Source organism: Neisseria sp. P0009.S008, assembly GCF_051958615.1.
Taxonomy (GTDB): Bacteria; Pseudomonadota; Gammaproteobacteria; order Burkholderiales; family Neisseriaceae; genus Neisseria; species Neisseria subflava.
The window spans coordinates 1-53,282 of record NZ_JBQCVG010000010.1 but is presented as its reverse complement, the minus strand read 5'-3'; the positions used below and the strand labels follow the sequence as shown (position 1 = coordinate 53,282).

The following is a 53,282-nucleotide window of genomic DNA, read 5'->3' as shown; positions in this document are numbered from 1 at the left end:
GACCGCCATCACCTCGTTACGCACAAGTTGCGGCATCGGACTCATACTCACATAGCCGTTGTAAACGACCACCGATTTATTTTTCAGAATAATACGCATCGGCGTCAGCTTAGCGCTGTCGCTTGCCGTCTGCGCCGCCTTATAGCCGGGCAGATTCGGGTCGTCGGCAATTTTGAACGTCATCGAATACGCAGATTGGGTCGTCGGCAGCTTACGCTCGAAGTCATCTTCCAAGAAGCCGAACTCAACGAACTGCTGCTCGCCGCCCGAACTAGACACTTCCATAATCTGCGGAATCTGCTGCCACGCTTCCACCTTCTGAAAACTGCCCGCGCCCGAACCCGCAGGAAACTTATTCAAATCGCGCGTATCGATGCCGTCCAGTTTAAAACTGTTCGCATCAACGCTCGTCACACGAAAGACACGTTCATTCAAAACGCCCCAACCGGACAGCAAAGCCACATAATCACCATTCTGCAAACCATGCGCCGTAGCAGTACACACCGCCTCAGCCTCATTAGAGACTGCCGTGACCTTCTTCTCAGCCACCAGCTTCGTAGCAATCTGCACGATCGAACCATTAGCCAAAGTTACAGCCATATCAAAATCCTTAAAAAACAAAACAAAAAAGGCCGTCCAAACAGACAACCGCCAATAAAAAACCGCCTAATCGGCAGTCACAAAAACAAAATCCTGCACCATCCCGCGCCGGCCATCGTCCAAAACGACCGCATCCGCCGCCGACAGCGCATAACCTTCCAACGAATCCAACACCGACCGCTCCACCGCACGGCTCTTCTCCACCGCCCCCAAACGGTCAACATCCCACACCGAGATAGAAAATCGCACCTCATACCCATCATCGTTATGGTCTAAAAACAAACAGCCCGCGCCGCCGACCCGCTGCACAATCACCAACGGAAACTCAGCTTCTTCCGGCGCGAAGTCATGATAAACATCCACATCCGGCAAAACACGGCTTATCGCACTAATCAGAGATTCTTCCACGCACCACCTCCAACACAGCATCCAACATCACAGCCTCCATCTTCGCCCCCTGAATCTTCAAAGCACGGGACAAAAAAGGACGCGGTGCAATCGACTTACCATTTTTCCGGCGTACCCCGTTATGCACCATATACCCATAAGGCACAGCCCGAAGCGTGCCGCCCTCATAACGCCCCCGATTCCCCTCACGGTCACGCCAGCCCACCTGATAAACCGCCCGCCGACCCTCGACCGAATCCGACTTATCATAAAAAGCAAAAACCGAGCGTCTCAAATCGCCCGGCTCAAAATCATACCGCCGTTTACTCCCATCAGCATTGCGGCTGCCCTTACTATAAAAATAATGCCGCTTATGATGGCGCGGCGCCTGAATCTTAATCTCCTCGCGCAACAAGCTCACACCCTGAAACGCCGCCCAGCGCAGCTTCTCGCTTACCGCCTCCGGCAAACTGTCAAACCGCGCAATCGCATCGGAAAAATCAGCATCAATTTCCACTTTCATCAGGCAGGCTCTCACAAGTCAAATCCAAAAACTCACGCCGGCGCAAATCAGGGATGACCACGCGAATCACATAAATCCCATTCTCAGTCTTGACGCGCATATCCGCAGAAATCCCAGTTCGCCAGCGAATCCGCACAGAAGCGCGTACCGAAGCCGTCAAAACATCATTCCGCATCGTCTCCGAACCGGACACATGGCGCACATCAGCCCACAATTTAGCCAAAGGCCGCCAAACCGACACCGTCGCCCCCGACTTGTCCTTTTCCTTCACCCGTTGGAGAATTTCCACACGGTGCCGCAACTGCCCAGCCTTCATACCCGCCCCAAACAAAAAGGCCGTCTGAAACTCAGACGACCTCAAACCACAAAAAACTACTTCCGATGAACCACCGCCAAATCGTGCCACCTATCCAAAGGCTGCAACCCCGACACATCAAACACAAACTGCGTCCGACCACGACCCAAAATATCGACCTCCACAATCATCTTCCGACCGTCGCGAAGACCATAAAACAACGCCAAATTCTCAACCATACAGCCATCAATGCCCAACTTCTCGACCATCCGAGCCGAACATCCCATAATACTGCCCGAATCGGCAAGATATCCCGAAATATCCAACACCGCGCCATCATCAATCCGATACCCGACCTCGCAGCCTTCAGACCCACAATCAGCAAACTCCCCGTCAGACAAACTAAACAACGCAATCGGGAAATCATATTCCTCATGACCGCCCAGAATCAAATCAAGCCCGACATCACCATGACCGCCGCCAATATCAACCCGATTTACCGAACTCAGACGAGCCATATAAGAAGTCTTACCCCGCATTTCATCAACGACCCCAAAATAAACCCATCCCGAACCATCAGGCAGGGCAGAGAACGAAGCCGCACCGACCGAAGAAGCAGAAGAAGCCGAACGCACAGCGTCCACACGCTCACCGCCGCCACATCCCGCCAACGCAAGCAAAACAGCAGATAACAACAAAATCTTCATACATATTCCCTTTAAAAAATAGTATCCGATATTATCCGCCGCCTAATAAGCCGTCAAATTCCTACTTCGTCACATTCAATACACTTAATAAAATCATCTAATATTGCAATCCCATCTGATAAAGTTTTGCTCTCTTCACAAAAAGAATAGTACAAGATGCCGACCAGCAAAAGATATTGCCCAACTACGAACTTTCCGGAACGCATGCACTCATCCAATTTTCGCCTCAAGTCGTTATAAAGTTCTAAACCCAACAGCGAATACAATGGCGAGAATTCCAACTGTCTTTGCAGGTACCACCGAGCTTTTTTCAAATCTTCAGTACCGTTCTTATCCTGATATCGCCAAATATACTTGAACGCATTACCCATATTGAAATTCATATTTTCCGTAAATTCGATGCACTCATACGGCTGCTGGCGGTAATGTGCCGGATTGATATTGTCTTTTTCCATCATCACGCCGCCTCTTTAACTTCCACAGGATAAAACACCGAAATACCACGATAAAAACGCTCATCGACCAAACCCTCGTCGCAAAGCGCATTAATATCGTTTCGCGCAAAAATCCAACCGCTCCAACGCCATTTGCCAAATACCTCATTGGCAACAGCCGTGGCCGTACATCCCGGATTCTTCCGGATATACGCTAAAACCTCTTTCTTATTTGACGTTTCCATAATATGTAATGTGTAAAATCAAAAAACCGCCCGAAATCTGCCGTTCGGACGGTTTTTTATCTTGGCTCGCACTAAAAAACGCAGCCGCAAGCCTTAGCTGCACCCCAAGAAGTCGGGCAACGCCGTATCAAGCCCTAATCAGAATAAAATAAAGCAGAAGAGCGTTTTGGGGCGTACGGTTTACGCTTAACCGACCTAGAAACCCGACTATACGCCGGGTAAATTGCGAAACGGCTCCAACAGCCGCCGAGCGGCACGCGGTAATCCGACCGCGCCATCTTCACGGGTAGAATACAAATACCCGACCATCAGCAAAATAGCATTGCGGATAGAAGAATTCAGCACTACACCATCCGCCTTACCTGCTTTAGCAGCTTCACTTGCCGCCGCCTCGTCTTGATACAAAGGGCGGTTCAAATAAGCCGCACAGTCAGACACAGCCGCTTCGTAATAAAGACGAATCAAATCGTCCTCATCATCCCCGTCAACACGAAGATGAAGCTTGACCAATTCGAGGGTTATCATTGCTGTTCAGTCTGTTGACTGCCCTTATCGCCGTCTTGACCCTCGCCTTGACCTTCGCCCTGACCTTCGCCTTCGCCGGTCTGCTGAGTATCGGTTTTATTGCCCGCACCACCATCCTGCTTATTGTCGGGCGGCGGGTCTTCAGGCAGCTTCGAATCGCCTTTCTTACCGCTGACACAACCTGCTTCTTTCGCAGCCTCCAGCAACTCAGCCGGCACTTCATCGCCTTTTTCATACTGAACAGGATAAATCTCCCCATCAGGGACACCCAAAAATGGTTTGGTAAATTTAGCCATCACATTTCCTTTTCAAATAAAAATACCGCCTGAAAACTAAAACGCCGCCGCCCATACAGGCGGAAGCTCGTTTCAGACGGCCTGTTCAAATTAAGCCGCCACTTTCAGCAACACGCAGGCTTCAGGGTTATCCACACCGCCGCCAACGCGTTTAGTGGTATAGAACTGAACAAACGGTTTGTTCGTATATGGGTCACGCAGAATGCTCACACCCTTGCGGTCAAGAATCATATACGCGCGGTTGAAATCGCCAAAAGCGATACACAGCGCATTCGCGGCAACATCAGGCATATCGGCGACTTCATAAACCGGATAGCCGCACAACGTGGACGGCTGGTCTTGCTGATAGCTCGGCTGCCACAGGTAATTGCCCTGACCGTCTTTCAGCTTGCGGACGGCGGCAAGCGTTTTGCGGTTCATCATAAAGCCCGCACCTTGCGAGTATTCGGCAGGCAGCGAATAAACCAAATCAATCACCGAATCGGCAGTAACCGCTGTCGCATTGCCGGATTTGACAACCTTGATTGCGCCCAGAGGGTGCTTGGTCGCATTGGTGCCGCCTTCGGCATAGGTCAGCAAGCCGGTCGGTTTGCCTTTTTGGCCGTCGCCGCTGATAAAGGCTTTGTTTTCGGCCACTGCAAACTCGGTTTTCACTTCGTCTGCAAGGAATGCTTCGAGATTGACTTCGGCGTCGTCCAGCACCTGCTGCGTTGCGGCAGGATTGGCGTAGATTTCGCCCGTATCGAAGTCCAAAGACTTGAACGTCGGCGTATCAGTCTTGGTGCGGGCATCTTCTTCGCCCACCCAGCCGCTGCCCGCGCCGTGCATATTGTACAGTTTGCTGAATTTCGGCTTCGAGGTCGTCTGAACCTTAAACAGCTTACGCAATGGCGATACGGTACGCAGCTTATCAGTAATGGTGCGATCCCATTCCTTCGGCACCAAATAGCCACCGTTGGAATCGTCCGATTTTTTCAAATCCGCGCGTACTTCGCCGGACTTCATAAACGACACAGTCGCATCAACCGCCGCCTGCGCTTCCTTATCGAGTTTGCCAGCACCGCCATTCATTTGCGCGGCGGCCATTTGCACAGATAAGTCGTCGATAGAGGCTTGGAGTTTGGAAATTTCGGCTTCGGCTTTGGCTGAAGAAGCTTTGGCTTCTTCACTACCTTGCTGCAAAGCGGCAATTTCTTTTTCCTTGCTGGCTTTGAATGCAGCAAAGGAGCTGTTCAATTCCGCGAGCAACGCGCCCACATCAGGCGCAGTATTGCCGGCATCGGCAAATGCGGCAAGTAAGCCGCGGGCGATCATTGATTTTTTCATAACTAACCTTTCATGGTTTGAATTAAATTTTGCAAGGCTTGCGCCGTCTTCAAATCGCCGCCAGCGCACGGCTTGACGGCAGGTTCGGCAGCGCGGGGCGTGCCGTGGAATAAATTGTTGAATACATCGCGGCGTTGGGCGCGACTGTATCCCTGTTGGGCAAGGCTGGATTCAATCAAAGCCATCGCTTTTTTCTGTTCGCCATCGCCGGACTGCTCGATTTCCTTCACATCGATTTCACCGTCGGCAAAACCATCCTCAAGGGCTTTCGATTTCCCAATCCAGCTTTCACGATCCATCATGCCCACGATTTCCGCTTTCGAGAGCTTGGCGCGGGCAGCATACAAATCAGCCATCGCGTCATCAATTTGCGCCAGCGTTTCAATACTGCCCGCCAAATCGTGCCGGTTGCCAATCGCAAGGCTCCATGCGTTGTGTATCATCAGGAACGAACCTTCGCCCATCAGAATCTCGTCGCCCGCCATCGCAATCACGGAGGCAGCAGAGGCGGCAAGACCGACAATCTGAACCGTTACCTTTGCCGGATGTTGCACCAACAGGTTGTAGATGGAGATACCCTCGAAGTAGTCCCCGCCCGGGCTGTTGATGTTGACGACGACCTCTTTGTCGCCGATAGCACGCAGAGCGGCGGCAACGCGTTTAGCCGTCACCCCTTCGCTCCAAAAGCTCTCGCCGATTTGGTCGTACATCGTGATGACATTGTCGGTTTCGGTTTTCGCCTTAACCCCGCTGTCCCAACGGTTCGCCGCATCAGGGCGCATATCGAAAGACAGCGATTTCGGCATAGTAGACAACGCACTAATTTGAGGCAGATTTTTCAGGCTCATTATTCTTTCCTTGTTGCGCCTGCCGCAAAGTATCGGCAGACTTATCTGTTGATTTCGGCAGGTCGGAAATTTCGCGCACTTCGTTTTGCGTCATCCATGCGCCGTGTCCGCCGCTGCCCAAAGCTTTGGCAAAAAATTCCGCCTGATTCTCCAAGCTGCCGCGCAACAGCGCACCGGCATTAAACTTGAATATCAAGCGGTCTTGCTCAGCAGGCGTAAGCAGAGATCGCGTCAACGCCTGCTCCCACATCGTGAACCAAGGTAGAAGCCCGTATTTCAGGAAAAACACCCCCAATTCACTGATACCGCTGCCCCATGACGTATCATCCATCATCAGCAACGGACGCGGAACACCAAACATCCGCGCAATTTCCTCGATTTGATGGTTTCGGTTTTCAATATGCTGGGCATCAGAAGCAGTATTGCCCCATTTTTCCGCCTTCAGTCCCTCTTCCAAAATCATAAAACGGCCGGCATTCGCTTTGCCGCTATACCGCTTCTGCAAGGATTCCTGAAGCTGGTTGTACGCCTTATCACTCAACGCCTTGTCCGTTGCCAGATAACCGCCGGCCATCACCCCTTCCGAGAAAATACGGCTCGCCGCATCCTCCGCATCGAAAGCAATCCCCAACGCCCGCTTCGCCAACTTCACACGGCTCATTCCCTCCAAGCCGTCGTCGGTCAAATCGCGCAGATGCAATATCTCGTCCGCCTCAAAATCCAGCAAACCGCCGTCTTTGCGCGTAACCACATAATGCACGCTCCAGTCATCACGCTGCTTAACCTGCACCGCAGTCGGATGAATCGGTACAAGCTGGATGACCTGACCGCGCGAACGGATAATCCGCGCATACGCATTGCCATATTGCAAGACATGGCTTTGCATCAAACTCTTGAACTCATAGGCCGTCTGAAACTTATTCGGCTGCCGTTTCAGCAGTTTCCAAACAGGATGTTCCGTAGCAGTCTCACGCCCGTCATCGTTATGCAGCACATTCAACGGCAACATCCCGATACTTTGGCTGATTAACGTAATACACCGATAAAGCGCGGCATTGCACAAAGCCTTTCGCCCATCAATGCCTACGCCACCGCCGATTTGGCCGCTGCGGATAAATTCCAACAATGCAGGGTCATTCAACCCCTCAAAAACCAAGCCGCCCGAGTCAGCACGCGGGCGGCTTTTGTTTTTGGATTTCTTTTCTTTCGCCATATCCTATCTCACAACATTCTGATTCCGCGTGTTTCATAAACCGACGCGCCACGGGCTGTCGGATTCAGCGACAAAAGCGACACCGCGTTAAACATCGCCATCAACGGGTCGATTTTCGCCGAGCCGCTCGCCTGCTTGGTAATCAAAATACCATTGGCACGCGGCTCGACACGGGCATTACCGACCACCCAATTCATCATCGCGCTGCCGTTATGGATAAAACAGCCTTCAGCAAGCTTGCGCTCAGCCGTCTTAATCGCCGCACCCAGCTTCCAGCCCTGCGACACCCCGACAACCGCATCTTCCGGAACGCCATATTCCAACATAGCGTCTAAAATCGCACCGACCCCGTGCGGGTCAAGACCGCATTTATCCAGCAAGCCGCTCTGATAAACCCGAGCCGCCAACCCCGCCACCTCATCGCTGTCGTCGCCGATACGGTTGACGATGGTCAAATCCCCATGCTTGGCAAAATCCAACAACGCCGGCGCGATTTCCTTGCGCCGCTCCAACACCGACGGATGCGCCCAAGCATGAAACCACGCCGCCCACATCCGTGGATTGTCTTTCAGACGGCCAACGGCAGAAATTCCCAGCAAGTCGTCCAAACCGCCGCCGTCCACACCAATGTCGATGACTTCACAGTGTTCCAGCATCCAATCCAAGTCGATTTCGGGATTTTTTCCACTATCCTCCCAAAATTCCGCACCCGCCCATCGGTCATTTCTCAAATTCATACCGACTTCGACATTCAGATGCTTGGCGTAGAACTCCATCAACGCTTCGCCGCCCTTGCTTTTAGCTTTGGCAAGCATACCCGTTAATGTCTGCGTATCGACCGACGCGCCCAAATTAGGATTGGTAATGTAGAAATTCTCAGGGTTTTCGTAAGCCTTACTTTCCAACATCGCCTTCGGGAACTCATACAGCACAGGCATATATTGCGGGTTGATGATTTTTCCGTCCCGAACATCACGCGCCAAATCCAATTCAGCCTTAAACACACCCGCCGGCGGCTCGGTTGACTGCGTAGAGAGCTTAATCACAAACCCGTCGATACGCGACAGCAGACCGCCTGTCGCCTCCGCAATCATTGATTCCGCGCCCGCAACCTTCCCGAACAAGTGAAGCTCGTCGATCAGGACGCCGGTTGCCTTCTTACCGCCGACAGTCTTATCGTCAGCCGCCACCACCTTCAACGTCGCTCCCGTTACCGCGTTCGTGATGGTTCGGGTATGCTGTTGGACGTGGTACGTTACCGACAGATACGGGTCAAGCGTAATCATGTCCCGACACGGAATAAAGCTGTTGTCTGCCACCTCCTTAGTCGGCGCGAGAATCAAATATTCCGAACTTTCGCGCTCGTCCAGTTCGATGGCCGTCATCATCATGGCGGCGGCTATTGTTGACTTCGTGTTCTTTTTCGCAATCAACAAGAAAAAATCATTGATATCCCGCCGATACGTCGTCGGATTTTGCGCGCCAAACATCGCACCGGCAAAGTCATACACCCAATCACGGGTCACTTCCCCGATGGTCGGCTGACCCAACACATCACGAAGCCGCAACCGCTCCATAAACGCAACGGCGCGATTCGCCATCACAGGATAAAGCGGCTTGACCGGAACAATACTTTCCCCGGCAATGATACGGCGCTCCCAATCGGGCAGGGCGGTCGTCCATTTCGGAGGGGATGTGTTCAATTCCATCGTTTACCCCCACCAACCGGCACATGACCATGCCCTTGAATTTCATCCATCGGGAAAAAATCCCCCACCGCATTCCCTTGACGGCGACGCTCCCTTAAAGATAACGCCTGTTCGCGAGCGGCATCCTTTTTATTAACCGACGCAGGCTTGGCTTTCGTGTATTTCGCCTTTTCCGACGCCGCAGCGTGTTTTTCCTTTGGCGTTGTCCACGGGTCCATCATGACACCTTCCCAATACTCCACAGGGTCAAGCGATACCCGCAACTTGTCGCAAACTGCCTTAACAATGGCGCAGAATTCAGAATCTTCCGTATCCATCGAAGCAATCCACGCAGAAACGCCGTCGGCAGTGAAAACAGCCGTATTCCCACGCCCCATCTTCGCAATCGAAGCCGCAATTTCAGATACAGAATCACAGTCCGCATCACTTTCTAGCCACTCAGCCACCGCCCGCGAACAAAAAAGCGGCAGTTCGTTTTGCTGTCGAACTACCGCCTGATTCCCTTCTTGCTTCGCCTCCGGCTGGGAATCATCGCCGAAATAATCAGGCCAAAAAGACCGGATATAATCCTTTACCCTAGGGTCTGCCATACACCGCGACCCAGTAGCCGATGCGCTGCCCTCGCTACACCCAATAACCAAAGCCGCATCCCTATTACTGATTTTGACAGGTTTCGCCGAAACAATAGCTTCAGCAAACCTTAGCTTTTGCCCCTTCAACCTAGCCATAATAAATCCTAAAAACAGCCTGAAACCCAAGCCGTTAAACAATTCTTAAACAAATTACCTTTAACAAAAACACCAAAAAACCAATAAAATATACGCATGGGAGGGCGGGGGGTTTCCGAGGGTAAGCCCTGTGAACTTTTGACACCCCCTACCCTACCAGCGACGATTTCGCCGGCGATTTTCCGAAACAGATTTTTCCAAGTGGCAATCTTTGCAAAGCGTTTGCAAGTTTTCCACATCATCCGCACCGCCATCAGCGAGCGGAACAATATGGTCACACTCAGCATCACTTGGCAACACCACCCGACCGCACTGCCGGCACTGATACTGGTCACGCAGTAGCACGGACTCACGCAAAGCTTGCCATCCACGACCGCGCATACGCTTTTCCGCCGTCTTTGGCGGATGCTTCACGGCGATTCTGTTTTGCTCAACAGGTCGGAGCCGTGAAGCAACTTGTTTTAAGCGACCCATAAAATTCTTTCCAAACGCAAAAGGTCGTCTGAAATTCAGACGACCTTTAATAACAGATAGGGATTCTACAAATGATGAATAAAAAAAGCGGCATCGCACCTGAACGCACGAAACCGCAGTTTTCCATAATTTAAACAAATTATTCCAAGAAGTGCAAGCTCTTTAACAAGTATTTAACAGCTTTAAGCACTTCTTTCCGCTTAACGCATTCATTAAAAAGCGTTTTGCATCTTCCAGATATTTATAAAATGTGCTAACGCGGCAACCACATCTAGCAGCTTTTGCCTTGGATGTTGTATCCGCCACCGCTTCAACACCGCGTATAGAATATTGAGCCAGCAACACCTCCCGATGAAAAGCAGGTAATCCCATGACTGCACGGTCAATATCAGAAAATACCGAATCAGAATCTACACCATAAGGCAAAGGCATCACGCCACCGCTACCAGTATTCACCTCACCCGCCATCAAACGATTCAAGCCATTTGAACTATAACCCAAACCATGATCATTACAAATGGAACGCCAACGCGCCCATTTAAACAACAAATCATCTAAAGTCATTCAATCCTGTATCAATCTCGCCATACAGTTACCCTGTAGCCCCATCAATTAACGCAGAGCTTTGTTTTATATGAATGAAATTATATCAAACCAAGCAACAACAACCAACAAAAATTAGATTGTCCACATTTTTCAAAATTTTTATCTGGTTTGTCCATACTTGTCCAGGGTGTTGTCCATAGCAAAAGCCTTATATTTATTGGTTTGTCCAGTTTGTCCATACTTTTTAAGTAAGTCCGTATGCGGAAGTAAAAAATAAAAATAAAAAACCATGTATACACAAAAAAGCGCGTAATGAAAAAATCATTACGCGCGTATAAGGTTTTGACCTATGGACAAACTGGACAAACTGGACAAACCACGTTTTATAAGGCTTTCAGAAGACCTCATAATATGGACAAACCATCAAAAATATGGACAAACCAAAATTACAACGACAACTTTTCTAAAATGCGGCTAAATTCCGCCACCTGATTGCCGTAATAATCCATCTTACTGACAGCATCCTCCGAATCACGGGCAGTATTATCTGTGTTGGGCTGCGGGAAGAGCTGCTGCATTTCCGGGCGCAACCAATTATGTGGCACCACAAAGATACGCAACCTCTTCTTGTCATATCCATTCATTCTAACCCAAGTTCTCACATCTTGTAAGCGCTTAGCTATATTTGAATAAAAATTCTTCTGGGTCATACTAAAAGTCTTAGTATCGTAGCACCATTTCTTGTAAACCTTCCACAAATCCGCCGCCGCACAAGTAATAAAAGGCACATCAATATCACCATTATACCAATCATCCAAAAACGCCTCCCAACCCGGCTTATTCAGATTAATCATTCGGCGTTTAATAGGCGTCATCAACGGCTTAGAATGCGGATTAAACGGTACACGCTCCCCCTGATCATTGGTGTACATCAACGGCAAAGCACATAAAAACGCAGCAAATTCCTCAATACCGCCATTTTTCAATTCCGCATCCAAATTAGTATACATATCATCCGTGAATTTCCGACTACAACCCGACACCATAAAACGACGGTCATTTGATTCAATCGGTATCGAACGTTCGTCATTCGAAAAAATGATATACGAATTATAATCCGAATGTTTTTCAGCATCGCGCCCTTTGCGCTCCACCATAATCACATCACTCGTAATCATATTTTTAAGCTTACCGATGATATTCATTCGCTCATCAGACGGACTGATCTCTTCAAAAATTGTAACCAACGCAAACAGCAAAACCGCATTAAAGCGAGATTCCAGCGCATTTTGGTCAAGTTGGCGCAAATAATCACCAAATAAACCCTTAACAACACGCTCGCCGAACGTCGATTTACCCACCCCCTGAGTTTCAGAGATGAAAACCAAAGCCGTTGCAGGCTTACGTTCAGGCCAGCGGAAACGGCAAGCCAACCAATTCAAAACCCACTCAACAGATGCATCAGCCTTATTACCATTGCCGGCACATAAATTTTCAATCAAGCCAATAATATGCTTACACCCGGGGAAACGCACCTTCAAATCATCAATCGACACATCCTTGGCCGTCTCAACCTCCGGGAAAACCGCAGACACAGGAAACCCACGAAACATATTGATATAATTGACTAAATTATCATCATTAAACGATACTCCACACGGCAAATCAGGCTCAAAAACATAATTTGAGATCGGGCATACCATTCGCGCCGGAGATTTCGACCAATCATCAAACTGCTCCGGCCAAGCCGCCTTTACCGCCGCCAACGACACAACCGAATCCAGCTTAATATCAAAAGCATCAGTTGTCCCATCCAAATAAATATAGCGGTTGATCATATCAGCGAACATATCATCAATCTTGGCCAACGCCTCCAACTTCAACCGCTTACCGATGATTTCAGCCTCAAATTCCTCAACCTTTTGCCGTTTAGCCTTATAAGACCAACCAAGCACCGCCTCTTTGCCGAAAATCTTGCCCAACTGACGAAAACTAAAAATTTCCCCTGTTTTCAAAGAGATAACACGCTCCTTCAAACCGACTTGAGCAAAATTATCCATCAACTCCTGCATAACCAAACCTTCACGGCTACCAACAGACGAATGATCAACATCCACCCCCGCGCCGCCCCCTTGGTCTTGTGGGTGCGGTGCATCGCACCCACTCATATTATCAGAAGGGCGCGGGAAGATTGCCGGGTCGGAATCATCCACAAAAGGATACGTCCGCAAAGCGGACATCACCGCCCGAACACTGGTCAGCGGCTCAGTATCTACAAGTACATCCGCAATATCGTAGCCACTTGGCCAAATGCCCGGACGCGGAATATCCGCGATTTCGACCGAACAGCCCAAATCAACCAATACCGCCGCAATACCCAACATCGCCGCCATACCCGGCTGTTCCAAATAATCTAAATACGGCATATCCCATTCGCTCAAACCCTCTTCGGCATCTTTTTTGGAACGTTTCCGCCGCTGACTATCACAATCCGGCCAACACACCACCCTACGGCCGGCAAGCGGCTGCCAGTTGGATTTTTTCCAACCATTTGCACCACCGTGCCAAGACACCGCAACATAATCAGCCAAATCATGGCAATTTGCCGCCGCATCCCGACATTTCTCCCCCTCGACCAACAAAACAGGCGCATTCGGGCGGCGTGCCAAATCATCCAAACCATACAACGGCAAAGGCTCAAGCACACGACGATTCCGCCATTCCTGCTCGCCCTTGCCATTCTGGCACCATGCAAACGGCAGGTCTTCCTTATGCCCGTCAGTACCTATAAACCGCTGAATAACCATCAACGGACGGCCCTGCTCATCACGATAAACCGCCTGCCGATCAACCCTCTTATCCCTAGCTCGGAATTTGAACGACGATGAACCACGCAAAAAGCCCAATTTCGCCTCATCCACCGGCACAATCGGCGTCCACGTTTCCCGCGCCCGACCAGATTTACCATAGTTCGGCGTACCATCCCAAAGAACACGCTCCACCGGCTCAAAGCCACCGATATTCAACCGTTCGGCCACAGCACGAAGCGCATCTCCCTGATTACCGTGCGTAAACAAATAAGCATAGAGACTGATCAGATCCCCGCCGGCATCATCAGTCGCATAATCAGCCCATGCGCCCGAATGCGTATTCACCGCAAATGAACCCAAATGACGGTCCGCGCGTGTCGGATTCAGCGCAAAAAACTCATGCCCCTTATACTTGCCACCGGGCAACCATTCCGCAAGCAAATTATCCACCGCATTCAAAGCAGCATCAGCAACAGATTTAAAGTCTAATTTATTCATTTCAGACGGCCTTATACAAAATTTAGGCGTAAAAAAAGCCTGCCCCCCCCTCTAATGGAAAAGGCAGGTGGAAAAACATCCCGACATGGCGTATCGGAATCAGGGGTATTTCAAGACACAGTCACCAAAGCGACAGAATTAACGCAAAGCCAAGCCGGCACCGCCGCCCTCAGCTTCCAAATCAGCCCAAAACCTTAACCAAGGCTGGGCACGCGCAATTTTGAAATCCAGCGAACGGCGCTCCAAAGCCAACTGAGCCGCCAGCTTACGCGCCTCATCGGCAGTACGCGGCACCGACAACTCAAACGGAATCACCGAAGACGGCAGCTGCTTCGGGCAAACCGCCGATATAGCCGTCCGACCCGATACCAACGCATCAAAGGCACGGACAACCTGTAGATGAAATTTCGGACTAATCCACATCGCATAGCTGTAAACCAACTCACGGCAGGCGAAAGTCCCTTGATTTTTTCCAAAACCTTTAATGGTTTTAATAAGTGGTTGATTTTTCATTGAACCCCATATCTGGGGTTCACTAAGTGATTGATTTTTCATTGAACCGCAAATCTGCGGTTCACATTGTTCAAACTCCAACTCTCGAATTAGCTCAGATGTTTGCAATAATCTAAGCCACCGATTCGGCTCATATCGTTTTTCACCGCCTGAAACCTTATGCAAATCATTCAGGCAATACAAACCATCTGAAAGGCGAATGGTCTTATCGGCAATTACAATTTCATTCATTTCACACCTCAACTAATTCAGGCCAAATCTCTTGCCAGTCATCCGGGCGGAGGTCTTTGCGGGTAACCTCTCCATCGGTGGCGGCCTCAATCGCAGCACAACGGACTGGCGGAACGGGGCGGCGGCCTGAAGCCCAACTACTCACATCTGGCGCATGAGCATCGATTTTTTCGGCCAGCGCTACCAGCGAACCACGCCCGCCGCGCTTTAGGTATTCATTTAAATTCATTTTTATCTCCAACGTTTTTTATAGTTTAGCGAAACGCTAAATAAAAAGCAAGCGTTTCGCGTATAGTATAAATTTAGCAAATTGCTAAAATACAACATCAGAAAGGGAAAATTTATGAAAACTATCGAAGAAACCTACCGCCAACGCCTGCAAATGCTAATTGACGAATACGGCGGACAAGGCAAATTGAGCGAAGCCATCAACAAATCAGCCTCTCAAATTAGCCAATGGCTGAATGCCTCCCCTGATTCTCGAACCGGCAAGCCGCGCTCGCTCAAGTCTGAAACAGCGCGCGAGATAGAAATTGCCACCGGCAAACCGCGCGCATGGTTTGATCAGCCGTTGGATAGCGTAATGATGTTAGGTGATGGCTATATTGTGCCGGAAGGATATATTAAATTCAGTGTGTTAAATGTTAAGGCCACAATGGGTGTAGGAACATTAGACGATACACCGGTTGAGATTGTCGATTTTGTGGCCGTAGCTGAATCATGGGCAAAAACACATTTTGGCGGCGCAATATCACGCATCCACATCATTACTGGCACAGGCGATTCGATGAGTGGCACAATAGAGTCCGATGAAATCCTATTTGTAGATACCGGGATTGATTATTTTGATGGAGATGGGCTTTATGTTATCCATACTCCAGCGGGCAGAAGAGCCAAACGCCTGCAAATGACCTCAACCGGGGTTTTGCTGATAATAAGCGATAACCCCAAATACCGCGATGAAGAAGTTCGCCCGGAAGATGCGGATAATATTCATATTATTGGGAAAATAAAGGGGAGCTGGGGTTTTAAACAATTTCGATAACGCCATTTCTCTCAATAAAGGCTACCTGAAATTTCAGGTAGCCTCTTTTTTATATTTTTTTGCAAAACGCTAAAAAATATTATCTTGCAAATCAAAACGCTATAAAATAATACGCGTTACGCTATTGCTTATATATTAGCGTTACGCTAATATTGATTCCATCAAAACGAAACACCAAGGAATCAAAAAATGAAAACGAAAAGCACCCTGCAAATACTGAATGCCGAATTAAACACCTGCAAAGCAAACGCCCCGCGTGAAAAAGTAATGGTGGCCGGCGGCTGGTTTATCAAAGAAACAGCCGAACAGACCAAAAAAGACCTGAAAGAGTTTAAGGCGTTTGTGAAAGAAAAATTTAGGCAGCAGGCTTCCGACTTGGTCGTCTATTTCGGCCACTCAAGGCAAAAGGCCGAAGCCGCCGCCCTGGAAACGGCAAGAAGCCGCATCAAATGCTGGAAAGAAGCGAAGGCATAAGACACCCCACCCCCGAAAGGGGCGGCAGCCGGAACGAAACGGCTACCCGCAAAAACAGGCGGCCAGTTTTTCGACGCGCGTCAGCTTCGGCAAATCCGCCGAATCGACATTTAGTTTGATATAGGCCGCCAGTTGTGCGGGATTGTGCAGACAGGCAGGCGGATGGGAATCATCAGCCGCGATATTCCGGGAATTCCCCAGCAAAGTACGCAGCGGCCCGTTCGCAAAGCGTCATTTCCCGCTGCGGCGGGTATGTAGGCGGCATCCGGTTCAACATAGCGCAGGCGGCCAGATAGGCCGGATGGGCAAGCAGGCCGATGGCATCGGAATCGGCAGGCAGCATTTCGTTCATCCGGAATTTGATCTGCGCCGTATCCAAATCCGGTAAATCCGCATACAGCCGCGAATAGGAAACAAACGCCTGTTTGGACTGCACAGCCTTAACGCCGGGAGCGTAAACAAACTGCAAAACAGAAACCGCTGCTACTGCCAATCCGAGGCAGGTTGCAGAAGCAAACGAAGCCATAACGGAGGCGGAAAGCAGCAGCAGCAGCATGGAACACAGCTTATCCAGTCTGCCCCAAAACTTGTACATCATTTTTTCGTAACAGAAAGAATAGGCTACCTTAAAAACCAAATCTTGGCACTCTTCGTCGGACATTTCGACACCTCGCACAGTTATTTCCCCGGCGGCTCAACCGGTTTCGGCGGCACTATGCGCGGAACGTGGCTCTCCCGACTCGGAGTCGGGCTGTTTGGCGCAGGCGGCAGGGAAGGTTGGTTAGACATATTTCACCTCTTTGTGGTGGGGTTGATTGGTACTCGTATCTTACCACGACGCAAGCGTGCGTTAAACGCCAAGCCGTTGCAAGGACGGCAAAAATTTGAAACTCCTGCCATGCGGCAGGCCGACAGAAAAGGAAAATACCCATGAAAATCTACCCAGTCATGCTGCCGTGCCACGGCGGCGAAGACGTCGAAATCGCCTCCATCGCCGAAACAGAAGATGGACGGTGCACCATCCTCCGAAACCACATTCAAACCGACAACAAGGCGGACGCGCTGGAAATCATCCGCCAAAGCTGGCCGCAAGCCTATATCGGCGAATCGGTGCGCGAACTCGACTAAAGGGGCGGGGAAATGGCAAAGATTTTTAACTGGCTCCTGTTTTCAACATCCCTACTCATCATTGCCGCATACGGCGGATGCGAGGCACAACCCGCGAACACCGCGCCGCAAACATGGAATGCCGAGCAGGCGGCGCAAGACATTGCCGAAGAAATTCAAAAATCCCTCGCCGATGTAGATATCTACTTCGGACGACCCGACTAAACAAACAAAAGGCCGTCTGAAATTCAGACGGCCACACAAAGGGTAAAAAATGAAAATACGCTACATCTTAATTGCCATATTAATAGCAACAGCAGGCTACATGACAGGCAAAGCGACAGCCAAAGAAACAATTACAGTCAACATCGAATGCCCGCAGGAAGGCTGCGGTTTTATCGATTTTGATAAAAATCCCGAACTAATCGGAGGCGGTCTCGTTCTCGAACCAACAGACCCGAAATAACCATGCCGGCAATAATAATCTTAGCTTTACTCATTATCCAAATCGCCGTCGAACGCATCACCGGAATCCGATTCCGAAAATGGATAGACGGCACCCCACGGAAATAAAACCATGGCAACCAATAAACGCCCGAGCCGTTGAGAGGACGGCATTCCGTTTGAGCAAAACACAGGAATCAGCCTGATTAATTACAACCAATTCCGTAAGGATTTAGTGCAGGCAGAAATCATATAAAGGCATAAAGAAAATGAGCAAAAATCCAAAGCAGCGAGAATTTACATTTAAATATAAGTTTGGCGGAAAAGATTGGTCGGCATCTGTATTTGCTGACAGCGTTGAAGAAGCCAAGCGGAAAATCAGAGCGCAGGCAGCTGCGGTTTACGAGGGTGAAATCGTGGCAAGGTTACCCGTTATGATTAAGGCATCTTGGATTAATCGTTTGATGGGATGGGTGAAGACCAAATGAAAATACTTGACCCCTGCTGCGGCAGCCGCATGATGTGGTTTGATAAGCAAGACCAGCGTTGCCTGTTTGGCGACCTGCGCACCGAAAGCCACTACCTGAAAGACCGTGGCAACCTGCGCCACCTCGAAATCCACCCGGATGTGCGGCTGGACTTTACCGCGCTGCCATTTGCCGACAACAGCTTTAATTTGGTGGTTTTCGATCCGCCGCACCTTGTACGGGCCGGGAAAAAATCATGGTTGGCCAAAAAATACGGCCAGCTCACCCAAGACTGGCGCGACGACATCAGCCAAGGCTTCGCCGAATGCTTCCGCGTGCTCAAGCCCAGCGGCGTGCTGATTTTTAAGTGGAACGAAGACCAAATCAAAGTGCCGCAGATTTTGGCGCTCACGCCGCACCAACCTCTATTCGGACATCCCACCGGCCGCCACGGCAAAACGCATTGGTTCACGTTTATGAAAGAGGCCGTCTGAAAATGCGCGAACTATCCCTGTTTAGCGGTATAGGCGGCGGCATCTACGGCTCGCTGATACTTGGCTGGGAAACGGCCGCCTACGTTGAAAAAGACGAATACTGCCAAGCCGTCATCCGCCAGCGGATTGCAGACGGCTGGTTTAACCAAGGAAATATTTATGGAGACATCGCAGAGTTCAACCGGCACCACGCCGCCGAATATGCCGGCACCATCGACGTACTCACAGGCGGATTCCCCTGCCAGCCTTTCAGCCTGGCTGGCAAACGCAAGGGCACAGACGACGAACGCTACCTGTTCGCTGAAATTGTCAAAACGATTGAGGTTGTACAACCGCGAATTTGTTTTTTTGAAAACGTCCCCGGCCTCCTCACCAGCCCGGCCGTTATCGAAATTTACTGCACGCTCGACAGGCTCGGCTATCGACCCAAACCCCCATTGGTGCTTGGAAGTGCTGACTGCGGAAACATCCACAAACGAGAACGCGTGTGGATTTACGCCGCCCGTCAGGATACCGACCATCGGCGCGAACGAATACAAAGGGGCGGGGCGGGCGAGATACAGGGGCAGCCCAGAGTATCGCGGAGCGAAAGCGTCAGAAGGTTTGAGGACATCCTTTGCCGACCCGATATACCTGACCCCCTCTTTTGCGGAGTGGATGATGAATTTCCCGATTGGCAGCAGCGGCTTAAAGCCGTTGGCAACGGACAAGACCCAATCGTAATGGCAACCGCGTTCAACCTTTTACACGACTATATCGAAAGGGAAAATTAAACGATGGCAACAGTAAACATCCTCATCAGCGACCAACCGGACGGCCTGTTTATCAAACTGACATCGGACGAACTAATGCCGAAAGATGGCGAAGACGGCGGCAGCATTGCCCAGAACGCAGGCCTTATCTGCCTAGCTATCCTTAAACGCGAAATACGGCAGATAACAGGCAAAGAACCAGTTTTGATTGATATCCAATAACCCGCGCAACAACTACCAATCCGACAGGCGGCGGAAATACCGCCTGATGAAGATTCGAAAGGCAGGAAGAAGATGAAAAAATCTATATTAGTGGCATCACTTTTAAGCATCATCGGATGCTCAGAAGTAGAAAATTTAAATGATAAATTATCTATTCAGGAAATCTGCACAAAAAGAGAAGCAATAAAAGAAAGACGGGAAGATTATAAAAACGTCTTTTTACAATGCATGAACAGTCCAAAACGTCTGCAAACTGCTACCGATGATGAAGCGGATATTGTTACAGAATGTAGAATCACTGCGTCTGCCTTATACGATGTTGATTATAAAGAAGATGAATTTATGAAAAAAACAGACATTTATTATCGAGATTGTTTAAAACTCAAACAATAAAAAGGACCAATAAAAAATGACCGAATATGTTTTCAAAATCTACACAGATGAAAATGGCGTGAATTTTAAATCACCTAAAGATTTACAACCATCTGAAGAAACTGTAACCGAAATCTTAGCCGCTTGCGCTGCCGGATTGGTAGAAATATTTATTAAGGATATTTCAAAACATATTAATGACAATCCAAGCGCATTTATTGAATCTGCAGAAACTATGCTCAACAACGCTGCTTTCCTAGCAGGAGAAATAAAATCATAAAGGACCGAGAAAATGTCAAAAATGCCAACAGAAACTAGGCTGATGCTAATCCACGGAAACACTCACATCCCACTGGAAACCGTAGCAAAAGAATATTTGAACCTCAGCCCTGAAGTAGCACGCCGGAAAGCAAATGCACAAAGCTTGCCATGGCCGGTAATCTCAGCCGATGGAAACAAGAAAAGCCCCAAGTTTGTAAGCGTTTCAGCCCTGGCCGAATGGCTAGACCAAATCGAAAGCAAGGCGAAAGACGAATGGGCAAGAGTAAGAAATTAAAAAAAGGCCGTCTAAGTTTCAGACGGCCTTTTCTTTCAGGCGAAAAAAGAGCGATCAGGCTGCTCAGCCCTAACAATTTCATCAGCCTCTTGCAGAGCTTCCATCATCTCCAACACCGGAGGCCTTGCCCGAAGATTGGTATATCGCCTCATACTCTCCCAATCTCCATGTAGCGTGAACTGCTGCATCACTGGGATCGACAAACCCTTTTCAGCCAACCTTGTCGCCCCTTCATGCCTTAAATCATGAAACCGCAGATCATCAATCTTAAGCTCACGACACGCACGCTGCCACAAAGAGCCGACACTCCTGCCCTTATAACCACCAAGCAACAAATCGCCATTCTGCACATTCATTTGCCGCGCAACCTCAGGAGAGCGCATCAAATTAATCACAGCCATTGCCTCATCAGATACCATAAAAGCCTTGTCGTTACCCTTGCTCCCTCTTGGATTTTTCAAATCTCGCACAAGCCAAAGACGGTTTGTCTCATCAAAATCAGACCATCGCAATCGCGCAATCTCATCAAGACGGCGGCAGGAATAAATCGCAAACCACATAATCAGGTGCATCGGCAGGCGTTTCGGATTCACGACCACACGCCGCCATGCCCTCAAGAAATAAACCGTTAATTTCAAAAGCTCATCGTTATTAGGCAAGCGATCACGCCGGCGTGCCTTACCGATGACACGCGCCCTGCGTAAACCCTCCATTGCAACATCAAGCTCAGCCCATGATACATCAAGCCCCCAAACGAAATGCGCGTGCTTAATAATTGAGCGCATATACTGCAAATCACCGTTGATCGTAGATGCAACCACCGGCTTAATACCAAGCTCAGGGCAACCCTTCTGCCGGGCAAAGGCAAAAGCAGAGTAATCAGCACGCGTTAATCTATCCAGCCGCTTATTGGCTATATCAAAATTTAAAATAAAATTGATAACCCCAAGCTTTGTTTCACTGTAATTCGTCCGAACTTCATCAACATACCGCTTTGCAGCCTCCCTGAGCGTAGGGCATAATTCACGCTTGCCATCGTTAAAAAGCAGGTCAGGATTTGACTCAATCTCAAATTCACGCCGCTTTGCCCACTCAGTCGCAAGCGATTTTTTAGAAAAAGTCCGGCTTTCCGAATATGGAGGATAGCCCTCCCTTTTCACACGCACCTGCGCCCTGTAAACAACAGCACCCGACGGATTTGTCCTTTTGGTTATAGTAGCCATTTTTGCACCATGCGGAATAAATATTTAATGGTGCAAGTATGGTACAACAAAAGAACAGATAAAGCACAAAATAAGCGTATAAAAACAGATAAAATACAAAAGAGAATTTTATAAAAATTATTACAAAACAGATAAATGACTAATTTAAAAGAAAATACTAGATTGATACTAGCTCCCATGCAGGGGCTGGTGGACGATGTAATGCGCGACCTGTTGACGCGTATCGGCGGATTTGACGAATGCGTCAGCGAATTTGTCCGCATTACGCACACGGTCCACTCACGCGCCACTTGGCTTAAATATGTTCCCGAAATCGCCCATGCCAACCGCACGACGGCCGGCACGCCCTGTACTGTCCAGCTTTTAGGCAGCGATGCGGAAAACATGGCCGTCAACGCTTTGGAAGCCGTGCGTTTCGGTGCGGACAAAATCGACCTCAACTTCGGCTGCCCCGCGCCGACGGTCAATAAACACAAAGGCGGTGCGGTCTTGCTCAAAGAGCCGGACTTGATTTACCACATCGTCCACACCCTGCGCCAACGCCTGCCGCAACACATTCCGTTGACGGCCAAGATGCGGCTCGGTTATGAAGACAAAAGCCTGGCATTGGAATGCGCTTCCGCGATTGAAAACGGCGGCGCATGCGCGTTAACCGTCCATGCACGCACCAAAGTCGAAGGCTACGAACCGCCGGCACATTGGGAATGGGTGCGCAAAATCCGTGATGCAGTCAATATTCCTGTTACCGCCAACGGCGATGTGTTCAACCTTCAAGACTATCTCGATATTAAAAGCGTCAGCGGCTGCAACAGCGTGATGCTTGGGCGCGGCGCGGTGATTCGTCCCGACTTGGCGCGGCAAATCAAACAATATGAAAACGGCGAAACAGTGAAAGACACCGACTTTGCCGAAGTCTCTTCATGGATAGTCCAATTTTTCGACTTGTGCCTTGCCAAAGAAGCCAGCAACAAATATCCGGTTTCCCGTTTGAAACAATGGCTGGGCATGATGAAAAAAGAGTTTGAACAGGCGCAGGTATTGTTTGACCGCATCCGCGCCATCAAAGAAGCGGATGAAGTGAAACAGATTCTGCTGTCGTTTGAACAAGAGATGCATTCATGATTAAAAAAGGCCGTCTGAATTTCAGACGGCCTTTGATTTCATCACCTACATACATAATCGGCCAACAGTCTGCCTTTTTCCGCACTGGCTGCATTAGCCATGTTTACCTGTCTGGTCTCAGGGCCATTCTTAGATTTCAGGGCTTCGCCATATTTTCTGGCAAATTCTTTATTGGCACTGGTCACCCTTGACTCGGTAGAATCCAACATGAAGCCGTCTTGCTCATATTTGCCTTGCGCAGTAATAATCAAGATATTTTCAGGCGAAGGATAATCCGGAAAATCAATATAGTTGGTAACCAGCTTGTAGGAAACGCCTTTGCCGTGTTTCATATCCTGACAGATGCCGTTAGGCGCGGTAAAGACTGCATGGCCGATCCGGCTACGCCCGAAATCGTAAAAATCGATTCTCTTCGCAGAAGCCAACAGTTTTCTATCGTTGCCGTCATTGATATTTAATGACTTGCCGTTTACCAAAAACAAGGTCGGCAACAAGGGGCTGCCATGAGAGGCTTCCAAATTATATGCTTCGCCCAACAGCTTACCCTGACGATACACAGTCAAAACAGGCTTTTTCAGACCATTTTCCGGATTACCGGTTTTCTTAAAAGAAATCTCCTGAACCACATTGCCAAATTCATAATAAGGCCGCGACTGCACGCCTGTTTTCGTGTCCTGCAGGGCGCTCCAGTCACCGCCCGTAGTTTGGGCGCACGCAGTCACAGCAGCAAACAGAATACCCGATAATAAAACTTTAGAATGTTTCATTCATAAACTCCTTCTCAAGTAAACAAAAGAACGGATGTGTGCCTTTACTGCCTAATTTTGTTTCTTTATTAAAATTTTAGAACCATTGCACTAACTTAGTAAGGGATTAAAGAACAGGCCGTCTGAACATTCAGACGGCCTTGATTAACCTCAAATTTTAAGAAGCCAAAACGCGGGGGAAGAAAATTTCATTTTCCAAGTGGATATGATCTTTCAAATCGTCCACCATCTCTTTGGCCAATGTGTACAAACGGGTCCAGCTGCCACAAGCGCCTTCAGGAAGCTCAAAATTGTTGGTCAATTCTTCCAGACGCGCGATGGCTTGGTCGTGTTCTTCATGCTCGTGCATCATCACGCTGATGGGCATTGCTGCGCCACGGCCCACGCCCTGATTAATCATCGGGAACAACATGCGCTCCTCTTTCATCATGTGCATCAACAGCTCGTTTTGCATATAGGCCAACAAATCGGCCACTTCGGCAGGGAAAGTATCGGCATGAACCTGCGCCACTTTTTGCGCCAGCGGAACCAACTCTTCAAACTGGGCGCGGTGAACGTTGTGATAACGTTGCAGGATATGGTCAATCGTAGAATTGAAAGGCGCGGTTTCCCAAAGGGTAAAGTCGGTCATGGCTGTGTTCCTTTAAAGATTTATATTGAATGAATGTTAGGCGTAAGGATACACGCAGCAATCAGCTTTGTATAGTTTTTTAATTGTTTAATTAATTGATAATAAAAGTTATTTTCAAATTTAAAATAACAAACAGGCCGTCTGAAACATAAGGCTAAAGTTTCAGACGGCCTGTCCTTTTCTTAAATAATCCAACGATATAACGCAATCATCACCGGCATGGTTACCACACAAAGCAAGGTTGTCAGCCCGTAAATCGCGCTGGCTTTTTGGGCATTTTTGCCGTAAACAACCGCCATTTGGGTAACTGTCGAGGCGGCAGGCGAAGTTGTTGCCAAAAAGCTGATTAAAACAACCGTATCCGCATGCGCATCATGATGGGCAAAACCACAAACTTTGACGGCGAAAAGCAATAATATCGGAATCAAAATCAACCTTAAAAAAGCAACAAGATACAGCCTCGGCGTCCACATAATCGAGCGCAGCGGCAAAGAAGCCAAAAGCATGCCCGCCACCAACATGGCAACCGGGCCAATCATGCCGCCTACCGTCGCCAAAGTATTATCGACAATATGCGGCAGCTTGATTTGAAAGGTAAACATCAGCAGCCCGACCAACATGGATAAGATGTTGATATTGGTGAAAATGGTTTTCCAAGCCACATTGCCTCGGCCGCAAATCAATAGGCGCAGATGCGTCCAAAACAAAAACGTCTGCACCATGATAAAACCGCTGGTGTAAATCACCCATTCCGCACCAAAGACCGACATTACCAAAGGGATAATCAGGTTGCCCGAATTACTGTACACCGTCGCCGCGTGTTCGAGCGCATCGAGTTTGAACAAGTGCTTAAACAACCTGCCCAAAACAATCAACACCACATGGAAAAACACTGCCAGCATGACGGAAAGCTTCAGCCCTTCAATAATCTGCGGCGTATTGTCCATCTGAAAAGCATGAATCATGACGGACGGGCTGATCAGATAAAGTGCGATAACAGAGAGCGTGTAGCTGTTTTCCGATTTCAACAGCCCGGCCTTCACCAAGGCCACGCCCATCAAAACAATCAGTGTCAGCTCGGTAATTTTTCCGGCAAGCAGGAAAGAGGTTTCCATAATAAAAAAAGCGGCAAAAACGTTGATTTTACGCTTCTACCGCTTCGCATGCCAAATTCAGACGGCCTCAACATTCAAGGCCATCTGAAATTTTCTACCACAGATAGGTTACGCTGGCTCCACCGCCTGCACCACCCTTAGATGCGCCAACAGCCGAACCTTTCACCAGCCATTTGCCGCTGGCAGATACTTTCGATACTCCGACAGCAAAACCGGCCTTTCCGCGCCAAACGCCGCTGCCAATGGATACTGCACCCTGTCCCGGCTGGTAAGCCTGTCCCAAATTACCCACCGCAATCGCAGCGGCAGAGCCGGCATCCGCACGGTCTTCCAGTTTTTTCATTTCTACACGTGTTTCAGCTCGTATTTGATTGATTTGAGCAGCCACCACCGACTCTTTTTGCTGACTGTCGGCCTGCCATCTTTCCGCAAGCCTTTTGACCTGAGCTACATTTACCGCATCCGTATCCTGAGTACCGGCAGCCACATGGGTAATTTGACGGCTGTCCTTTTCATTGCCAACCGAAACCGCGCCCAATGTCGATTTCCATGCCGTTTCTTCAGATTGACTTGCCGACTGTGTCGCAAAATCATAGCCTGCCTGCCCCGCAGCCGAATCTGCGATGCTTTGCGCACCCAGGGCCACTGCTTTTTCGGCTTTACCTTTGGCTTGGAAACCAAGTGCCAAAGATTTCTCTTCCAAAGCCGATGCACCGCCGCCAACTGCTGTACCCCCTTCTTTACGCACGCTGGAGCTGGTGCCGACAGCCAGACCGTTCAAGGCCGTGGCGGAAGACTCAACACCCAAAGCCACACTGTTTACGGCATTTGATACCGCACGCGTACCGACCGCCACTGCTTGATAACCTTCTGCTTCAGCAGCCGATGCCAGCGCAAGTGATTGAGTCCCACGTGCTTTAGCTCGATCACCTAAGGCCGTTGCACTGAGCGCATCCGCCTCACTATCTCTGCCGATAGCTACTGCATCAATATTACTTGCCTGCGCGCCATTACCTACCGCAACGGCACGCAAAGCCGAAGCCTTGGACAGCAGGCCAACTGCAACGGATTGACCGCCAGAAGCAGCCGCTGCGCCACCGACTGCTACATCATTTGTTCCCTTGGCATGAGCCCGAAAGCCAACCGCCACCGACCGCAATGCCTCCGCCTTGGATTCGCCACCCAAAGCAGTTGCGCTCAAACCGGAAGCGGCAGAATCATAACCCAAAGCAGCCGCCTTATAGCCGCCTGCTTTAGCCTTGTCGCCAACTGCAGTGGCATTTTCGCCCGATACGGATTCTTTACCGACAGCCAAAGAACCCGTCTTGTGCATGGTTCCAGCAACGATACCTCCGTCCGCATACGCAGTACCGAAAAAAAGCGCTAAAGCCAAACACAAAGGTCTGAGCGATACATTCAGTTTCATCTTTATATTCTCCATTTTTTAAATATTAAAAATATCCCGTTCAATCTTATTAATACTTTTGAACTAGTTATATTGTATATATTTTTATTCTCATATTAAATAATTTGAATAGATATTTTGATTTGTGTCATAAATTTCAAACATCCTGGCAAATGTTCTTGTCCATCTTTCTAAACAGCCATCAGTTTCAGACGGCCTGAAGCCTTTTTCCAACAACCCGACATAATTTGCCCTATCGCAAAGCAAATCAATATAAATCTGTCCGTATATCCGCTATAATCAGCCATTTTCTTTAAACAGGAAACATCATGTCCCCCAGCCGTTTCAATCAAACGGGCCCCAAAATCGGCCTGAGCGTACGCCTTGCAGAAACCCAAGCTGAAATCGAAGCCGCCCAAAGATTGCGCTATCAGGTTTTTGCCCAAGAGTTGGGGGCGGAAATCGAAAGCGATGACGGCCGTGATGTCGATCCTTATGATGAGCATTGCCACCACCTGCTTGCCTTCGACGATGCAACCGGCGAAGTTATCGGCTGCTACCGCCTGATTACCGAAGAAACCGCGAAAAAAGTCGGCGGCTGGTACAGCGAGCATGAATTCGACCTTGAGCCTTTGAAAGACATTCTGCCGCAAACCGTCGAACTCGGTCGCGCCTGTACCCACCCGGACTACCGCAACGGCGGCTTGGTCATGCTGTTGTGGACCGGTTTGGTCAAATTCATGAAAGACGAAAACCTGCGCTTTATGATTGGTTGCGGCAGTATCGAAATGCGCGACGGCGGCAACGATGCGGCGAGCCTGTATCATGCTTTGAAAGACAAATACCTCGCTCCGGAACAATGGCGCGTCAAACCACTCAACCCGCTCAAATGGGACAGCATCACGCCGTCTGAAAATCCGCCTGTACCCGCACTGATCAAAGGCTATCTCAAAGCAGGCGCGTGGTTTTGCGGCGAGCCTTGCGTCGATGAAGCATTCAACTGCGCGGATGTGCTGATCATGATGGACATCAGCCACCTTTCCGACCGCTACTTGCAGCGTTTTGCCCCTAAAACCGATTCATAATAAAAGGCCGTCTGAAACTTCAGACGGCCTGCCTAATCTTTATAAAAAAAAACACACACAATGACCGCCAAAATCCGTTTTATCTTCCGTCTTCTCTGTATTGCCGTCTGCCTTTTGTACGGCATGGCCGAAATGTTTTTTCTGTTTCCCTTTTACAGCAGCAAACGCAAACTGCGCGCAATCCAATTATGGTCGCTGCGCGTACTCGCTTCCTGCGGCATGAAACTGCAAACCTTCGGCACACCGCCGCAAGAAGGCCGCGGTCAGCTGATTATCAGCAACCATATTTCATGGTTGGACATTATGGCGGTCAACGGCGCTTTTCCCGGCCGTTTCGTGGCTAAAGACGATGTAGCCAAATGGCCGGTGGTCGGTTATCTCGCCACACAGGCGCAAACGGTTTACGTCTCGCGCAACCGCGGCATCAAAGGCAATTCCGCCAAAATCGCCGGCGTAACCGAAGCACTGAAAAACGGCGATACCGTCACCATTTTCCCCGAAGGCACCAGTACCGAAGGCCGTGAAATCCTGCCGTTCAAACCCAGCTTTTTTCAGACGGCCTATGATGCAGGCGTACCGATTATTCCAGCACTCTGCCGCTATCCGAATCCGGACGGCAGCAGCCCTAATCCGCACACTGCCTACTACGGTGACATCAGCCTCTGGCAATCTATCTGCATGGTCATCAGCCAGCCTTCCAGCACGGTCGAGCTGCATTTCCTCGATCCGATTGAAGCGGGAGAAGACCGCTACGCTACTGCGCTTCACATACACGCCCTGTTGAGCGAAAAGCAAAAACAGTTGGGTTGATCAAAAAAAGGCCGTCTGAATGTTCAGACGGCCTTTTCCATTATCTTATGTCTTAAGATGAATATTGTTGTCTTAAGATGAATATTGTACCGAATCGCTACCGCTTTTCTTTTGAATAAATTCAATTTTGTAGCCGTCCGGATCTTCGACAAACGCAATCACAGTCGTGCCATGTTTCATCGGACCGGCTTCACGCACCACTTTGCCGCCCATTTCTTTGACACGTTCGCACGCGGCGTAAGCATCATCGACTTCAATCGCGATGTGGCCGTAAGCATCGCCTAAATCGTAAGATTCGGTATCCCAGTTGTGGGTCAGTTCCAAAACAGTATGGTCCGCCTCATCGCCATAACCGACAAAAGCCAAAGTAAAACGGCCTTCAGGATAATCACGGCGGCGCAGCAGTTGCATGTTCAATACATTTTGATAGAAATCCAAAGAGCGTTCGAGATTGCCGACACGCAACATAGTATGAAGCAAGCGCATGATTTTGTTCCTTTCTGAATTATGTTTGGTCATGGATTATAACATATCGGGCATTTACCCTCCTCTTCTTAGAAAATGCCGATACTTAAACCATGTAAAAATGAAGCGCATCCCTATCGCCATTTGAATTTAATTGATTAACAAGCACACCGACTGACTAAATTGCTATAATCGCCACACTTACAACACAACACTTCAAACCGTCATGAAAACCTTTGTTCTCCCAGATACCCGTCCTTATCCGCAGAGCCCTATCAAAAACTACCTTCTGCTCAATGCCTATCAGCTGGCGCACAATTCCTCCTCCGCATCACGCAAACTTTCGGCCGGCCAACTACAAACCGAAATCCGCACCATGCTCAGCCAAAACCATTACATCAACCTTTCATTGGCGATGACCATGGCGCCCGATGTCGGCACTTACACCAGCCTGATTCAAAGCGTAGGCGAAGTCCTGAAGGCAGAAAACGATAACGAAGCCCAATGGTTTGCCCTGCCTGTCGTTTTGGTCGCCGGTTGCAAAAAAGAACAAACCCTGCCGCTCACGCTGCCTACCGAATCCCTCTTTGCCTGCCTGCAAAACTACCCCAACCTGCGTACCCTCACGCAAAACACACAATGGCTGCCTTACCTCGTCCAATCTACTGACTTGAGCAGCGTTACCCCAGGCGAGTGGTTCCAAGCCAAGCAAAACGATGAAGCGGCAGGCGCATTCCTGCAAAAGTTTGAATACAAACCATTGACGCTGCCCGAAGGTCAATCCGTCCATGTTGTTTACGCGCTGGGCTACGGCAATAAAGACATTCAGACGGCCTTGGGTCTCAACCTGCAACAGGCGGGCCTGCCATTGATGCAGGTTTGGCAAGAACATCTCGCCCTTGAAGGCGTTACCCTCTTTACCAACCCGCTCTCGCCCAATACGCCGCTTGACGCGCTTACCGACGGCAGCCACACCCGCCAACGCATGGCCATGGACGTTTTTGCCACCAACGCCATCCGCGCCATCCGTATGCAAAGCCCGCGCGTCGGCGTTGTCGCCGCAGCGAAAGCGGATGGTAAACTCCAGTTCAGCTTCAACGCGACAGACAGCGCGTTTGAAATCGTTCCGCAGACCTTCACATGGGAGCTGGCCTCAACCGACAATATCGCCATCGTTCAGCAAAACTTCCTCGACCTGATGGCCGAATGCCGAATCGAACACCTCTACCTGCTGCACAACCCACTGGGCGAAAACGAGAACATCCCTACTTATGCCCAAGCGTTGAAACTGGAAGGCCATAATCCTTTCTTCAGCAATGTAAACTAAATTGAAAATGCAACACGCCAAGGCCGTCTGAAAACGGTTTAGCGTGTTGCATTGATTTTCAAACCTTACCGCTCATTTTCACGCATATGAAAACCCACAAAATCCTTTTCGTCTGCCTCGGCAACATCTGCCGCTCCCCCATGGCCGAATACGTCCTGCGCCATCACGCCCGCGAAGCAGGCATGGGCAATGCCGTCATTACAGCCAGCGCAGGCACATCGGGCTGGCACGACGGAGAAGACATGCACGAAGGCACGCGCTGCGCACTCAAGCAACACGGCATCGACCCGTCAGGCTTTACCAGCAGCAAAATCAAACCCAGCGATGCCGAGCATTTCGACTACATCATCGTGATGGACGACAACAACCTCAGAGAAACCGAAAAGCAGCTCGGTTTCCACCCCGGCAAAATCTTCAAACTGACCGACCTTATCCCCGACTCAGGTTACAACCACGTTCCCGATCCGTGGTACACAGGCAACTTTGACGAAACCTACCGTCTGGTCGATGCCGGCAGCTTGGCCTTATTGGAAAAATTGAAACAGGCTTAAACCGGCTTTAACAAAAAAAGGCCGTCTGAACAGGTATCCGCAAAAGCCATGCTTTCGTGATTACCTGTTCAGACGGCCTTTATCTATGACCGCAATCAACCTACGCGATAAAACGCCAGACTGCCTAATAAATTCGGCAAATGTTTGACCTGTCGGTTGCCCGTCATAACCGCACGTTCCAGCACGCGAATTTTATTTTTGGCACACAATAAATCGAAGTCTTTAAGGGTACACCAATGGATATTGGGCGTATCGTACCAATGATACGGCATCCGCTCGGAAACCGGCATATGGCCGCCAACGGCGATTTGAAAGCGGTTGCGCCAGTAGCCGAAATTAGGGAAGCTGACGATGGCCTGCTTGGCCACGCGCATCAGGCAGCGCAGGATTTTTTCCGTGTTCTGCATCGCCTGAATGGTTTGGCTCAAGACAATCACATCAAAACTTTGATCGCCAAAAGCCACCAAACCTTCTTCCAAATCGGCTTGAATGACGTTCACGCCGCGGGATATGGCGGCAATCACGCTGTCGGTATCGATTTCAACGCCGTAGCCGGTGCAATTTTTATGTTCCACCAACGCGGCCAACAGTTCGCCGTCGCCGCAGCCTAAATCGAGTACGCGGCTGCCTTCGGGTATCCAATCGTAAATGAGTTGCAAATCGTCGCGCAGATTCATTTTTGGCAGTCCTTGTAAACGTTGTTCATATAAGCGGCAACCGCGCGGATATAGGCTTCGTCTTCCATCAAGAAGGCATCGTGGCCGTGATTGGATTTGACTTCAATGTACTGCACGGATTTTTGCGCGGCGATTAATGCCTTGACCAATTCATGCGAACGTTGCGGCGAGAAGCGCCAATCGGTGCTGAAGCTGGCAACAAAAAACTTGGCCTGCACATTCTCCACGGCGCGCGTGAGGTTGTGGCCGTAATCGGCGGCCGGGTCGAAGTAGTCGAGTGCCTTGGTCATCAGCAGATAAGTATTGGCATCGAAACGGCCGACAAACTTGTCGCCTTGATAGCGCAGATACGATTCCACTTCAAATTCAACGCCATAGCCATATTGATAGCCGTCTGATTTTAAATCGCGGCCGAATTTTTTACCTAAGCCGTCTTCGGCAAGATAGGTGATGTGCCCCATCATGCGCGCAATACGCAAACCGCGTGAAGGAACGGTATGATGGCTACGGTAATTGCCTTCATGGAAATCTGGATCGGTCAAAATGGCCTGACGGGCAACATCGTTAAACGCGATATTTTGAGTGGAAAGTTTAGGCGCAGAAGCGATAACGAGCGCGTGGGCAACGCGTTCAGGCAAAGAAATCGTCCATTGCAATGCCTGCATACCGCCCAAACTGCCGCCGACAATGGCCGCCCATTTTTGAATGCCGAGGTAATCGGCAAGCATGGATTGGGACTTCACCCAGTCTTTGACGGTTACAACCGGAAAATCCGCACCGTATTCGCGGCCGGTTTCAGGATTTTCAGACAAAGGACCGGTACTGCCGTCGCAGCCGCCCAAGTTGTTCAAACCGACTACAAAAAAGCGTTCGGTATCGATGGGTTTGCCGGGGCCGACCATATTGTCCCACCAACCGGCGTATTTATCCTCCGCACTGTGCTTGCCGGCAACGTGATGATTGCCTGACAGGGCGTGGCAGATAAGGACAGCATTGCTTTTGTCGGCATTGAGTGTGCCGTAGGTTTCAATCATCAGGTCGAAACGGGGTAAGGTTTTGCCGTTTTCCAGTGCAAGCGGTGTGTCAAACGGGATTTTCTGGGGCGTTACAATGCCCACTGAGGCATTTGTTGTCATTTGTAATTTCCAAGTGAAGCGGCAAAGGGGTATTATAACGTTTCGTTTTTGTTTTGTGCATGAGGCTTCAGACGGCCTGCCCTGATTAAAGGCAATATTTTTGGGAGAATGTGAAATGATAGGCAGGCTTTTGAGATTTTTTTTCTTTTGCGCCATAGCGGCATTGATTGTGAACCGTTTGTTCAGCCGCAAACAAAAGCGCACCATTCGGGAAATCGCCAAAATCAGTGCGTGGGTATTGCTAGGCGCGGCGGCCGCTACGCTGTTTTGGTATCTGATGATGCTATTTTTTAAGCATATTCCCAATTCTTATTGAAATAAAATATAAAAGGCCGTCTGAAAACCTTAATCCAACGTTTTCAGACGGCCTTTTGATGTTCAAACTTAAAACAGCTCTTCCGGAATCTTGCAAACTGGAATCGGGTTGACTTTGTGCTGCATGGCTTTGTGCAATCGGGTATAAATTGCCAAAACTTCGCGCTGCCTGCCTTCAAAATCTTCAGGCTTATGGCTGTCGTACACACTCATCGCCCATTCGAGTTCGGGATAAGATGCGCCCATTTGCTCTTCATCGGTACGCTCGGTATCCCAAAGTCCGTCCGTCGGTACGGCTTTTTGAATGTCTTCCGATACGTCCAGCTCGGCTGCCAACGCGTACACTTGAGTTTTGGTCAAATCGGCAATCGGGCTGATGTCCACACCGCCGTCGCCGTATTTGGTAAAGAAACCAACGCCGAAATCTTCAATTTTGTTGCCTGTCCCCGCCACCAGCAAACCATGCAACTGGCCGTAATAATAAAGCGTCGTCATGCGCAGGCGGCTGCGTGCATTGGCGAGTGCCAGCTGTTTATTGGGAAATTCGGTTTCGCTGACGTCAACGGTATTGGCAAACGTATCGAACGTTTGGGTCAAGTCGATGCTTTGCGCTTTTACATTGGGATAACGCTTTTTCAGACGGCCCATGTGTTCTTGTGCGCGGTTGACTTGGTCGGATTTCTGACGAATCGGCATTTCCAACAACAAAACCGACAAACCGGTTTGCGCGGCAAGTGTGGAAACCACGGCAGAATCGATGCCGCCGGATACGCCGACGACAAAACCTTTGGCACGCGCCTGCTCGGCGTAATCTTTGAGCCATTGAACGATATGGCGGATGATGGCTTGGGTTTGCATAGGGATAAATGTTCGCTTCAAATAAAACGAATGATAGCCTGATTTGCACTTGTCTGAAAGACGACAGGGTATAATGCCCTTTTTATTTCTTGCACACACACCATGTCCAAACCCATCCTTCTGCGCTGGCTCGTTGTCTGCCTGATTCCGCTCGCCACCCTTTTGTGGTTTGCCCTCAACCCGCTCGAAGACAAAACGCAACACCTCATCAACGGCATCATCCTTGCCTGCGAAGCCACGTTCCTATTTAAATTCGTCCTCTTTGACGTCATTAAACACCACCTCAAACAAGAGCCCGAATTGAAACGGCAAAGCATTTGGATGTTTATCCCGATTGTTTTGCTGATTGTCTATTTATTCCACTATTTCGGCGCATTCTGATATTTTCAGACGGCCTTGGGCATATTTTTCCATGAACACCACCCCACCTTATACCTGCTGGATTTTCTGCAACGTCATCGACAACTTCGGCGACATTGGCGTTTCATGGCGACTGGCGCGTATTTTGCAACGCGAACTCGGCTGGCAAGTGCATTTGTGGACAGACGACTTCCCATCCCTTCAGGCACTCTGCCCTGACTTGGCCTCGATTCCCAATATCCATCAAGGCATCGGCATTCACGCTTGGCAAGCCAACCATGCCGAAGATACCGATACAGCCCCTACCCCCGACATCGTCATCGAAACCTTCGCCTGCGAACTGCCCGACAACGTTCAAACCATCATCCGCCGACACCGACCACTTTGGCTCAACTGGGAATACCTCAGCGCGGAAGACAGCAACGAGAGGCTGCACTTAATGCCCTCACCCCAGGCCGGCGGCATACAGAAATATTTTTGGTTTATGGGTTTCAGCGAAAAAAGCGGCGGCCTGCTGCGCGAACGCGATTACGCCGAATCTGCCGGCTTTGATACGGAAGCCTTACGCCGACAACTCAAACTTCCCGCAAAAAATGCGCCCGAATGGCTGCTTTTCGGCTATCAAAGCGATATTTGGGCAAAATGGCTGACCATGTGGCAACAGGCCGGCCAACCCATTACTCTGCTGTTGGCAGGTACGCAAATCATCGCCAGCCTGAAAAACAGCGGCCTAGTGCCGCAAAATGCCCTGCTTGAAGACGGCGATATGTATCAGAGCGAACACGTTACCCTGATCAAAATCCCTTTTGTCCCTCAACAGGATTTCGATAAACTGCTCAACCTTGCCGACGGTGCCGTCATACGCGGCGAAGACAGCTTTGTTCGCGCCCAACTCGCCGGAAAACCTTTCTTTTGGCACATCTATCCACAAGAAGAAAATATCCATCTCGACAAGCTGCACGCGTTTTGGGACAAAGCGCATCAGGTTTATCCGGATGTTGTCGCCACGGCACACCGCCGCCTTTCCGACGAACTCAACAACGGAGAAGCACTCAGCGACAGCCAGCGCCTGCAGGCATGGCAAACCCTGACGGCACACCAAAACGAATGGCGGCAAAGCGCGGCAAAATGGCGGGACGGACTTTTTGCACAAAAAAGTGCCGTTGAAAAACTTGCCGCCTTTATTTCAAAGCACAAAAAAATACGCTAAAATAGCGCGTTTTATTACAACCGATTTGATTGGAAAACTACAATGAAAACAGCACAAGAACTGCGCGCCGGCAACGTATTCATGGTCGGCAACGACCCTATGGTTGTTCAAAAAACCGAATACATCAAAGGCGGTCGCTCTTCCGCCAAAGTCAGCATGAAACTGAAAAACCTGCTGACCGGTGCCGCTTCTGAAACCATTTACAAAGCCGACGACAAATTCGACGTCGTTATCCTGTCCCGCAAAAACTGTACTTACAGCTACTTTGCCGACCCAATGTACGTCTTCATGGACGAAGAATTCAACCAATACGAAATCGAAGCCGACAACATCGGCGACGCGTTGAAATTCATCGTTGACGGCATGGAAGACGTATGCGAAGTCACTTTCTACGAAGGCAACCCAATCTCCGTAGAATTGCCTACCATCATCGTTCGCGAAGTTGAATACACCGAGCCTGCCGTTAAAGGCGATACCTCCGGTAAAGTGATGAAAACCGCACGTCTGGTCGGCGGCACTGAAATCCAAGTGATGTCTTACATCGAAAACGGCGACAAAGTCGAAATCGATACCCGTACCGGCGAATTCCGCAAACGTGCTTAATCAGCCCGTAACACAAAAAGGCCGTCTGAATATTCAGACGGCCTTTTTCTCAATCTGCCTTATTGTTTCTTCAAGCCCTTGGCTTCGACAGTCGCAATCGTACCGTCAATGCCTTTGCTCTTAATCAGCTCGCCAAATTGGTTGCGGTATACCGTTACCAAGCTGGTACCGTCCACACGGATGTTGTAAATCTTATACGCACCGCCGCTTTGGTAAAGCTGGTAGGCCACTTCATACTTGGTGCCTTTTTTGGTCTGAATTTCCGAGAAAACGTCAAACTTATTGCCGTTTGCCGTCATCTTCGGCAACAGGCGCACATTCGCATCCGCCGCACCAATCAGTGCAGAATGCGAGTACATCGCAATCACCATGTCTTTAAATGCACGGATAAAATCGGTTTTCTGTTTGGCAGAAAATTCACGCCATGGCGCGCCGACAGCCAAAGCCGAAATACGTTCATAGTCCAAGTAACGGTTGGCATACTGCTCAACCTGTTTCACACGTTGCGCCTCTGTCAAAGACGTGTTGCGTGCAATTTTCAACACGGCATCAATGTTCTGCTGCATCTGCTTTTGCGCCGGATGCGTTTCCGCCGCCACATAAGGCGCGGCGATCACCATCGGTGCGGCCACAATCAAAGTCTGAAGAAAACGGTTCATGACGATATCCATCCAAAATAAAACCGCATTGTAAAAACAATCTATTCCAAAAAACTTAATTCTTTGTAAAAGCAGTCATGAGCAATGAAAAATCCTGCAATCAATTTTCAGACGGCCTGATAAAAATAAGATAACATGTGAACACTATTTTAAAAGGAAAAAGCCATGCCTTACGTCAACATCAAAGTAACCGGCGGCAGCGAAGCCCCGAATGCAGAGCAAAAAGCCGAATTAATCCGCGGCGTAACCGAATTACTCTCACGCGTTCTCAACAAAAACCCTGAGACAACCGTCGTCGTCATTGACGAAATCGATATGGACAACTGGGGCATAGGCGGCAAAAGCGTGACGGTTCGCCGTGCCGAAGCGCGCAATAAGTAAGCTTTGGCCGTCTGAAACCCTTTTAATTTACCCGCAAAAAGAGTACATTTACCCCCATTGTTAACAATTTTACGGAACACACATCATGGAGAAATTTCCCAAATCGTCCAAGCTGGATCACGTTTGCTACGACATCCGCGGCCCGGTTCATAAAAAAGCCCTGCAACTGGAAGAAGAAGGCAACAAAATCCTCAAGCTCAATATCGGCAACCCTGCGCCGTTCGGCTTTGAAGCGCCTGATGAAATTTTGGTTGACGTTATCCGTAACCTGCCGACCGCGCAGGGCTATTGCGACTCCAAAGGCCTTTATTCCGCACGCAAAGCCATCGTTCATTACTATCAAACCAAAGGCTTGCTCGACGTTACCGTCAACGACGTTTACATCGGCAACGGCGTCTCCGAGCTGATTACCATGTCCATGCAAGCATTGCTCAACGACGGCGATGAAATCCTGATTCCTGCGCCTGACTATCCACTGTGGACCGCTGCCGCAACACTGGCCGGCGGCAATGTGCGTCATTATTTGTGCGACGAAGAAAATGACTGGTTCCCGAATCTAGCCGATATAGAAGCCAAAATTACGCCGAAAACCAAAGCCATCGTCATCATCAACCCCAACAACCCTACCGGCGCGGTGTACAGCAAAGAAATCCTGCTGGAAATTGCCGAATTAGCGCGTAAACACGGCCTGATTATTTTTGCCGACGAAATTTACGACAAAATTCTTTATGATGGTGCCGTACACCATCACATTGCCGCCCTCGCCCCCGACTTGCTGACCATTACGTTTAACGGCCTCTCCAAAGCCTACCGCGTGGCCGGTTTCCGCCAAGGCTGGATGGTGCTCAACGGTCCGAAACATCATGCCAAAGGCTATATCGAAGGCCTCGACATGCTCTCTTCCATGCGTCTGTGTGCCAATACGCCGATGCAACACGCCATTCAGACGGCCTTGGGCGGCTATCAAAGCATCAACGAGTTTATCCTGCCAGGTGGCCGCCTGTTGGAACAACGCAATAAGGCATGGGAACTAATCAACCAAATCCCCGGTGTTTCCTGCGTCAAACCAATGGGCGCGATGTATATGTTCCCCAAAATCGATACCGAAATGTACGGCATTCATGACGACATGAAATTCGTCTACGATTTGCTCGTGCGTGAAAAAGTCTTGTTCGTCCAAGGCACAGGCTTCAACTGGATACGCCCCGACCACTTCCGTATCGTTACCCTGCCGCCCGTTCATCAAATCGAAGAAGCCATGGACAAACTCAAACGCTTCTTGCAAAACTACCATCAATAAACCTAAGCCAAACAGGCCGTCTGAAAAAGCAAACTGCTGTTCAGACGGCCTTTTCAATCAATCGGCAACTTGGCAAAGCACGCTGACATGCGTATAATCGACTTTTCCTATCTGGGGGCGATCTTGGTTTCGACGGGGGTTGCAAAGCAGATGCGGGCATACCGGGGTCTCAGATTCCCCGTAAAACACTGAATTTAAATAGTCGCAAACGACGAAACTTACGCACTGGCCGCTTAAGGCCTGCCGTTGCAGCAGTTGGTCAATGGGCTGTGTAGCGCAAGCTACCGCAACGTCATTCTACATTGACTGGTTTTCTGTCGGGTTACTTGGCAGGAAACGAGATTTAAGGTAACTGGTTCTCTGAAGGCCTGTTGGTCGGCATGATGGGGACGAGATTCTAAATAGACACAACTAAGTATGTAGAACGCTCTGTAGAGGACTTTCGGACGGGGGTTCGATTCCCCCCGCCTCCACCAGATTTGAAGCGCAAACTTTTGACATAAAAAGGTTTGCGCTTTTTTATAAACTTAAACAGGCCGTCTGAAACTTTTCAGACGGCCTGTTTTTGTCTCAAATATCTGAGTGAAAAAACTTTTTCTTTCGATACATTGCTAATAGTGCTAAAAAAGATTTCAGCCTTACATTTTTCTATCTGATTTCATATTCATTTTCCGATGCGGCCTAACCGTTACACTCAATGGCAGATGATCTGACAAATGCTGCCAGTCTTTACTGTTGTGGATTTCAGAATCGATGACATCAAGATTGCGCGTGTAAATGCGGTCGAGACTGAGGATGGGCAGGCGCGAAGGGAAGGTTTTGGGGCGTTTGCCTGTATTATCGACAAATACTTCGTTCAAATCTAATGCTCTGCCCAGCTCACGCGCTGATTTCTGCCGCCAGTCATTGAAATCGCCGGCGATAATCAACGGGCTTTCCGGACGAATATACCGGCCAACGTAGTCGCTGATGGCGCGGTATTGTTTGAGGCGGTCCGGCTCGCGCAGGTTGAGGTGGACACACAAGCACACCAGCGGATCTTCCCAACCTTCAGGCACGACTTCGCAATGCAACAGGCCGCGTTGTTCAAGTTTGTTGACGCTAATGTTGAGGTTGTTTTCCGTTTTCAGCGGCAGGCGGCTGAGAATGGCGTTGCCGTGGTGTCGTTTGGGATAGACGGCATTTTTGCCGTAGCTGCGATGATAATCAAGGCTGTCGCCGATGATGTCGTAATGCGGCGCATCGGGAAAGTCGGTACGGCGGCTTCTGTTGAGATGTTGTCCTTGGACTTCTTGTAAAAACAAAACGTCCGAACCCAATGCACCCAACGCGTCAGCCATGCGGTTGACCTGCACTTTGCGGTTGAGCGCAGACATGCCTTTGTGCATATTGTAGGAAGTAATGGTAACTGGACGGGGAGACATGATGTGTGACGAAGCAGTTTATTTGTTTCAGTATAGCACCGGAGCGTGTGGTTTTACGGCAATTTTGGTTATACTTGTTTAAAGAATAAAACGGCGTTTTGACAGGGAATTTCCCAATCAAAACGCCTTCTATTTTTCAGACGGCCTGGCGTCCGAATCAGTTGTTGATTACTTCAACATTGGTTTCAAAAGTAACGGTATGTTGGTATTTAGATGCGGTTTTGCGTTGCGGATAAGGATATTTGGAAACGCTTTTCACTGCGCGTTCGTCCATTTCAGGATTGCCGCTGGATTGAATGATATTCACGCGGTCAACATTGCCGGCAGGAGTTGTGAAGACATCCATTAAAACGGTTTTAACGCTGCCGTTTTGCGCTTTCATGGCTTCCAGGGTTTCGGTATCAGCTGCTTGTGCGGTACCGAATACAGCGGCAAACAACAGGGCTTAGGCGAGGAGTTTAGTCGTTTTCATGTTTTAGTCCTTATTAGGGTTGTGGTTAGGTTAAATATTTCAGACGGCCTGATTCATCGTTATTTGAAATTCAAAATCGGCCAACCTTTTGCTTTGGCTTCTTTTTCCAGCTCGGCATCCGGATTGACGGCGACAGGTTCGTCCACGATACGCAGCAACGGTAAATCGTTTTTGGAGTCGCTGTAAAAATAAACCTTACCGTAGCTTTCAAAGGTCTCGCCACGCTCGGCAAGCCATTGGTTCAATCGGGTAATTTTGCCTTCTTTCAGGCTGGGCGTACCGATATAGTTGCCGGTATATCGGCCGTCTTCTCCGGTTTCAAGCTGTGTGCCGATAATGTTGTGAATACCGAAAAGATGGCAGATAGGGGTAATGATGAACTCGTTGGTCGAAGAAATAACCAACATTTCGTCGCCTGCCATTTGATGGCTTTGCACCAACATACGCTGCATCGGAGAAATATGCGGAACAATATATTCGGCCATAAACTCACGATGAAACTCAGCCAACTCTTCCTTGCTGAAACGGGCTAAAGGCGCGAGATGGAATTTGAGGAAGGCATCGATATCAAGACAACCGTTTTGATAGTCTTGGTAAAACTTTTCATTTTGCGCCTCGGTTTCAGCCGCATCGACTATGCCTTTTTTAATCAGGTATTGCGGCCAGGAGTGATCCGAATCGGTATTGATCAAGGTATTGTCGAGGTCGAAAATGGCAAGGTTTTTCATTGGGTTTCCTGTTGTTTTAAAAGCTGGCGCAAAAGCGGCAAAGTAATGCGCTTGCCCATCATAACGGCGTAATTATCGAGGGTATCGAGCATTTGCATCAGGCTGTCCATATCGCGCCGCCAATGGTTCAGCAGGTATTCGAAGATTTCCGGATCGATGGTTACCTGACGGGCGGCCGCCATGCTGACGAGCGCATCGATTTTTTCCCGATCGGTCAGCGGTTTGACTTCGTAAACCAAACAATACGCCATGCGTGTGCGCAGGTCTTCGCGGATAACAAGCTGCTGCGGCGTATATTCGGAACTCAAAAGCAAAAAGCCTTTGCCGCTGTTACGGAAACGGTTGAAGATGGCAAACAGTAAAGCCTGTTCTTCATTATTAAGCTTTTCGATTTGGTCAATGGCGAGATATTCCGCATCCAGCGCGGCTTCTGTCAGCGGCGTGGCGGCGGCATCAATATAGAGGGCATTTCGTCCGGCATCGAGTGCCTGGACGACCCATGCCTGCAAGAGATGGCTTTTGCCTGCGCCCTCTTCGCCCCACACATAGATAAATTGCCCATGTTTGCGCTGCAACACATACACCAGCTCGGCATTTTCTGTTCCCAGAAATTTGTCGAAGCCGGGATAATCATGGCTGGCAAAATCGAAGATGAGCTGGTTCACAAAGGCGCACCGGTTAGGTTGAAATCGGCTTTATTTTACGTTGTTTTGCCCTCCACCATCAAGGATAAAGGCCGTCTGAAGCCTATACCTGCAACATATCTGCACTTCTAAACATATCTTGACGCGCTTACGGCATTGGTTTTATTCCTCTTTGGTTTTACAATGTCGAACTTCTCGCCGAAACATTTGTCTGTTCTTTTTCAGACGGCCTTTTTATTTGGGGAACTCTAGTGATTTCTACCCTTATTGATTTCATCCTCCATATCGACCAACACCTTGTCCACCTTTCCGCCCAATACGGCCCGTGGATTTACGCGATTTTGTTTGTTGTGATTTTCTGCGAAACCGGTTTGGTCGTAACGCCATTTTTACCCGGCGACTCGCTGCTGTTTGCCGCCGGCGGTATTGCGGCCATCGGCGGCATGAACATCCACGTCATGGTATTGCTGCTCTTAGCGGCCGCCATTTTAGGCGATGCGGCCAACTTTATGATCGGCAAGTATTTTGGACAAAAACTGTTTGCTAATCCGGATTCCAAAATTTTCCGACGTTCGTATTTGGAAAAAACCCATGCGTTCTATGAAAAACATGGCGGCAAAACCATCATCATTGCCCGCTTTGTGCCGATTGTGCGGACGTTTGCGCCATTTGTCGCAGGCATGGGCGATATGCACTACGGCACGTTTATCCGTTACAACATTATCGGCGCAGTGTTGTGGGTATTGTCGTTTTCCTATGCAGGCTACTTCTTCGCCAACATCCCCGTCGTCAAAAACAATCTGGGCTTAGTCATGGCGGCAATCATCGTGATTTCGATTTTACCCGCGGTAGTCGAAGTCATCCGTGCCAAACTTAACTCCAAAAAATAACAATCAATCGAAAAGTTTGAAAGTTTAAACACATCAAGGAATTGTCATGCCGTTGCTGTCCATTGAGTTTGCGGTATTCTTTATCGCATTTTTGCCGCTGTACTGGGCATTTGCACGTTTGCCGCAAGTTCAAAACGTTTTACTTTTGATTGCCGGACTGGGCTGGCTTTACCGTATCGATCCTATCTTTGCCGCGCTGATTTTGGTTTACTCGTCTGTGGTTTACCTGGTCAGCGTGCTGATGTTTTCTGAAAACGAGAATATCCGCAAATTTTGGCTGGGCTGCGGTATTTCGGCGGCATTGACTGTTTTGTGTTTCTTCAAATATTTCGACTTTTTCCGCCCGATTATTCAACAATATACGGGGCAAAGCGCCGTCATCGACATTCTCCTGCCTTTGGGCTTGTCTTATTACACTTTCCAATCGCTGGCTTACTTGGTGTATTGCTACCGCGAGCCTAAAGGAGACCGTTTTGAATGGCACGAGCTCCTACTGCATCTGAGCTTCTTCCCCACCATCACATCCGGCCCGATTATCCGTGCGGCCGCTTTTAAAAGCATAGACGGCGAACAAGCAGGCGCATTAGCGCAAATCCGCACCAAACAAGCACGCCAGCTGATTTATCCGGCTTTAGCGGTCGGCCTGATTGTGTTGGGCATTGCCAAAAAATGGTGGCTTGCCGGCGTATTGGCAGAAGGCTGGGTATCACCTGTTTTTGAAAATCCGGCCCAGTTCGACGGCTGGGGCGTGCTGTCTGCGATTTATGGCTACACTTTCCAACTCTTTTTCGACTTTTCCGGCTATTCGGATTTGGTCATCGGCTTGGCCATGCTGCTCGGCTTCCAGCTGCCGAAAAACTTTGCCGCGCCGCTTCGCGCCATCAACATCCGCGACTTCTGGGACAGATGGCACATCAGCCTGTCCACTTGGATTCGCGACTATATCTATATTCCTTTGGGCGGCAGCAAAAAAGGCTTCGGCCGCACCCAGCTCAATCTGATGATTGCCATGTTGCTTTCCGGCATTTGGCATGGCTACGGCTGGAGCTTTTTGATTTGGGGCGCACTGCACGGTGCGGCTTTGGTGTTCCTTAACTGCGGCGACAAAATCGTCGGCCGCAATGCCTTAGGCCGTCTGAAAATCGGCAAACCGCTTGCCTGGCTGTTTACCTTCCATTTCGTTTGTTTCGCTTTTGTCGTGTTCAACAGCGCAACGCTTGCCGATACGGAAATGCTGTTCAGCGCATTATTTGCCAATGACAAAGGTTGGAACACGCCTCTGCCGACCGACCTCATGTTGCTGGGTACATTTGCACTGTTGCTTTTGCTATACCCGTATTTACTTCGCTTATTTGAAGCATCGGTAAAAGGCTTGGACAAACTGCCTGCATGGCTGTGGTTTATCCCCATCACGCTTATCCTCACCCTGATTATCGTTTTCGCCCCGTCCGGCATTCCCGGCTTTATTTACGCCAACTTCTAAGGAGCAGAACATGAAACGCTTTATCTCCCTGTTTGTTTCGATTCTGCTCAGTGCGGTTGCGCTGACGTGGTTTGCCCAAAACTCCATCAATGCTTATTGGCAGCAGACCTATCATGAAAGCAGTCCGCTTGAGCCTTTATCCGAATACGCTTGGTGGCGTATCGGTGCAGATTGGCAACAAAAAGCCTACGAATTTTCAGACGGCCTGAAAGCTTCACTGGAAACAGAAGACGCTTTGGCCTCGGAAGACTCAGGCATTGAAACAACAAGGCCGTCTGAAAATACGGAAGACATTGAAGTATCGGACAATCAAAAAGACTCTGCTGCTTCCGATGTAGCTAACAATACGGATACCGCCGCCAGCGAGCCAAGCAATCGGGCTGATCAATCGGCAACGCAGGTCGTGTTAAAAAAAGGCAACAAAGTTTTCTTTGCCGGCGACTCGCTGATGCAGGGCGTTGCACCTTTCGTACAAAAACACCTCAAGCAAGAATATGGCGTACAATCGGTCAACCTCAGCAAACAAAGTACCGGTTTGTCCTACCCCAATTTCTTCGACTGGCCGAAAACCATCGAACAAACTTTGCAAAAAGAACCCGACATCCGCGTTTTAGTTGTATTCTTAGGCCCTAACGACCCTTGGGATTTCCCAATGGGTAAAAAATACCTGAAATTCGCCTCCCCCGAATGGGAGGCAGAATACCTCAACCGCGTCCGCCGTATTCTTGATGCAGCCTCCGCACATGATGTCCAAGTCATTTGGCTGGGCATTCCTTACATGAAAAAAGCCAAGCTCAATGAACAGATGCGCTACCTCGACAAAATCCTGTCGGGTACGGTGTCATCTCAAGCCATCTGGCTGCCAACCGACAAACTGTTGAGCAATGGCGCAGAAGAATATGCCGACTCTGTCAAAGTCAACGGAAAAATCATCCGTTACCGCAGCAAGGACGGCATTCACTTTTCCGCAGAAGGCCAAAAACTATTGGCCGGAAAAATTATGGAAAAAATTAATTTTACACACGATACACAACCATGAAATTTAATAAAACCTTACTCCTCACGCTTCTTGCACTCCCTATTACCGCCTGCGCAACCAATGACGGCCTGTTAAGCAACTACGGCTCCAACCGCCCTGCCTGGTTGAACAAACTGCAACAGCTCGACCATACTTCAGACGGCAAATTCCGCATTATCCAAGTCGGCGACTCCCACACTGCCGGCGACTATTTCACCGACCGTCTGCGTCGCCGTTTACAACAAAAATGGGGCAATGGCGGCATTGGTTGGGTTTATCCCAACACTATCAAAGGCCAGCGTATGGCAACCGTCCGTTACAACGGCAGCGGTTGGAACACCATCAGCAGCCGCAAATCACACAGCGATTTTTCTTTCGGCGGGATTGAAGCACGCGCCGATGGCGGCAGCGTTACCTTAAGCGCAGCCGACGGCAGCATGGATATGCAACAAATCTCCATTTTCGGCAAGCCCGTTTGGTCCGAGCAAACCCTGACTGTCAACGGCCGTGAAATCCCTGCCACACAAAACGGTTGGCAACTGCTGCGTACCAATGCCTCCCTGCCGATGACCCTCAGCAGCAGCATGCCTTGGCAAATCGGTTTCATTAATATCGAACGCCCCGGACGCGGCGTAACCGTTTCCGCCATGGGCATCAACGGCGCGCAATTATCCCAATGGTCAAAATGGCGGCCGGATATGTGGGAGGATTTGGCACAAACCAAAGCCGATTTAATCATCCTTGCCTACGGTACCAATGAAGCCTTTTCCGGCAATCTTGATATTTCCTCTACCGAGCGGACATGGCGCAATTACATCCGCCAAATCAAAAACACCCTGCCCAACGCAGGTATCCTGATCCTCGGTGCTCCGGAATCTTTGAAAACCGCCTACGGCAGCTGCGGCAACCGTCCAGTCTTGCTCAGCGAAGTACAACAAATGCAACAACGTGTTGCCCGTGACGAAAAAATCATGTTCTGGTCTTGGCAGGATGCGATGGGCGGAGCATGCAGCATGAAAAACTGGATGGCTCAAGGCTTGGCAGCCAAAGATGGCGTTCACTTCTCCGCACAAGGTTATGAAACTGCAGCCGATAAGCTTGCCGACAGCCTGATCCGCTTTGCCCAATAAATTGGCAAAAACCTAAGTATTTTTCATTAACAGCACACAAAAGGCCGTCTGAAATTAATATTTCAGACGGCCTTTTGTTTATCGCTTATTCAGCAAACTGCTTAATTTTTAAGCCAACATATTGCTGCTCATTCGTTGCGTTTGATTTTCCGTAAAACGAACCAATCTTGCCTGCTTGTCAAAGCCTAATGGCTTGGCGACAAGGCGGTTTGGCAGCTTGTTTAAATGATGGTTGTAGCTTCCGGCTCTGCGGTTGTAAGTACGGCGTGCCGATGTGACTTCCGCTTCTGCAGCATCCAGCATTTCCATCAAACCGGCCAATTTCTCATCAGGATACTGTTTCAAAAGGCCGTTGACGGCAATTTGCAATTTTTTCAGCGCATAATTCAATGCTGTTTCGGCTTCGCACAGATGTTTGATTTTGGATTCGGAAAAGGTTTTGGCAGTTTGCGCCAATGCGGTTTCGACTTCAGCACACATCTGCTGAACGTTTGGATCCGATGCAATGCCCTGCTCTTGCAGATGTTTGCTGTATGCATCTAATACATGACGGACGGCTTGATGTCGGCAGTCGAGCGCAATGCGCAAAGAAACAAAGGATTCGCGACAGTCTTTTTTGCGGTCTTTCAACTGTTGTTTGAAATACAATAAGACGGCGGCGATTGATACGAAGATAAGTGTAAGACTAATAATGCCCATAGTGAGTTCCCTAGTTATGATGCCACTCATATCGATGGCTGATTTTTTACATTGATTATAATCCAATTCCAATATTTTTTCCCAGTTTTTATAAAAAAGGCCGTCTGAAATTCAGACGGCCTGAAGTTTATATTTCTATTTCAATGCCTTGACTTGATGTCGATAACCCACACTTCTGATTGCGAACCCAAACGAAGGGGAATGCCCCAGAAGCCGTAGCCCGAAGTGGTGAAGAAATGGCCGTTGCCGATCGCCTCATAACCGTAAGCAAGACGATAAAGCGTACGGACAATAAGGTTGGCAGGTGCAACTTGGCCGTTGTGAACATGGCCGGAAACTTGCACATCAATCGGCAACCGGGCATGGGCTTCGATTGAAGTAGGACGGTGGTCCATCAATAAAACCGGTAATTGGGTATTTTGACCTTCCAAAAGCTGTTCCGCACTGGGACGCTTGCGATCCAAATCATCGCTCCGCCCTACCAGCAACACGCCATTCACTTCCAAAACCTGATTGGCCAAAACCGTCAAACCTGCCGCTTCCAATTCATGCTTGATACGCTTCTGATCGCGGAACCAGTCATGATTGCCTAAAGTGGCATAAACGCCCATCGGCGCAGTCAGCTTCTGCAAATGCGGTTTCATGTTTTCTTTAAGGTAAGCATCGACGGTATCGTCCATCAAATCGCCCGGCAGCAACACCATATCGACTTGTTCCCGCTTCATAATGTCCGTCAGCTTGTCCAATTGACGCGCGCCAAACAAAATCCCCAAGTGCAAATCGCTGGCCACGCCGATACGCAGCGGCTTATCCATTTTCTTATTGATGAATACGGTTTGATGGCGGACAACGGGCGTATAGGCGTTATACATCCCAAAACCGAGCAAACCGGCCACAAACAAAGGCGCAAACAGCCGCAGGCTTCGTGACAGCGGTTGGCGTGCCATAAAACGGCGTAGCAAAAGATACAGGATAAATGTCGCCAACGCGGCATACACCACAAACAGCAAGATCACCATCCAAAACGCTACCACGCGGAACATCATATGTCCCAACTCCAGCAGCAAGCCGACCAACAAGCCGTTTGTGATGAAATAGGAAATACCCATCAACCAACGTCTGCCGACTTTACCGATCCAAGGCGAAAACAGCCATTGCAGCGAACGTCCGAGCCCGAATGTAAACACTTGCAACAGAATGACGCTCACAAAAAACATCTTGCCAAACATGCCTTCCTGCCCTAAAAAATTAAAAGGCAGATTTTAGGCCGTCTGAAACTTTCAGTGTATAATCCACCGCGTAAAAACCCATAATATTTTGAAAGGAATCATCATGAGCCATCCCCAATCAGCCATTATTCCTGATCACGCACAAGCCGGTATTTTTATCGAAGCAGACATTTCAGACGGCCGCAACGAAGACATCAAATCTGCCTGCCGTCTTTCTTTGGAGGCCCTAGCCAAATTAAAAACCCGTTTTCCGAATGATATTTTGGGTTTGACCATTGCCTTCGGCAGCCGCGCATGGCAATCGTTCGGCCATACTGACGAAGGCAGCGAAATCAAACCTTTCCCTGAATTAGGCAACGGCCTCGCCCCTTCTACCCAACACGACCTCTATATCCATATTCAAGCCACCGAGCAAAAAGCCGCCTATGCCTTGGCTCAATCTGTTTTAGGCACATTCGGTGACAGCATCCGCGTAGCCACTGAAGAACACGGCCTGCGCCTGTATGAAGACCGCGGTTTGGACGGCTTTGTCGATGGTACGGAAAATCCGCAGGGCGATGACAATGTACGCAATGTTGCCATCATTCCTGAAGGCAAGCCGGATGCCGGCGGCAGCTATGTTTTGCTGCAAAAATACCTGCACGATTTGAAAAAATGGGATGCCGTTCCTACTGCCGAACAAGAAGCCAGCGTGGGCCGCAGCAAAGAAACCAATGACGAATTCAGCAAAGACGTGCGCCTGCCCGACTCCCATCTCGGCCGCGTCAATGTCAAAGAAAACGGCATTGGCCTGAAAATTGTCCGCCGCAGCCTGCCCTTCGGCAAACTCAGTGGCGAACATGGTTTGATGTTCACATCCTATTGCAACACGCTGCACAATATTGAAGTTCAACTGCTCAATATGTTCGGCGATGCAGACGGCAAAACCGACTTGCTGTTGAAACATTTGTCTAAAGCCGTGTCAGGTGCTTACTACTACGCACCTTCTGTCGAGCGTTTGCAAAACCTTTAACGGCTCACAGGCCGTCTGAACAAAACCTGCCTTTTCAAAGGCAGGTTTTGTTATTTAAATTCCCTTAATATTTTTTATGGTATCATCATAGAAATTTATCCTATCATTTCTTAATAAACCCTGATTACAGACAACGATAAAAACCGATAAGGGGGTATATACTGTTAAATCTTCTGTTCTTATAACGGCTGTTGATTCCTCACTCCCCGAATGTTGCAACATCAAATCATCAAAAGCGTCTAAATTCAGCTTGTAGTAAACGCGGTGTTCAATTCGTTTTTCAGTCTCGGTCAAGACACCGCGTTCTTTCAGTTTATTCCGTACCGTTCTTTGCTCTTGAACGGATAGCCCAGTTTCAATTTCAATTTCTTCCGCTGTCCGGTAAATGCCTAATTCATGCCGTGTCTTATCGTGCCAGTAGAAGAAATAACTGAATAAGATTGACGCGTTCACGCCGCCTAAAGGCTTTGCCAATTCCGGGTAATACGCGATTGGTTTACCTGCCACTCTCAACATTTCAGACGGTTTCATCATCAACCCCTTGACTACACGGCGGACGAATTGATTTACCGCTCACGCAATACCTGAAGGGCGGTTACTACGCTTTCAAATTTTTAAAGAACCGTTGAAACTGTGTTTTGCTTCGATGGGTGTATTTAAACATAGTGTTTAATAATATGCAACACTCTGTTTAAGATTTTTGTTTAAAATTTATAAACATTTTGATTATTAAAAGAATTTATTTTTGAAATTTCGAAGGCACAAAAAAACCGCCTTTCGGGCGGTTGTGTCGGTTTTGTGTCGTTTCAGGTTCAGCGGGCGTGAAAAAGGCCGCCTGAATTTCAGACGGCCTGAAATTTACACTTTGTGTAAATCGGTAATTTTACAAAGTTAGGCTAATCTGACACGCGCCGGCTTCAGTTTTAATTTGGCGAAATTCCACCAAGTTAAAAACGGGGCAATCAGGCGGAGGCAAAGTTTCTGATGATTGCGTCGTCCTTGTTGCGAGCAAGCTGTATACGTTGCTCCTTCAGATCGCCCAGCACGTCAAGCAATGCCTTTTGTTGTGCCTTGTCTGGATACTCCGGGGGCTCGTAGGCAAACAATATTTCAGAGCGGTCGATGTATCCGCTGCGCCGCAACCGTTTTATGCTGGCAATCCACTTATCCGACTTGTGATAGATGTCGGCAGGGTCTTTTTGTCCGAAATATATCGGCTTAATGATTTTCCGTATTTCGCCGTTTTCCGCCTTTTGCACTAAGGGGATGGAGGCGTGAAAGCCTGACGGGTCGCCGATTGTGCTTTCTTTGAAGGGGTATATCGTCTGAAGCGGCTTTAACATTGCCTGTATTTGGCGGGTAAGTTCTGCTTCGGGTTGGCTTTTGGCAAAGCTGTGGGCGACAAAATAATCAAACAGGCGGTTCAGTTCCTGCTCCCTGTCGGAGGCGAGGGTTACGCCCGGTTGGGTGGCCATAATCAGGGCTTCGCGCGGGCGGGTCAGATGGTCGAGCATGGCGCGTATCTGATCGGGCGCGGAGTGTGCCGCCAGTTTTCTAATCCGCTGTAATTCTTCTGCAAAGGCATGGGTTGCCGCTTTATAGACGAACGGCTCGAAGTGGCGGAAAAAACGGCTCAATCTGCTGTAGCGCTGTTCAATTTTAAAGTCGAAGTAGCCGCTTTGAGGGTGGGTTATGATGATGCCGATGTTGGCAAATTCGCGCGTTTGGACATAGGGCATAAACCGTATGACGGCAAAACGCATGGCATATTGGTTCATGAGATGCTCCAAAGTGTTCCGTTATCAATGCGGCGGACGGTTTCGTCGGTATAGCTGCGGTTATAGGCGGCGGGCAGGTCGCGCTCTTCGTTTGCCCATGCCCACTCCAGCGGCAGATTATCACACGCTTTTCTGTAGGCTGGCAATGCGCTTTTCAGCTATAATTCCATCTCTTCCTGAAGCACCCAGTCTTCCAAAACCTGTTTAAATGCCGATGAGAAAATATGATTTTGCAGGAAGTTTTTTGGATTGAAGCCGGTGTCGAAGGCGCAGTTATGGTCGATGACGATCAGGGGATTGTCGCAATTTCTATACAAAAGGTTAGGGTTGCCGATTGTTCTGTCTTCATTGCGGATAAACCAATCGAAGGTGGCGATTTGACGCTGCATAACTATATCGATTCGGGGGATGTCCGCCGGCTCAAGCAATGCGTAGCCTTTTTTGCGTCTGCGAGCCGAAACAGATGCCTTTGCCGATTTCCTTCATCCTTGCGGGTAATTCTTCGTACAGCTCTTCTCCGACTTCCAACAGGTCAAACGGGGCAACGGGCAAACTTAAAGCCTGCGCTATGTTTCCACCTATCCATTCGTTTATTTGGCTCGCACGGGTGGCATGCAGCCCTTTGACGAAATATTCCAGACTATTCTCTGCCATACAGATGAATGGCGAAGTAATGCCTTGCTCTGCACGGTCCATTATTGTCTGTATCTGCAACATTTCTTTTCCCTATGAAAATTACACTTTGTGTAAATCTGTAAATCCGACTTTTTGAGATTTTCCCAGGGCGGAATTTGTCAATCCAACACGCTCCACCAGAAGACGCGGCCGATAACGGTCAGGCTGTCCAAAGGGGCGGTTTCGTCTGGATAGAACCCGCTGTTGTGGCTGCGAATCAGCACATTGCCGCCGGGCTGCCGTATCAGGTATTTGACGCGGAACATCCCATCTTGTGCGAAAGCATATATTTTGCCGTCGCGTATAGCGGTTTCGCCTGTATCTACCGCGATTGCCGCGTCTTCTGCGATTTTCTCCTCCATGCTGTCGCCGGTTAGGGTGCAGCAGAAGACGTTGTCGGGATTGATGCCTTTGCGTTTGAGCGTGGATTTGCCGAACGGCAGGCGGTAGCCGTTGTAATCTGGAATCTCATACGCGCCGGTTCCCCCTTTAAAACAACTTTCCTTTAGATATGGAACAAACGTGTAGTCATCCTCCGGCAGCGGGTCGTTGCTGCTCCACATCATCGGGCTGTGAATGTCTTTGACTTCATGGGGTAGGCCTGGGTCAATGAGGACGGGCACGGTTCGGCTGCCTTCTCCTGTTCGCAGCCATGTTTCCGATACGCCGAATACTCTTGCTACTTCAGGCAACGCCTTTGCCGCTATACCTCGACTTTCCCAGTTTTTCAACGCCTGCTGGCTGATATTTAGACGCTCTGCTATATCAGCCGGCTTTAAAACTCCCTGCTCTTTGGCTATCTCAAAAAGTCTGTCAGTTGTTTCGTGCATTGTCATTTTTAATCCTATTCGCAGTTGGTTTAATTATTCTCCCATATTTAAACAAAATGTTGTTAAACAAGACTTGATTTTTATCTAAACATAGTGTTTAATATTGGCATTAGATTTAAATATTTGGTTTATTTATGGATAAAAGAGTCAGCGAAGACAAACGCCTGTTGCAATCAATCGGCAGTTACGCGGAGATTGGTCGAATAACGGGGAATAGTCCTCAATGCGTTTTCAATTGGACGAAGCGCGGAATACCTGCACGGATAAAGCTGAAATATCCCGACTTGTTTTTGAACTCAAAGAAATCAGATGTAGGAAAACGTTGCGTTGTTTACACCACAGGTTGAGAATGAAGCCTGCAAGACCTCAAACGGCGTATCGCCGTTCAAACTGCGGTGCGGCTTCACAGTGTTATAGAAATTAACAAAG

General features: G+C 49.2%; 69 protein-coding genes, 1 other RNA gene and 2 pseudogenes (1 of these 72 running past the window's edge). 29 read left to right on the top strand and 43 right to left on the bottom strand.

What is annotated here, in order from left to right; genetic code table 11:
- The 19 genes from ACTHSQ_RS09150 to ACTHSQ_RS09060 form a co-directional block, all read right to left on the bottom strand.
- Positions 1-600, bottom strand: partial view of a phage tail protein gene (locus ACTHSQ_RS09150; protein ID WP_440371605.1) — the 5' portion only. 45 nt of this gene lie to the left of the window's left edge; 600 of the gene's 645 nt are visible here — the first part of the coding sequence; it begins with the start codon at positions 598-600; its stop codon lies beyond the left edge, outside the window.
- 66 nt (positions 601-666) lie between these two features.
- Positions 667-1,008 (bottom strand): hypothetical protein, encoded by a 342-nt coding sequence (locus ACTHSQ_RS09145; RefSeq protein ID WP_440371606.1) that lies wholly within the window; start codon positions 1,006-1,008, stop codon positions 667-669.
- Positions 989-1,510: a hypothetical protein gene (locus ACTHSQ_RS09140; RefSeq protein WP_440371607.1), complete on the bottom strand. Its 522-nt coding sequence runs from the start codon at positions 1,508-1,510 to the stop codon at positions 989-991. The genes ACTHSQ_RS09145 and ACTHSQ_RS09140 overlap by 20 nt, the downstream gene beginning before the upstream one ends.
- Positions 1,494-1,826 carry a phage head closure protein gene (locus tag ACTHSQ_RS09135; protein WP_440371608.1) on the bottom strand — a complete coding sequence of 111 codons (333 nt, stop codon included), beginning with the start codon at positions 1,824-1,826 and terminating at the stop codon, positions 1,494-1,496. The genes ACTHSQ_RS09140 and ACTHSQ_RS09135 overlap by 17 nt, the downstream gene beginning before the upstream one ends.
- A 56-nt stretch (positions 1,827-1,882) precedes the next feature.
- Complete coding sequence (locus tag ACTHSQ_RS09130) at positions 1,883-2,512, bottom strand: hypothetical protein (protein WP_440371609.1); 630 nt, start codon at positions 2,510-2,512, stop codon at positions 1,883-1,885.
- A 53-nt stretch (positions 2,513-2,565) separates the two neighbouring features.
- Complete coding sequence (locus tag ACTHSQ_RS09125; RefSeq protein ID WP_440371610.1) at positions 2,566-2,970, bottom strand: DUF3310 domain-containing protein; 405 nt, start codon at positions 2,968-2,970, stop codon at positions 2,566-2,568.
- Entirely contained in the window at positions 2,970-3,191 is a 222-nt protein-coding gene (locus ACTHSQ_RS09120; protein WP_440371611.1) for a hypothetical protein, read from the bottom strand. Before ACTHSQ_RS09120 ends, ACTHSQ_RS09125 begins: the two co-directional genes overlap by 1 nt.
- A 207-nt stretch (positions 3,192-3,398) precedes the next feature.
- A complete protein-coding gene (locus ACTHSQ_RS09115) occupies positions 3,399-3,716 on the bottom strand; it encodes a head-tail connector protein (protein WP_440371612.1) in 318 nt (105 codons plus the stop codon).
- Positions 3,713-4,012 carry a hypothetical protein gene (locus ACTHSQ_RS09110; RefSeq protein WP_440371613.1) on the bottom strand — a complete coding sequence of 100 codons (300 nt, stop codon included), beginning with the start codon at positions 4,010-4,012 and terminating at the stop codon, positions 3,713-3,715. The genes ACTHSQ_RS09115 and ACTHSQ_RS09110 overlap by 4 nt, the downstream gene beginning before the upstream one ends.
- A gap of 90 nt (positions 4,013-4,102) precedes the next feature.
- On the bottom strand, positions 4,103-5,338 hold the full coding sequence (locus ACTHSQ_RS09105) for a phage major capsid protein (RefSeq protein WP_440371614.1): 1,236 nt from the start codon (positions 5,336-5,338) through the stop codon (positions 4,103-4,105).
- Positions 5,339-5,340: 2 nt separating this feature from the next.
- On the bottom strand, positions 5,341-6,186 hold the full coding sequence (locus ACTHSQ_RS09100) for a head maturation protease, ClpP-related (RefSeq protein ID WP_440371615.1): 846 nt from the start codon (positions 6,184-6,186) through the stop codon (positions 5,341-5,343).
- Positions 6,158-7,399: a phage portal protein gene (locus ACTHSQ_RS09095; RefSeq protein ID WP_440371616.1), complete on the bottom strand. Its 1,242-nt coding sequence runs from the start codon at positions 7,397-7,399 to the stop codon at positions 6,158-6,160. The genes ACTHSQ_RS09100 and ACTHSQ_RS09095 overlap by 29 nt, the downstream gene beginning before the upstream one ends.
- Positions 7,400-7,407: 8 nt before the next feature.
- Entirely contained in the window at positions 7,408-9,108 is a 1,701-nt protein-coding gene (locus tag ACTHSQ_RS09090; protein WP_440371617.1) for a terminase large subunit, read from the bottom strand.
- Positions 9,099-9,878 carry a hypothetical protein gene (locus ACTHSQ_RS09085; RefSeq protein ID WP_440371618.1) on the bottom strand — a complete coding sequence of 260 codons (780 nt, stop codon included), beginning with the start codon at positions 9,876-9,878 and terminating at the stop codon, positions 9,099-9,101. The genes ACTHSQ_RS09090 and ACTHSQ_RS09085 overlap by 10 nt, the downstream gene beginning before the upstream one ends.
- A gap of 111 nt (positions 9,879-9,989) precedes the next feature.
- Positions 9,990-10,217 (bottom strand): HNH endonuclease, encoded by a 228-nt coding sequence (locus ACTHSQ_RS09080; protein ID WP_440375951.1) that lies wholly within the window; start codon positions 10,215-10,217, stop codon positions 9,990-9,992.
- A gap of 255 nt (positions 10,218-10,472) precedes the next feature.
- Positions 10,473-10,874 (bottom strand): molecular chaperone DnaJ, encoded by a 402-nt coding sequence (locus ACTHSQ_RS09075; RefSeq protein WP_440371619.1) that lies wholly within the window; start codon positions 10,872-10,874, stop codon positions 10,473-10,475.
- A gap of 428 nt (positions 10,875-11,302) precedes the next feature.
- A complete protein-coding gene (locus ACTHSQ_RS09070) occupies positions 11,303-14,164 on the bottom strand; it encodes a DUF5906 domain-containing protein (protein WP_440371620.1) in 2,862 nt (953 codons plus the stop codon).
- A gap of 138 nt (positions 14,165-14,302) precedes the next feature.
- Positions 14,303-14,908, bottom strand: a complete 606-nt coding sequence (locus tag ACTHSQ_RS09065; protein WP_440371621.1) for a KilA-N domain-containing protein — start codon at positions 14,906-14,908, stop codon at positions 14,303-14,305.
- A 1-nt stretch (position 14,909) separates the two neighbouring features.
- Entirely contained in the window at positions 14,910-15,137 is a 228-nt protein-coding gene (locus tag ACTHSQ_RS09060) for a transcriptional regulator (RefSeq protein WP_063067778.1), read from the bottom strand.
- Positions 15,138-15,251: 114 nt separating this feature from the next.
- On the opposite strand from ACTHSQ_RS09060, the gene ACTHSQ_RS09055 reads away from it, so the two are divergent.
- Both ACTHSQ_RS09055 and ACTHSQ_RS09050 read left to right on the top strand, forming a co-directional pair.
- Positions 15,252-15,953 carry a LexA family transcriptional regulator gene (locus ACTHSQ_RS09055; RefSeq protein WP_223168787.1) on the top strand — a complete coding sequence of 234 codons (702 nt, stop codon included), beginning with the start codon at positions 15,252-15,254 and terminating at the stop codon, positions 15,951-15,953.
- A gap of 189 nt (positions 15,954-16,142) precedes the next feature.
- Positions 16,143-16,427, top strand: coding sequence for a hypothetical protein (locus ACTHSQ_RS09050; protein ID WP_254346696.1), 285 nt, complete (start codon positions 16,143-16,145; stop codon positions 16,425-16,427).
- Between the two features lie 172 nt (positions 16,428-16,599).
- On the opposite strand, the gene ACTHSQ_RS09045 is transcribed toward ACTHSQ_RS09050, so the two are convergent.
- Positions 16,600-17,088: a hypothetical protein gene (locus ACTHSQ_RS09045; RefSeq protein WP_440371622.1), complete on the bottom strand. Its 489-nt coding sequence runs from the start codon at positions 17,086-17,088 to the stop codon at positions 16,600-16,602.
- Positions 17,089-17,357: 269 nt separating this feature from the next.
- Here ACTHSQ_RS09045 and ACTHSQ_RS09040 point away from each other — a divergent pair, with 269 nt between their 5' ends.
- From ACTHSQ_RS09040 to ACTHSQ_RS08995, 10 genes are all read left to right on the top strand, one after another.
- Positions 17,358-17,555 carry a hypothetical protein gene (locus tag ACTHSQ_RS09040; RefSeq protein ID WP_440371623.1) on the top strand — a complete coding sequence of 66 codons (198 nt, stop codon included), beginning with the start codon at positions 17,358-17,360 and terminating at the stop codon, positions 17,553-17,555.
- A 12-nt stretch (positions 17,556-17,567) separates the two neighbouring features.
- Positions 17,568-17,759: a hypothetical protein gene (locus ACTHSQ_RS09035; protein ID WP_440371624.1), complete on the top strand. Its 192-nt coding sequence runs from the start codon at positions 17,568-17,570 to the stop codon at positions 17,757-17,759.
- A 49-nt stretch (positions 17,760-17,808) separates the two neighbouring features.
- Positions 17,809-18,000 (top strand): hypothetical protein, encoded by a 192-nt coding sequence (locus tag ACTHSQ_RS09030; protein WP_070649557.1) that lies wholly within the window; start codon positions 17,809-17,811, stop codon positions 17,998-18,000.
- A gap of 247 nt (positions 18,001-18,247) precedes the next feature.
- Positions 18,248-18,466, top strand: a complete 219-nt coding sequence (locus ACTHSQ_RS09025) for a hypothetical protein (protein ID WP_440371625.1) — start codon at positions 18,248-18,250, stop codon at positions 18,464-18,466.
- A complete protein-coding gene (locus ACTHSQ_RS09020; RefSeq protein ID WP_440371626.1) occupies positions 18,463-18,939 on the top strand; it encodes a class I SAM-dependent methyltransferase in 477 nt (158 codons plus the stop codon). The genes ACTHSQ_RS09025 and ACTHSQ_RS09020 overlap by 4 nt, the downstream gene beginning before the upstream one ends.
- 2 nt (positions 18,940-18,941) lie before the next feature.
- On the top strand, positions 18,942-19,712 hold the full coding sequence (locus ACTHSQ_RS09015; protein WP_440371627.1) for a DNA cytosine methyltransferase: 771 nt from the start codon (positions 18,942-18,944) through the stop codon (positions 19,710-19,712).
- Between the two features lie 3 nt (positions 19,713-19,715).
- The gene (locus ACTHSQ_RS09010; protein WP_440371628.1) at positions 19,716-19,913 is read left to right on the top strand and encodes a hypothetical protein; all 198 of its coding nucleotides are present in this window, start codon (positions 19,716-19,718) and stop codon (positions 19,911-19,913) included.
- A gap of 72 nt (positions 19,914-19,985) precedes the next feature.
- On the top strand, positions 19,986-20,306 hold the full coding sequence (locus ACTHSQ_RS09005) for a hypothetical protein (protein ID WP_440371629.1): 321 nt from the start codon (positions 19,986-19,988) through the stop codon (positions 20,304-20,306).
- 16 nt (positions 20,307-20,322) lie between these two features.
- A complete protein-coding gene (locus ACTHSQ_RS09000) occupies positions 20,323-20,565 on the top strand; it encodes a hypothetical protein (RefSeq protein ID WP_440371630.1) in 243 nt (80 codons plus the stop codon).
- Positions 20,566-20,577: 12 nt separating this feature from the next.
- Positions 20,578-20,841, top strand: a complete 264-nt coding sequence (locus tag ACTHSQ_RS08995; RefSeq protein ID WP_070649546.1) for a pyocin activator PrtN family protein — start codon at positions 20,578-20,580, stop codon at positions 20,839-20,841.
- Between the two features lie 35 nt (positions 20,842-20,876).
- On the opposite strand, the gene ACTHSQ_RS08990 is transcribed toward ACTHSQ_RS08995, so the two are convergent.
- Positions 20,877-22,064, bottom strand: coding sequence for a site-specific integrase (locus ACTHSQ_RS08990; RefSeq protein WP_440371631.1), 1,188 nt, complete (start codon positions 22,062-22,064; stop codon positions 20,877-20,879).
- A gap of 135 nt (positions 22,065-22,199) precedes the next feature.
- Between ACTHSQ_RS08990 and ACTHSQ_RS08985 the strand changes: the two genes are divergently transcribed.
- A complete protein-coding gene (locus ACTHSQ_RS08985; RefSeq protein ID WP_440371632.1) occupies positions 22,200-23,186 on the top strand; it encodes a tRNA dihydrouridine synthase in 987 nt (328 codons plus the stop codon).
- Positions 23,187-23,227: 41 nt separating this feature from the next.
- On the opposite strand, the gene ACTHSQ_RS08980 is transcribed toward ACTHSQ_RS08985, so the two are convergent.
- The 4 genes from ACTHSQ_RS08980 to ACTHSQ_RS08965 all read right to left on the bottom strand — a co-directional run bounded on the left by ACTHSQ_RS08980 (position 23,228) and on the right by ACTHSQ_RS08965 (position 27,125).
- On the bottom strand, positions 23,228-23,953 hold the full coding sequence (locus ACTHSQ_RS08980; protein WP_003684925.1) for a hypothetical protein: 726 nt from the start codon (positions 23,951-23,953) through the stop codon (positions 23,228-23,230).
- A 157-nt stretch (positions 23,954-24,110) separates the two neighbouring features.
- On the bottom strand, positions 24,111-24,584 hold the full coding sequence (gene dnrN, locus ACTHSQ_RS08975) for an iron-sulfur cluster repair protein DnrN (RefSeq protein ID WP_003681045.1): 474 nt from the start codon (positions 24,582-24,584) through the stop codon (positions 24,111-24,113).
- 182 nt (positions 24,585-24,766) lie between these two features.
- Positions 24,767-25,699, bottom strand: coding sequence for an AEC family transporter (locus tag ACTHSQ_RS08970; protein ID WP_003685108.1), 933 nt, complete (start codon positions 25,697-25,699; stop codon positions 24,767-24,769).
- Positions 25,700-25,793: 94 nt separating this feature from the next.
- Positions 25,794-27,125, bottom strand: a complete 1,332-nt coding sequence (locus tag ACTHSQ_RS08965; RefSeq protein WP_440371633.1) for a YadA-like family protein — start codon at positions 27,123-27,125, stop codon at positions 25,794-25,796.
- A 308-nt stretch (positions 27,126-27,433) separates the two neighbouring features.
- Between ACTHSQ_RS08965 and ACTHSQ_RS08960 the strand changes: the two genes are divergently transcribed.
- Together ACTHSQ_RS08960 and ACTHSQ_RS08955 are read left to right on the top strand one after the other, a co-directional pair.
- Positions 27,434-28,189, top strand: a complete 756-nt coding sequence (locus tag ACTHSQ_RS08960) for a GNAT family N-acetyltransferase (protein ID WP_003685347.1) — start codon at positions 27,434-27,436, stop codon at positions 28,187-28,189.
- A 60-nt stretch (positions 28,190-28,249) separates the two neighbouring features.
- Positions 28,250-28,999 carry a lysophospholipid acyltransferase family protein gene (locus ACTHSQ_RS08955; protein ID WP_440371634.1) on the top strand — a complete coding sequence of 250 codons (750 nt, stop codon included), beginning with the start codon at positions 28,250-28,252 and terminating at the stop codon, positions 28,997-28,999.
- A 72-nt stretch (positions 29,000-29,071) separates the two neighbouring features.
- Here the strand turns inward: ACTHSQ_RS08955 and gloA are convergent, their stop codons facing one another.
- Entirely contained in the window at positions 29,072-29,485 is a 414-nt protein-coding gene (gene gloA, locus ACTHSQ_RS08950) for a lactoylglutathione lyase (protein ID WP_003685011.1), read from the bottom strand.
- Between the two features lie 205 nt (positions 29,486-29,690).
- On the opposite strand from gloA, the gene ACTHSQ_RS08945 reads away from it, so the two are divergent.
- Together ACTHSQ_RS08945 and ACTHSQ_RS08940 are read left to right on the top strand one after the other, a co-directional pair.
- Positions 29,691-30,791, top strand: coding sequence for a conjugal transfer protein (locus tag ACTHSQ_RS08945; RefSeq protein WP_440371635.1), 1,101 nt, complete (start codon positions 29,691-29,693; stop codon positions 30,789-30,791).
- A gap of 86 nt (positions 30,792-30,877) precedes the next feature.
- On the top strand, positions 30,878-31,342 hold the full coding sequence (locus ACTHSQ_RS08940) for a low molecular weight protein-tyrosine-phosphatase (protein WP_440371636.1): 465 nt from the start codon (positions 30,878-30,880) through the stop codon (positions 31,340-31,342).
- A gap of 95 nt (positions 31,343-31,437) precedes the next feature.
- Here ACTHSQ_RS08940 and metW read toward each other — a convergent pair whose 3' ends face one another.
- Complete coding sequence (metW, locus tag ACTHSQ_RS08935) at positions 31,438-32,019, bottom strand: methionine biosynthesis protein MetW (protein WP_004519858.1); 582 nt, start codon at positions 32,017-32,019, stop codon at positions 31,438-31,440.
- A complete protein-coding gene (metX, locus tag ACTHSQ_RS08930) occupies positions 32,016-33,155 on the bottom strand; it encodes a homoserine O-succinyltransferase MetX (protein WP_070584201.1) in 1,140 nt (379 codons plus the stop codon). The genes metW and metX overlap by 4 nt, the downstream gene beginning before the upstream one ends.
- 115 nt (positions 33,156-33,270) lie before the next feature.
- On the opposite strand from metX, the gene ACTHSQ_RS08925 reads away from it, so the two are divergent.
- Positions 33,271-33,471: a protein MIGRI gene (locus ACTHSQ_RS08925; protein ID WP_003682450.1), complete on the top strand. Its 201-nt coding sequence runs from the start codon at positions 33,271-33,273 to the stop codon at positions 33,469-33,471.
- A gap of 68 nt (positions 33,472-33,539) precedes the next feature.
- Here the strand turns inward: ACTHSQ_RS08925 and nadE are convergent, their stop codons facing one another.
- The gene (gene nadE / locus ACTHSQ_RS08920; protein ID WP_440371637.1) at positions 33,540-34,328 is read right to left on the bottom strand and encodes an NAD(+) synthase; all 789 of its coding nucleotides are present in this window, start codon (positions 34,326-34,328) and stop codon (positions 33,540-33,542) included.
- 102 nt (positions 34,329-34,430) lie between these two features.
- Between nadE and ACTHSQ_RS08915 the strand changes: the two genes are divergently transcribed.
- From ACTHSQ_RS08915 to efp, 3 genes are read left to right on the top strand one after another with little or no spacing between them, the layout of a single operon-like run.
- Positions 34,431-34,709 carry a hypothetical protein gene (locus ACTHSQ_RS08915; protein ID WP_003685001.1) on the top strand — a complete coding sequence of 93 codons (279 nt, stop codon included), beginning with the start codon at positions 34,431-34,433 and terminating at the stop codon, positions 34,707-34,709.
- 31 nt (positions 34,710-34,740) lie between these two features.
- A complete protein-coding gene (gene earP, locus ACTHSQ_RS08910; protein WP_440371638.1) occupies positions 34,741-35,898 on the top strand; it encodes an elongation factor P maturation arginine rhamnosyltransferase EarP in 1,158 nt (385 codons plus the stop codon).
- A gap of 42 nt (positions 35,899-35,940) precedes the next feature.
- Positions 35,941-36,501: an elongation factor P gene (gene efp / locus ACTHSQ_RS08905; RefSeq protein WP_063068768.1), complete on the top strand. Its 561-nt coding sequence runs from the start codon at positions 35,941-35,943 to the stop codon at positions 36,499-36,501.
- 59 nt (positions 36,502-36,560) lie between these two features.
- Here efp and ACTHSQ_RS08900 read toward each other — a convergent pair whose 3' ends face one another.
- Positions 36,561-37,160: an MlaC/ttg2D family ABC transporter substrate-binding protein gene (locus ACTHSQ_RS08900; protein WP_070813915.1), complete on the bottom strand. Its 600-nt coding sequence runs from the start codon at positions 37,158-37,160 to the stop codon at positions 36,561-36,563.
- A gap of 165 nt (positions 37,161-37,325) precedes the next feature.
- Here ACTHSQ_RS08900 and ACTHSQ_RS08895 point away from each other — a divergent pair, with 165 nt between their 5' ends.
- The 3 genes from ACTHSQ_RS08895 to ssrA all read left to right on the top strand — a co-directional run bounded on the left by ACTHSQ_RS08895 (position 37,326) and on the right by ssrA (position 39,317).
- Positions 37,326-37,541, top strand: a complete 216-nt coding sequence (locus ACTHSQ_RS08895) for a tautomerase family protein (protein WP_250579506.1) — start codon at positions 37,326-37,328, stop codon at positions 37,539-37,541.
- Positions 37,542-37,626: 85 nt separating this feature from the next.
- A complete protein-coding gene (locus ACTHSQ_RS08890) occupies positions 37,627-38,841 on the top strand; it encodes a pyridoxal phosphate-dependent aminotransferase (RefSeq protein ID WP_250600776.1) in 1,215 nt (404 codons plus the stop codon).
- Positions 38,842-38,954: 113 nt separating this feature from the next.
- Positions 38,955-39,317: a transfer-messenger RNA gene (gene ssrA, locus ACTHSQ_RS08885) on the top strand.
- Between the two features lie 162 nt (positions 39,318-39,479).
- On the opposite strand, the gene ACTHSQ_RS08880 is transcribed toward ssrA, so the two are convergent.
- The 4 genes from ACTHSQ_RS08880 to hda all read right to left on the bottom strand — a co-directional run bounded on the left by ACTHSQ_RS08880 (position 39,480) and on the right by hda (position 42,130).
- The gene (locus tag ACTHSQ_RS08880; protein WP_070584190.1) at positions 39,480-40,265 is read right to left on the bottom strand and encodes an endonuclease/exonuclease/phosphatase family protein; all 786 of its coding nucleotides are present in this window, start codon (positions 40,263-40,265) and stop codon (positions 39,480-39,482) included.
- Positions 40,266-40,422: 157 nt separating this feature from the next.
- A complete protein-coding gene (locus ACTHSQ_RS08875; protein ID WP_440371639.1) occupies positions 40,423-40,704 on the bottom strand; it encodes a TonB family protein in 282 nt (93 codons plus the stop codon).
- Positions 40,705-40,796: 92 nt separating this feature from the next.
- The gene (locus ACTHSQ_RS08870; RefSeq protein ID WP_154953925.1) at positions 40,797-41,465 is read right to left on the bottom strand and encodes an HAD family hydrolase; all 669 of its coding nucleotides are present in this window, start codon (positions 41,463-41,465) and stop codon (positions 40,797-40,799) included.
- Positions 41,462-42,130: a DnaA regulatory inactivator Hda gene (hda, locus tag ACTHSQ_RS08865; protein WP_440371640.1), complete on the bottom strand. Its 669-nt coding sequence runs from the start codon at positions 42,128-42,130 to the stop codon at positions 41,462-41,464. Before hda ends, ACTHSQ_RS08870 begins: the two co-directional genes overlap by 4 nt.
- Positions 42,131-42,360: 230 nt before the next feature.
- On the opposite strand from hda, the gene ACTHSQ_RS08860 reads away from it, so the two are divergent.
- The 4 genes from ACTHSQ_RS08860 to ACTHSQ_RS08845 are packed head-to-tail and all read left to right on the top strand — an operon-like array spanning position 42,361 to position 46,630.
- Positions 42,361-42,999: a DedA family protein gene (locus ACTHSQ_RS08860; protein WP_440371641.1), complete on the top strand. Its 639-nt coding sequence runs from the start codon at positions 42,361-42,363 to the stop codon at positions 42,997-42,999.
- Between the two features lie 46 nt (positions 43,000-43,045).
- Positions 43,046-44,482 (top strand): MBOAT family O-acyltransferase, encoded by a 1,437-nt coding sequence (locus ACTHSQ_RS08855; RefSeq protein WP_440371642.1) that lies wholly within the window; start codon positions 43,046-43,048, stop codon positions 44,480-44,482.
- Positions 44,483-44,492: 10 nt separating this feature from the next.
- Positions 44,493-45,521, top strand: a complete 1,029-nt coding sequence (gene patB, locus ACTHSQ_RS08850) for a peptidoglycan O-acetyltransferase PatB (RefSeq protein WP_440371643.1) — start codon at positions 44,493-44,495, stop codon at positions 45,519-45,521.
- Positions 45,518-46,630: an SGNH/GDSL hydrolase family protein gene (locus ACTHSQ_RS08845; RefSeq protein ID WP_440371644.1), complete on the top strand. Its 1,113-nt coding sequence runs from the start codon at positions 45,518-45,520 to the stop codon at positions 46,628-46,630. Before patB ends, ACTHSQ_RS08845 begins: the two co-directional genes overlap by 4 nt.
- 108 nt (positions 46,631-46,738) lie before the next feature.
- Here the strand turns inward: ACTHSQ_RS08845 and ACTHSQ_RS08840 are convergent, their stop codons facing one another.
- Both ACTHSQ_RS08840 and ACTHSQ_RS08835 read right to left on the bottom strand, forming a co-directional pair.
- Complete coding sequence (locus tag ACTHSQ_RS08840) at positions 46,739-47,359, bottom strand: LemA family protein (RefSeq protein ID WP_440371645.1); 621 nt, start codon at positions 47,357-47,359, stop codon at positions 46,739-46,741.
- Positions 47,360-47,469: 110 nt separating this feature from the next.
- A complete protein-coding gene (locus ACTHSQ_RS08835) occupies positions 47,470-48,558 on the bottom strand; it encodes a metallophosphoesterase (RefSeq protein ID WP_440371646.1) in 1,089 nt (362 codons plus the stop codon).
- A 103-nt stretch (positions 48,559-48,661) separates the two neighbouring features.
- Between ACTHSQ_RS08835 and ACTHSQ_RS08830 the strand changes: the two genes are divergently transcribed.
- The gene (locus ACTHSQ_RS08830; protein WP_440371647.1) at positions 48,662-49,570 is read left to right on the top strand and encodes a Dyp-type peroxidase; all 909 of its coding nucleotides are present in this window, start codon (positions 48,662-48,664) and stop codon (positions 49,568-49,570) included.
- 147 nt (positions 49,571-49,717) lie between these two features.
- On the opposite strand, the pseudogene ACTHSQ_RS08825 reads toward ACTHSQ_RS08830, so the two are convergent.
- The 7 genes and pseudogenes from ACTHSQ_RS08825 to ACTHSQ_RS08795 all read right to left on the bottom strand — a co-directional run.
- Positions 49,718-50,104 (bottom strand): annotated as a pseudogene (locus ACTHSQ_RS08825) (hypothetical protein); the annotation flags it as partial.
- Between the two features lie 428 nt (positions 50,105-50,532).
- The gene (locus tag ACTHSQ_RS08820) at positions 50,533-51,348 is read right to left on the bottom strand and encodes a DUF3037 domain-containing protein (RefSeq protein ID WP_003685079.1); all 816 of its coding nucleotides are present in this window, start codon (positions 51,346-51,348) and stop codon (positions 50,533-50,535) included.
- Positions 51,345-51,494 carry a hypothetical protein gene (locus tag ACTHSQ_RS08815; protein ID WP_003684959.1) on the bottom strand — a complete coding sequence of 50 codons (150 nt, stop codon included), beginning with the start codon at positions 51,492-51,494 and terminating at the stop codon, positions 51,345-51,347. Before ACTHSQ_RS08815 ends, ACTHSQ_RS08820 begins: the two co-directional genes overlap by 4 nt.
- Positions 51,495-51,506: 12 nt before the next feature.
- A complete protein-coding gene (locus tag ACTHSQ_RS08810; RefSeq protein ID WP_308862632.1) occupies positions 51,507-51,776 on the bottom strand; it encodes a HipA family kinase in 270 nt (89 codons plus the stop codon).
- Positions 51,769-52,065, bottom strand: coding sequence for a HipA family kinase (locus ACTHSQ_RS08805; protein ID WP_440375949.1), 297 nt, complete (start codon positions 52,063-52,065; stop codon positions 51,769-51,771). The genes ACTHSQ_RS08810 and ACTHSQ_RS08805 overlap by 8 nt, the downstream gene beginning before the upstream one ends.
- Before the next feature lie 77 nt (positions 52,066-52,142).
- Positions 52,143-52,859: a LexA family transcriptional regulator gene (locus tag ACTHSQ_RS08800; RefSeq protein WP_003685045.1), complete on the bottom strand. Its 717-nt coding sequence runs from the start codon at positions 52,857-52,859 to the stop codon at positions 52,143-52,145.
- Between the two features lie 299 nt (positions 52,860-53,158).
- A pseudogene (locus ACTHSQ_RS08795) lies at positions 53,159-53,282 on the bottom strand (IS481 family transposase); the annotation flags it as partial.

What these genes read in the sequence shown, in the direction of transcription:
- ACTHSQ_RS09140 (WP_440371607.1), bottom strand. Translation starts at nt 1,510, where the DNA reads ATGAAAGTGGAAATTGATGCTGATTTTTCCGATGCGATTGCGCGGTTT.
- ACTHSQ_RS09135 (WP_440371608.1), bottom strand. Translation starts at nt 1,826, where the DNA reads ATGAAGGCTGGGCAGTTGCGGCACCGTGTGGAAATTCTCCAACGGGTG.
- ACTHSQ_RS09130 (WP_440371609.1), bottom strand. Translation starts at nt 2,512, where the DNA reads ATGAAGATTTTGTTGTTATCTGCTGTTTTGCTTGCGTTGGCGGGATGT.
- ACTHSQ_RS09125 (WP_440371610.1), bottom strand. Translation starts at nt 2,970, where the DNA reads ATGATGGAAAAAGACAATATCAATCCGGCACATTACCGCCAGCAGCCG.
- ACTHSQ_RS09120 (WP_440371611.1), bottom strand. Translation starts at nt 3,191, where the DNA reads ATGGAAACGTCAAATAAGAAAGAGGTTTTAGCGTATATCCGGAAGAAT.
- ACTHSQ_RS09115 (WP_440371612.1), bottom strand. Translation starts at nt 3,716, where the DNA reads ATGATAACCCTCGAATTGGTCAAGCTTCATCTTCGTGTTGACGGGGAT.
- ACTHSQ_RS09110 (WP_440371613.1), bottom strand. Translation starts at nt 4,012, where the DNA reads ATGGCTAAATTTACCAAACCATTTTTGGGTGTCCCTGATGGGGAGATT.
- ACTHSQ_RS09105 (WP_440371614.1), bottom strand. Translation starts at nt 5,338, where the DNA reads ATGAAAAAATCAATGATCGCCCGCGGCTTACTTGCCGCATTTGCCGAT.
- ACTHSQ_RS09100 (WP_440371615.1), bottom strand. Translation starts at nt 6,186, where the DNA reads ATGAGCCTGAAAAATCTGCCTCAAATTAGTGCGTTGTCTACTATGCCG.
- ACTHSQ_RS09095 (WP_440371616.1), bottom strand. Translation starts at nt 7,399, where the DNA reads ATGGCGAAAGAAAAGAAATCCAAAAACAAAAGCCGCCCGCGTGCTGAC.
- ACTHSQ_RS09090 (WP_440371617.1), bottom strand. Translation starts at nt 9,108, where the DNA reads ATGGAATTGAACACATCCCCTCCGAAATGGACGACCGCCCTGCCCGAT.
- ACTHSQ_RS09080 (WP_440375951.1), bottom strand. Translation starts at nt 10,217, where the DNA reads ATGCGCGGTCGTGGATGGCAAGCTTTGCGTGAGTCCGTGCTACTGCGT.
- ACTHSQ_RS09075 (WP_440371619.1), bottom strand. Translation starts at nt 10,874, where the DNA reads ATGACTTTAGATGATTTGTTGTTTAAATGGGCGCGTTGGCGTTCCATT.
- ACTHSQ_RS09070 (WP_440371620.1), bottom strand. Translation starts at nt 14,164, where the DNA reads ATGAATAAATTAGACTTTAAATCTGTTGCTGATGCTGCTTTGAATGCG.
- ACTHSQ_RS09065 (WP_440371621.1), bottom strand. Translation starts at nt 14,908, where the DNA reads ATGAATGAAATTGTAATTGCCGATAAGACCATTCGCCTTTCAGATGGT.
- ACTHSQ_RS09060 (WP_063067778.1), bottom strand. Translation starts at nt 15,137, where the DNA reads ATGAATTTAAATGAATACCTAAAGCGCGGCGGGCGTGGTTCGCTGGTA.
- ACTHSQ_RS09055 (WP_223168787.1), top strand. Translation starts at nt 15,252, where the DNA reads ATGAAAACTATCGAAGAAACCTACCGCCAACGCCTGCAAATGCTAATT.
- ACTHSQ_RS09050 (WP_254346696.1), top strand. Translation starts at nt 16,143, where the DNA reads ATGAAAACGAAAAGCACCCTGCAAATACTGAATGCCGAATTAAACACC.
- ACTHSQ_RS09045 (WP_440371622.1), bottom strand. Translation starts at nt 17,088, where the DNA reads ATGTCCGACGAAGAGTGCCAAGATTTGGTTTTTAAGGTAGCCTATTCT.
- ACTHSQ_RS09040 (WP_440371623.1), top strand. Translation starts at nt 17,358, where the DNA reads ATGAAAATCTACCCAGTCATGCTGCCGTGCCACGGCGGCGAAGACGTC.
- ACTHSQ_RS09035 (WP_440371624.1), top strand. Translation starts at nt 17,568, where the DNA reads ATGGCAAAGATTTTTAACTGGCTCCTGTTTTCAACATCCCTACTCATC.
- ACTHSQ_RS09030 (WP_070649557.1), top strand. Translation starts at nt 17,809, where the DNA reads ATGAAAATACGCTACATCTTAATTGCCATATTAATAGCAACAGCAGGC.
- ACTHSQ_RS09025 (WP_440371625.1), top strand. Translation starts at nt 18,248, where the DNA reads ATGAGCAAAAATCCAAAGCAGCGAGAATTTACATTTAAATATAAGTTT.
- ACTHSQ_RS09020 (WP_440371626.1), top strand. Translation starts at nt 18,463, where the DNA reads ATGAAAATACTTGACCCCTGCTGCGGCAGCCGCATGATGTGGTTTGAT.
- ACTHSQ_RS09015 (WP_440371627.1), top strand. Translation starts at nt 18,942, where the DNA reads ATGCGCGAACTATCCCTGTTTAGCGGTATAGGCGGCGGCATCTACGGC.
- ACTHSQ_RS09010 (WP_440371628.1), top strand. Translation starts at nt 19,716, where the DNA reads ATGGCAACAGTAAACATCCTCATCAGCGACCAACCGGACGGCCTGTTT.
- ACTHSQ_RS09005 (WP_440371629.1), top strand. Translation starts at nt 19,986, where the DNA reads ATGAAAAAATCTATATTAGTGGCATCACTTTTAAGCATCATCGGATGC.
- ACTHSQ_RS09000 (WP_440371630.1), top strand. Translation starts at nt 20,323, where the DNA reads ATGACCGAATATGTTTTCAAAATCTACACAGATGAAAATGGCGTGAAT.
- ACTHSQ_RS08995 (WP_070649546.1), top strand. Translation starts at nt 20,578, where the DNA reads ATGTCAAAAATGCCAACAGAAACTAGGCTGATGCTAATCCACGGAAAC.
- ACTHSQ_RS08990 (WP_440371631.1), bottom strand. Translation starts at nt 22,064, where the DNA reads ATGGCTACTATAACCAAAAGGACAAATCCGTCGGGTGCTGTTGTTTAC.
- ACTHSQ_RS08985 (WP_440371632.1), top strand. Translation starts at nt 22,200, where the DNA reads ATGACTAATTTAAAAGAAAATACTAGATTGATACTAGCTCCCATGCAG.
- ACTHSQ_RS08980 (WP_003684925.1), bottom strand. Translation starts at nt 23,953, where the DNA reads ATGAAACATTCTAAAGTTTTATTATCGGGTATTCTGTTTGCTGCTGTG.
- dnrN (WP_003681045.1), bottom strand. Translation starts at nt 24,584, where the DNA reads ATGACCGACTTTACCCTTTGGGAAACCGCGCCTTTCAATTCTACGATT.
- ACTHSQ_RS08970 (WP_003685108.1), bottom strand. Translation starts at nt 25,699, where the DNA reads ATGGAAACCTCTTTCCTGCTTGCCGGAAAAATTACCGAGCTGACACTG.
- ACTHSQ_RS08965 (WP_440371633.1), bottom strand. Translation starts at nt 27,125, where the DNA reads ATGAAACTGAATGTATCGCTCAGACCTTTGTGTTTGGCTTTAGCGCTT.
- ACTHSQ_RS08960 (WP_003685347.1), top strand. Translation starts at nt 27,434, where the DNA reads ATGTCCCCCAGCCGTTTCAATCAAACGGGCCCCAAAATCGGCCTGAGC.
- ACTHSQ_RS08955 (WP_440371634.1), top strand. Translation starts at nt 28,250, where the DNA reads ATGACCGCCAAAATCCGTTTTATCTTCCGTCTTCTCTGTATTGCCGTC.
- gloA (WP_003685011.1), bottom strand. Translation starts at nt 29,485, where the DNA reads ATGCGCTTGCTTCATACTATGTTGCGTGTCGGCAATCTCGAACGCTCT.
- ACTHSQ_RS08945 (WP_440371635.1), top strand. Translation starts at nt 29,691, where the DNA reads ATGAAAACCTTTGTTCTCCCAGATACCCGTCCTTATCCGCAGAGCCCT.
- ACTHSQ_RS08940 (WP_440371636.1), top strand. Translation starts at nt 30,878, where the DNA reads ATGAAAACCCACAAAATCCTTTTCGTCTGCCTCGGCAACATCTGCCGC.
- metW (WP_004519858.1), bottom strand. Translation starts at nt 32,019, where the DNA reads ATGAATCTGCGCGACGATTTGCAACTCATTTACGATTGGATACCCGAA.
- metX (WP_070584201.1), bottom strand. Translation starts at nt 33,155, where the DNA reads ATGACAACAAATGCCTCAGTGGGCATTGTAACGCCCCAGAAAATCCCG.
- ACTHSQ_RS08925 (WP_003682450.1), top strand. Translation starts at nt 33,271, where the DNA reads ATGATAGGCAGGCTTTTGAGATTTTTTTTCTTTTGCGCCATAGCGGCA.
- nadE (WP_440371637.1), bottom strand. Translation starts at nt 34,328, where the DNA reads ATGCAAACCCAAGCCATCATCCGCCATATCGTTCAATGGCTCAAAGAT.
- ACTHSQ_RS08915 (WP_003685001.1), top strand. Translation starts at nt 34,431, where the DNA reads ATGTCCAAACCCATCCTTCTGCGCTGGCTCGTTGTCTGCCTGATTCCG.
- earP (WP_440371638.1), top strand. Translation starts at nt 34,741, where the DNA reads ATGAACACCACCCCACCTTATACCTGCTGGATTTTCTGCAACGTCATC.
- efp (WP_063068768.1), top strand. Translation starts at nt 35,941, where the DNA reads ATGAAAACAGCACAAGAACTGCGCGCCGGCAACGTATTCATGGTCGGC.
- ACTHSQ_RS08900 (WP_070813915.1), bottom strand. Translation starts at nt 37,160, where the DNA reads ATGAACCGTTTTCTTCAGACTTTGATTGTGGCCGCACCGATGGTGATC.
- ACTHSQ_RS08895 (WP_250579506.1), top strand. Translation starts at nt 37,326, where the DNA reads ATGCCTTACGTCAACATCAAAGTAACCGGCGGCAGCGAAGCCCCGAAT.
- ACTHSQ_RS08890 (WP_250600776.1), top strand. Translation starts at nt 37,627, where the DNA reads ATGGAGAAATTTCCCAAATCGTCCAAGCTGGATCACGTTTGCTACGAC.
- ACTHSQ_RS08880 (WP_070584190.1), bottom strand. Translation starts at nt 40,265, where the DNA reads ATGTCTCCCCGTCCAGTTACCATTACTTCCTACAATATGCACAAAGGC.
- ACTHSQ_RS08870 (WP_154953925.1), bottom strand. Translation starts at nt 41,465, where the DNA reads ATGAAAAACCTTGCCATTTTCGACCTCGACAATACCTTGATCAATACC.
- ACTHSQ_RS08855 (WP_440371642.1), top strand. Translation starts at nt 43,046, where the DNA reads ATGCCGTTGCTGTCCATTGAGTTTGCGGTATTCTTTATCGCATTTTTG.
- patB (WP_440371643.1), top strand. Translation starts at nt 44,493, where the DNA reads ATGAAACGCTTTATCTCCCTGTTTGTTTCGATTCTGCTCAGTGCGGTT.
- ACTHSQ_RS08845 (WP_440371644.1), top strand. Translation starts at nt 45,518, where the DNA reads ATGAAATTTAATAAAACCTTACTCCTCACGCTTCTTGCACTCCCTATT.
- ACTHSQ_RS08840 (WP_440371645.1), bottom strand. Translation starts at nt 47,359, where the DNA reads ATGAGTGGCATCATAACTAGGGAACTCACTATGGGCATTATTAGTCTT.
- ACTHSQ_RS08835 (WP_440371646.1), bottom strand. Translation starts at nt 48,558, where the DNA reads ATGTTTGGCAAGATGTTTTTTGTGAGCGTCATTCTGTTGCAAGTGTTT.
- ACTHSQ_RS08830 (WP_440371647.1), top strand. Translation starts at nt 48,662, where the DNA reads ATGAGCCATCCCCAATCAGCCATTATTCCTGATCACGCACAAGCCGGT.
- ACTHSQ_RS08820 (WP_003685079.1), bottom strand. Translation starts at nt 51,348, where the DNA reads ATGAACCAATATGCCATGCGTTTTGCCGTCATACGGTTTATGCCCTAT.
- ACTHSQ_RS08805 (WP_440375949.1), bottom strand. Translation starts at nt 52,065, where the DNA reads ATGTTGCAGATACAGACAATAATGGACCGTGCAGAGCAAGGCATTACT.
- ACTHSQ_RS08800 (WP_003685045.1), bottom strand. Translation starts at nt 52,859, where the DNA reads ATGACAATGCACGAAACAACTGACAGACTTTTTGAGATAGCCAAAGAG.